At 71.9% G+C, this 57,105-nt stretch carries 55 protein-coding genes (1 of these 55 running past the window's edge); 38 read left to right on the top strand and 17 right to left on the bottom strand.

Features of this window, described 5'->3' with window-relative positions; genetic code table 11:
* From ISP_RS17785 to ISP_RS17750, 8 genes are all read left to right on the top strand, one after another.
* Positions 1–457, top strand: partial view of an arabinofuranosidase catalytic domain-containing protein gene (locus tag ISP_RS17785; RefSeq protein ID WP_013225153.1) — the 3' end only. It extends 1,019 nt beyond the left edge of the window; the window shows 457 of its 1,476 coding nt (coding positions 1,020–1,476); the start codon falls outside the window, past its left edge; the stop codon is at positions 455–457.
* A 25-nt stretch (positions 458–482) separates the two neighbouring features.
* Positions 483–2,456, top strand: a complete 1,974-nt coding sequence (locus ISP_RS17780) for an alpha-L-fucosidase (protein WP_013225152.1) — start codon at positions 483–485, stop codon at positions 2,454–2,456.
* 23 nt (positions 2,457–2,479) lie between these two features.
* Entirely contained in the window at positions 2,480–3,565 is a 1,086-nt protein-coding gene (locus ISP_RS17775; RefSeq protein WP_013225151.1) for an SGNH/GDSL hydrolase family protein, read from the top strand.
* 155 nt (positions 3,566–3,720) lie between these two features.
* The gene (locus ISP_RS17770; protein ID WP_034285599.1) at positions 3,721–4,470 is read left to right on the top strand and encodes a GH12 family glycosyl hydrolase domain-containing protein; all 750 of its coding nucleotides are present in this window, start codon (positions 3,721–3,723) and stop codon (positions 4,468–4,470) included.
* 183 nt (positions 4,471–4,653) lie between these two features.
* Entirely contained in the window at positions 4,654–5,652 is a 999-nt protein-coding gene (locus ISP_RS17765) for a cellulose binding domain-containing protein (RefSeq protein ID WP_013225149.1), read from the top strand.
* 34 nt (positions 5,653–5,686) lie between these two features.
* Positions 5,687–7,057: an endo-1,4-beta-xylanase gene (locus ISP_RS17760; protein WP_014466941.1), complete on the top strand. Its 1,371-nt coding sequence runs from the start codon at positions 5,687–5,689 to the stop codon at positions 7,055–7,057.
* A gap of 58 nt (positions 7,058–7,115) precedes the next feature.
* Entirely contained in the window at positions 7,116–8,447 is a 1,332-nt protein-coding gene (locus ISP_RS17755) for a glycoside hydrolase family 43 protein (protein WP_014466940.1), read from the top strand.
* Between the two features lie 27 nt (positions 8,448–8,474).
* Positions 8,475–10,457 carry a family 43 glycosylhydrolase gene (locus ISP_RS17750; protein WP_230468810.1) on the top strand — a complete coding sequence of 661 codons (1,983 nt, stop codon included), beginning with the start codon at positions 8,475–8,477 and terminating at the stop codon, positions 10,455–10,457.
* Here the strand turns inward: ISP_RS17750 and ISP_RS17745 are convergent.
* Positions 10,423–14,625 (bottom strand): non-ribosomal peptide synthetase, encoded by a 4,203-nt coding sequence (locus ISP_RS17745; RefSeq protein WP_013225145.1) that lies wholly within the window; start codon positions 14,623–14,625, stop codon positions 10,423–10,425. The two genes, ISP_RS17750 and ISP_RS17745, sit on opposite strands and share 35 nt — an antisense overlap.
* Positions 14,626–14,628: 3 nt before the next feature.
* Positions 14,629–15,135, bottom strand: coding sequence for an SET domain-containing protein (locus ISP_RS17740; protein WP_013225144.1), 507 nt, complete (start codon positions 15,133–15,135; stop codon positions 14,629–14,631).
* 204 nt (positions 15,136–15,339) lie between these two features.
* Here ISP_RS17740 and ISP_RS17735 point away from each other — a divergent pair, with 204 nt between their 5' ends.
* Positions 15,340–16,272, top strand: a complete 933-nt coding sequence (locus tag ISP_RS17735) for a sensor histidine kinase (RefSeq protein ID WP_013225143.1) — start codon at positions 15,340–15,342, stop codon at positions 16,270–16,272.
* Here the strand turns inward: ISP_RS17735 and ISP_RS17730 are convergent.
* Positions 16,244–16,780: a phosphatase PAP2 family protein gene (locus ISP_RS17730; protein WP_014466939.1), complete on the bottom strand. Its 537-nt coding sequence runs from the start codon at positions 16,778–16,780 to the stop codon at positions 16,244–16,246. The genes ISP_RS17735 and ISP_RS17730 overlap by 29 nt on opposite strands.
* A 100-nt stretch (positions 16,781–16,880) precedes the next feature.
* Between ISP_RS17730 and ISP_RS17725 the strand changes: the two genes are divergently transcribed.
* Genes ISP_RS17725 through ISP_RS17710 form a run of 4 tightly spaced genes read left to right on the top strand, consistent with a single transcriptional unit; the run spans position 16,881 to position 19,231 of the window.
* Positions 16,881–17,303, top strand: a complete 423-nt coding sequence (locus ISP_RS17725; protein WP_230468809.1) for a hypothetical protein — start codon at positions 16,881–16,883, stop codon at positions 17,301–17,303.
* A complete protein-coding gene (locus ISP_RS17720) occupies positions 17,300–18,532 on the top strand; it encodes an NRAMP family divalent metal transporter (protein WP_013225140.1) in 1,233 nt (410 codons plus the stop codon). The genes ISP_RS17725 and ISP_RS17720 overlap by 4 nt, the downstream gene beginning before the upstream one ends.
* Positions 18,529–18,918, top strand: a complete 390-nt coding sequence (locus tag ISP_RS17715) for a PRC-barrel domain-containing protein (protein WP_013225139.1) — start codon at positions 18,529–18,531, stop codon at positions 18,916–18,918. The genes ISP_RS17720 and ISP_RS17715 overlap by 4 nt, the downstream gene beginning before the upstream one ends.
* The gene (locus ISP_RS17710) at positions 18,905–19,231 is read left to right on the top strand and encodes a hypothetical protein (RefSeq protein ID WP_013225138.1); all 327 of its coding nucleotides are present in this window, start codon (positions 18,905–18,907) and stop codon (positions 19,229–19,231) included. The genes ISP_RS17715 and ISP_RS17710 overlap by 14 nt, the downstream gene beginning before the upstream one ends.
* Before the next feature lie 68 nt (positions 19,232–19,299).
* Here ISP_RS17710 and ISP_RS17705 read toward each other — a convergent pair whose 3' ends face one another.
* Positions 19,300–19,995, bottom strand: a complete 696-nt coding sequence (locus ISP_RS17705; protein WP_230468808.1) for a TetR/AcrR family transcriptional regulator — start codon at positions 19,993–19,995, stop codon at positions 19,300–19,302.
* 114 nt (positions 19,996–20,109) lie between these two features.
* Here ISP_RS17705 and ISP_RS17700 point away from each other — a divergent pair, with 114 nt between their 5' ends.
* Positions 20,110–21,045: an NAD-dependent epimerase/dehydratase family protein gene (locus tag ISP_RS17700; RefSeq protein ID WP_013225136.1), complete on the top strand. Its 936-nt coding sequence runs from the start codon at positions 20,110–20,112 to the stop codon at positions 21,043–21,045.
* 15 nt (positions 21,046–21,060) lie between these two features.
* On the opposite strand, the gene ISP_RS17695 is transcribed toward ISP_RS17700, so the two are convergent.
* Both ISP_RS17695 and ISP_RS17690 read right to left on the bottom strand, forming a co-directional pair.
* Entirely contained in the window at positions 21,061–21,486 is a 426-nt protein-coding gene (locus ISP_RS17695; RefSeq protein ID WP_013225135.1) for an STAS domain-containing protein, read from the bottom strand.
* 259 nt (positions 21,487–21,745) lie between these two features.
* Positions 21,746–23,347, bottom strand: a complete 1,602-nt coding sequence (locus tag ISP_RS17690) for a sialidase family protein (protein WP_013225134.1) — start codon at positions 23,345–23,347, stop codon at positions 21,746–21,748.
* 310 nt (positions 23,348–23,657) lie between these two features.
* Between ISP_RS17690 and ISP_RS17685 the strand changes: the two genes are divergently transcribed.
* From ISP_RS17685 to ISP_RS17645, 9 genes are all read left to right on the top strand, one after another.
* A complete protein-coding gene (locus tag ISP_RS17685) occupies positions 23,658–25,130 on the top strand; it encodes an aldehyde dehydrogenase family protein (protein ID WP_013225133.1) in 1,473 nt (490 codons plus the stop codon).
* 16 nt (positions 25,131–25,146) lie between these two features.
* Positions 25,147–26,250, top strand: coding sequence for an NAD(P)-dependent alcohol dehydrogenase (locus ISP_RS17680; RefSeq protein WP_013225132.1), 1,104 nt, complete (start codon positions 25,147–25,149; stop codon positions 26,248–26,250).
* Positions 26,251–26,261: 11 nt separating this feature from the next.
* Positions 26,262–27,797: an acyl-CoA synthetase gene (locus tag ISP_RS17675; RefSeq protein ID WP_013225131.1), complete on the top strand. Its 1,536-nt coding sequence runs from the start codon at positions 26,262–26,264 to the stop codon at positions 27,795–27,797.
* Positions 27,794–28,570: a crotonase/enoyl-CoA hydratase family protein gene (locus tag ISP_RS17670; protein ID WP_013225130.1), complete on the top strand. Its 777-nt coding sequence runs from the start codon at positions 27,794–27,796 to the stop codon at positions 28,568–28,570. The genes ISP_RS17675 and ISP_RS17670 overlap by 4 nt, the downstream gene beginning before the upstream one ends.
* Positions 28,567–30,561, top strand: a complete 1,995-nt coding sequence (locus ISP_RS17665) for an acetoacetate--CoA ligase (RefSeq protein WP_013225129.1) — start codon at positions 28,567–28,569, stop codon at positions 30,559–30,561. Before ISP_RS17670 ends, ISP_RS17665 begins: the two co-directional genes overlap by 4 nt.
* Positions 30,558–31,544 (top strand): 3-hydroxyacyl-CoA dehydrogenase NAD-binding domain-containing protein, encoded by a 987-nt coding sequence (locus ISP_RS17660; RefSeq protein ID WP_013225128.1) that lies wholly within the window; start codon positions 30,558–30,560, stop codon positions 31,542–31,544. The genes ISP_RS17665 and ISP_RS17660 overlap by 4 nt, the downstream gene beginning before the upstream one ends.
* 14 nt (positions 31,545–31,558) lie before the next feature.
* Positions 31,559–32,425 (top strand): 4-hydroxyphenyl-beta-ketoacyl-CoA hydrolase, encoded by an 867-nt coding sequence (gene couO / locus ISP_RS17655; RefSeq protein ID WP_013225127.1) that lies wholly within the window; start codon positions 31,559–31,561, stop codon positions 32,423–32,425.
* 74 nt (positions 32,426–32,499) lie between these two features.
* The gene (locus tag ISP_RS17650) at positions 32,500–32,730 is read left to right on the top strand and encodes a DUF2188 domain-containing protein (RefSeq protein ID WP_013225126.1); all 231 of its coding nucleotides are present in this window, start codon (positions 32,500–32,502) and stop codon (positions 32,728–32,730) included.
* A gap of 81 nt (positions 32,731–32,811) precedes the next feature.
* The gene (locus ISP_RS17645; protein ID WP_013225125.1) at positions 32,812–33,543 is read left to right on the top strand and encodes a hypothetical protein; all 732 of its coding nucleotides are present in this window, start codon (positions 32,812–32,814) and stop codon (positions 33,541–33,543) included.
* A gap of 268 nt (positions 33,544–33,811) precedes the next feature.
* Here ISP_RS17645 and ISP_RS17640 read toward each other — a convergent pair whose 3' ends face one another.
* Positions 33,812–34,537: an ATP-binding protein gene (locus ISP_RS17640; protein WP_013225124.1), complete on the bottom strand. Its 726-nt coding sequence runs from the start codon at positions 34,535–34,537 to the stop codon at positions 33,812–33,814.
* Between the two features lie 217 nt (positions 34,538–34,754).
* The gene (locus tag ISP_RS17635) at positions 34,755–34,913 is read right to left on the bottom strand and encodes a hypothetical protein (RefSeq protein WP_014466937.1); all 159 of its coding nucleotides are present in this window, start codon (positions 34,911–34,913) and stop codon (positions 34,755–34,757) included.
* A gap of 141 nt (positions 34,914–35,054) precedes the next feature.
* Between ISP_RS17635 and ISP_RS17630 the strand changes: the two genes are divergently transcribed.
* Positions 35,055–35,510 (top strand): DUF4383 domain-containing protein, encoded by a 456-nt coding sequence (locus ISP_RS17630; protein ID WP_013225123.1) that lies wholly within the window; start codon positions 35,055–35,057, stop codon positions 35,508–35,510.
* 24 nt (positions 35,511–35,534) lie between these two features.
* Here ISP_RS17630 and ISP_RS17625 read toward each other — a convergent pair whose 3' ends face one another.
* The gene (locus tag ISP_RS17625) at positions 35,535–36,179 is read right to left on the bottom strand and encodes a hypothetical protein (RefSeq protein ID WP_013225122.1); all 645 of its coding nucleotides are present in this window, start codon (positions 36,177–36,179) and stop codon (positions 35,535–35,537) included.
* Between ISP_RS17625 and ISP_RS17620 the strand changes: the two genes are divergently transcribed.
* On the top strand, positions 36,178–36,930 hold the full coding sequence (locus ISP_RS17620; RefSeq protein ID WP_013225121.1) for an HAD family hydrolase: 753 nt from the start codon (positions 36,178–36,180) through the stop codon (positions 36,928–36,930). The genes ISP_RS17625 and ISP_RS17620 overlap by 2 nt on opposite strands.
* Here the strand turns inward: ISP_RS17620 and ISP_RS17615 are convergent.
* Together ISP_RS17615 and ISP_RS17610 are read right to left on the bottom strand one after the other, a co-directional pair.
* On the bottom strand, positions 36,923–37,540 hold the full coding sequence (locus ISP_RS17615; protein ID WP_013225120.1) for a class I SAM-dependent methyltransferase: 618 nt from the start codon (positions 37,538–37,540) through the stop codon (positions 36,923–36,925). The genes ISP_RS17620 and ISP_RS17615 overlap by 8 nt on opposite strands.
* An 87-nt stretch (positions 37,541–37,627) precedes the next feature.
* Entirely contained in the window at positions 37,628–38,332 is a 705-nt protein-coding gene (locus ISP_RS17610) for an alpha/beta fold hydrolase (protein WP_013225119.1), read from the bottom strand.
* Positions 38,333–38,453: 121 nt separating this feature from the next.
* Here ISP_RS17610 and ISP_RS17605 point away from each other — a divergent pair, with 121 nt between their 5' ends.
* Positions 38,454–39,011 carry a TetR/AcrR family transcriptional regulator gene (locus tag ISP_RS17605; RefSeq protein WP_013225118.1) on the top strand — a complete coding sequence of 186 codons (558 nt, stop codon included), beginning with the start codon at positions 38,454–38,456 and terminating at the stop codon, positions 39,009–39,011.
* Between the two features lie 102 nt (positions 39,012–39,113).
* Positions 39,114–41,126 (top strand): DNA ligase D, encoded by a 2,013-nt coding sequence (ligD, locus tag ISP_RS17600; protein ID WP_013225117.1) that lies wholly within the window; start codon positions 39,114–39,116, stop codon positions 41,124–41,126.
* A 2-nt stretch (positions 41,127–41,128) separates the two neighbouring features.
* Here the strand turns inward: ligD and ISP_RS17595 are convergent, their stop codons facing one another.
* Positions 41,129–41,881: a hypothetical protein gene (locus tag ISP_RS17595; protein ID WP_141748484.1), complete on the bottom strand. Its 753-nt coding sequence runs from the start codon at positions 41,879–41,881 to the stop codon at positions 41,129–41,131.
* A gap of 78 nt (positions 41,882–41,959) precedes the next feature.
* The gene (locus tag ISP_RS17590; RefSeq protein ID WP_013225116.1) at positions 41,960–42,901 is read right to left on the bottom strand and encodes a glycoside hydrolase family 43 protein; all 942 of its coding nucleotides are present in this window, start codon (positions 42,899–42,901) and stop codon (positions 41,960–41,962) included.
* A 128-nt stretch (positions 42,902–43,029) separates the two neighbouring features.
* On the opposite strand from ISP_RS17590, the gene ISP_RS17585 reads away from it, so the two are divergent.
* The gene (locus ISP_RS17585; protein ID WP_230468807.1) at positions 43,030–44,127 is read left to right on the top strand and encodes an AI-2E family transporter; all 1,098 of its coding nucleotides are present in this window, start codon (positions 43,030–43,032) and stop codon (positions 44,125–44,127) included.
* A 52-nt stretch (positions 44,128–44,179) separates the two neighbouring features.
* Here the strand turns inward: ISP_RS17585 and ISP_RS17580 are convergent, their stop codons facing one another.
* The 3 genes from ISP_RS17580 to ISP_RS17570 all read right to left on the bottom strand — a co-directional run bounded on the left by ISP_RS17580 (position 44,180) and on the right by ISP_RS17570 (position 45,875).
* Positions 44,180–44,533 (bottom strand): hypothetical protein, encoded by a 354-nt coding sequence (locus ISP_RS17580; RefSeq protein WP_013225114.1) that lies wholly within the window; start codon positions 44,531–44,533, stop codon positions 44,180–44,182.
* Between the two features lie 322 nt (positions 44,534–44,855).
* On the bottom strand, positions 44,856–45,233 hold the full coding sequence (locus ISP_RS17575; RefSeq protein WP_013225113.1) for a hypothetical protein: 378 nt from the start codon (positions 45,231–45,233) through the stop codon (positions 44,856–44,858).
* Between the two features lie 300 nt (positions 45,234–45,533).
* Positions 45,534–45,875 (bottom strand): hypothetical protein, encoded by a 342-nt coding sequence (locus ISP_RS17570; RefSeq protein WP_013225112.1) that lies wholly within the window; start codon positions 45,873–45,875, stop codon positions 45,534–45,536.
* 275 nt (positions 45,876–46,150) lie between these two features.
* Here ISP_RS17570 and ISP_RS17565 point away from each other — a divergent pair, with 275 nt between their 5' ends.
* From ISP_RS17565 to ISP_RS17555, 3 genes are all read left to right on the top strand, one after another.
* The gene (locus tag ISP_RS17565) at positions 46,151–46,534 is read left to right on the top strand and encodes a WGxxGxxG family protein (protein WP_013225111.1); all 384 of its coding nucleotides are present in this window, start codon (positions 46,151–46,153) and stop codon (positions 46,532–46,534) included.
* A gap of 122 nt (positions 46,535–46,656) precedes the next feature.
* Positions 46,657–47,262 carry a hypothetical protein gene (locus tag ISP_RS17560; protein ID WP_141748483.1) on the top strand — a complete coding sequence of 202 codons (606 nt, stop codon included), beginning with the start codon at positions 46,657–46,659 and terminating at the stop codon, positions 47,260–47,262.
* A 317-nt stretch (positions 47,263–47,579) separates the two neighbouring features.
* Positions 47,580–48,050, top strand: a complete 471-nt coding sequence (locus ISP_RS17555; protein WP_013225110.1) for a hypothetical protein — start codon at positions 47,580–47,582, stop codon at positions 48,048–48,050.
* 144 nt (positions 48,051–48,194) lie between these two features.
* Here the strand turns inward: ISP_RS17555 and ISP_RS17550 are convergent, their stop codons facing one another.
* Positions 48,195–49,172, bottom strand: a complete 978-nt coding sequence (locus ISP_RS17550; RefSeq protein WP_013225109.1) for a hypothetical protein — start codon at positions 49,170–49,172, stop codon at positions 48,195–48,197.
* A gap of 162 nt (positions 49,173–49,334) precedes the next feature.
* Here ISP_RS17550 and ISP_RS17545 point away from each other — a divergent pair, with 162 nt between their 5' ends.
* The 7 genes from ISP_RS17545 to ISP_RS17515 all read left to right on the top strand — a co-directional run bounded on the left by ISP_RS17545 (position 49,335) and on the right by ISP_RS17515 (position 57,019).
* Positions 49,335–50,342: a polysaccharide deacetylase family protein gene (locus ISP_RS17545; RefSeq protein ID WP_013225108.1), complete on the top strand. Its 1,008-nt coding sequence runs from the start codon at positions 49,335–49,337 to the stop codon at positions 50,340–50,342.
* Between the two features lie 508 nt (positions 50,343–50,850).
* Positions 50,851–51,621, top strand: a complete 771-nt coding sequence (locus ISP_RS17540; RefSeq protein WP_230468806.1) for a DUF3152 domain-containing protein — start codon at positions 50,851–50,853, stop codon at positions 51,619–51,621.
* 57 nt (positions 51,622–51,678) lie between these two features.
* Positions 51,679–53,013: an extracellular solute-binding protein gene (locus tag ISP_RS17535; protein WP_013225106.1), complete on the top strand. Its 1,335-nt coding sequence runs from the start codon at positions 51,679–51,681 to the stop codon at positions 53,011–53,013.
* Positions 53,010–53,915, top strand: coding sequence for a carbohydrate ABC transporter permease (locus ISP_RS17530; RefSeq protein ID WP_013225105.1), 906 nt, complete (start codon positions 53,010–53,012; stop codon positions 53,913–53,915). Before ISP_RS17535 ends, ISP_RS17530 begins: the two co-directional genes overlap by 4 nt.
* Positions 53,912–54,742, top strand: coding sequence for a carbohydrate ABC transporter permease (locus ISP_RS17525; protein ID WP_013225104.1), 831 nt, complete (start codon positions 53,912–53,914; stop codon positions 54,740–54,742). Before ISP_RS17530 ends, ISP_RS17525 begins: the two co-directional genes overlap by 4 nt.
* Positions 54,743–55,035: 293 nt before the next feature.
* Positions 55,036–55,887, top strand: a complete 852-nt coding sequence (locus ISP_RS17520) for a geranyl diphosphate 2-C-methyltransferase (protein ID WP_013225103.1) — start codon at positions 55,036–55,038, stop codon at positions 55,885–55,887.
* Positions 55,888–55,897: 10 nt separating this feature from the next.
* A complete protein-coding gene (locus ISP_RS17515) occupies positions 55,898–57,019 on the top strand; it encodes a family 2 encapsulin nanocompartment cargo protein terpene cyclase (RefSeq protein ID WP_013225102.1) in 1,122 nt (373 codons plus the stop codon).
* Positions 57,020–57,105: the final 86 nt, after the last annotated feature.

The raw sequence follows: 57,105 nt of genomic DNA, 5'->3' as shown, positions 1-57,105 counted from the left end.
GGAGAACGCGGTGCAGGCCAGCGTCGTCGCGGCCGGCTACAACACCGGTGGCAGTTCGACCACCACCGGCGCGGTGCACGCGGTGGGCGCGAACAAGTGCCTCGACGTCAGCGGCGTCAGCACCACCCCCGGCACCCAGGTGCAGATCTGGGACTGCAACGGCGGCACCAACCAGACCTGGACCCGCAGCACCTCGAGCGAGCTCACGGTCTACGACGGCGGCAACATGCGGTGCCTCGACGCCTCCGGCAAGGGCACCAGTCCGGGCACCAAGGTCATCATCTGGAACTGCAACGGGCAGAACAACCAGCAGTGGACGTTCAACGCCAACGGAACCGTGACCGGTGTCCAATCCGGACTGTGCCTCGACGTCACCGGCTCCGGCACCGCGAACGGCACGCTGACCCAGCTGGCCACCTGCACCGGTGCGAACAACCAAAAGTGGTCCCTGAGCTGACCGGCCTTCCGAAAGGGTTCCCCCGATGTCTTCGTTCGAGCTGTCCAGGCGCAAGCTGATCGTGGTGGCCGGGGCCGCCGCGGCCGCCGGCGTGTTCCGGGTCCGCACCGCGTGGGCCACCGAAGGCCCCGGCAGCTACACGCCGAGCTGGTCTTCGGTGGACCAGCACCCGCCGGCCCCGGAGTGGTTCCAGGACGCCAAGTTCGGCATCTACTACCACTGGGGCGTGTTCAGCGTCCCGGCGTTCGGCAACGAGTGGTACCCGCGGAACATGTACATCGACGGCTCCAACGAGAACAACCACCACAAGGCGGTGTTCGGCGATCCGTCGGCCTGGCCGTACCAGAACTTCATCAACGGCGCCCGGGACAAGGCGGGGAACTGGGTCCAGTTCGCGCCGAAGCTCAAGTCCGCGGGCGGGAACTTCGACCCCGCCGAGTGGGCCCAGCTCTTCGCCGACGCCGGGGCGAAGTTCGCCGGCCCGGTCGCCGAGCACCACGACGGCTATTCGATGTGGAACAGCACCGCCAACGAGTGGAACTCGGTCAAGACCGGGCCCAAGCTGGACCTGCTGCGGCTGCACGCGGACGCCATCCGCGCGAAGGGCCTCAAGCTGCTGACGGCGCTGCACCACGCGTACCACTTCACCGGGTACTACGACCACGTGCCGAACCAGCCGACCGAGTCGCTGCGGCGGCTGTTCGGCCAGAACGGCCGGCCCGCGGAGAACCAGCTCTGGTACGACAAGCTCCGGGAGGTCGTCGACGGCTACCAGCCGGACCTCGTCTACCAGGACTTCAACCTGACCCAGGTCGACGAAGCGCAGCGGCTGAACTTCCTTTCGCACTACTACAACCAGGCCGTCGCGTGGAACAAGGACGTCGTCGCCACCTACAAGGACGGGTTCGACAACCGCGGCGAGGTCTTCGACTTCGAACGCGGCGGGCCGGGCGACCTGATGAGCCCCTACTGGATGACCGACGACAGCATTTCGAGCTCCAGCTGGTGCTACACCAACGGCATCGGCTACTACTCGATGAAGGCCATCCTGCACTCGCTGCTGGACCGGGTCAGCAAGAACGGCACCATGCTGCTGAACATCGCCCCGATGGCCGACGGCACCATCCCGGCCGGGCAGCGCACGATCCTGCTCGGCATCGGGAACTACCTCAAGCGGTTCGGCGAATCCTTCTACGGCACCCGCGCGTGGGCGGTGTACGGCGAGGGACCGACCAAGATGGGCGGCGGTTCGTTCACCACCCCGGTGGAAGGCACGCGGACCGACGTCCGGTTCACCCGCAGCAAGGACAACACCGTGCTGTACGCGACCGTGCTGGGCTGGCCGGGGAGCACCTTCCCGATCACCACGCTCGGGTCGAACCGGATCAACTTGAGCAACCTGGTCTCGGCGCAGCTGCTCGGCCCGGACGCCGGCACCGCCACCGCCCTGCCGATGCCGGTTCAGGACGCTTCCGCGTTGCGCGTCCAGCTGCCTTCGGCCAACCCGCCGTTCGACTCGCCGGCGTACGTGGTGAAGCTGACCTTCTCCGGCCAGGTTCCCACGCCCGGCTCCGGTCCCCTGCCGACCGGCTGGTCGCGGATCGCGAACGTCACCACCGGTCTGGTGCTCGACGGCGGCGGCAGCGTGGCGGCCGGCTCCCCGCTCAAGCAGTGGAACTGGGACGGCAGCACCAACCTGCAGTGGCAGCTGACCGACGCGGGCGGCGGCTACGTCCGGATCGTCAACCGCACCAACGGGCTGGTCGCCGACAGCCGGGGCAACACTGCCAACGGCGCCACCTGCGCGCAGACGTCGTGGACCGGGGCCACCAGCCAGCAGTGGCGGCTGACCGGCCTGGGCAACGGCCGGTACCAGATCGTCAACCGGGCCACCGGCACCGCGCTCGACGGCATGGGCAGCACCGCCGCCGGCTCGAGCGTGGGCCTCTGGACACCGAACAGCAGCACGAACAACCAGTGGACCATCACCGCCGTGTGACGGCGGCCCGGCGAGGAGACAGCATGCGCACACGATTCGGGTGGCTCGCCGCGGCCGCGGCGGTCCTGGCCGCTCTCCTGCCGGGCACCCCGGCCGCCGCCGAGTCGAACGGCGGCGTCCGGGTCATGCCGCTCGGCGATTCCATCACCGAGGGGACTCAGGTGCCCGGTGGGTGCCGGATCGGGCTCTGGCAGCGGGTCACCACGGGTGGCTATCAGGTGGACTTCGTCGGCTCGCAGTTCAACGGCCCGGCCACGCTCGGCGACCACGACCACGAGGGGCACCCGGGGTGGCGCATCGATCAGATCGACGCGAACATCGCCGGCTGGCTGCGCACCAGCACCCCGCACACGGTCCTGTTGCACATCGGCACCAACGACATCCTGCAGAACTACGACGTCTCGGGCGCGCCCGGCCGTCTGTCCGCGCTGGTCGACCACATCACCGGGGCGGTTCCGGACGCGGAGGTCTTCGTCGCGACGATCATCCCGATCGCCAACAGCGGCCAGGAAGCCGCCGGGCGCACCTTCAACGCCACGATCCCCGGAATGGTGCAGAGCAAGCAGAACGCCGGCAAGCACGTGCACCTGGTCGACATGCACGCCGCGCTGACGACCGCCGACCTGGTCGACGGCGTCCACCCCACGACCGCGGGCTACGACAAGATGGCCGCGGTGTGGTACGCGGCGCTGCAGTCGGTCCCGGGCAGCATCGGCACGCCCGGGCAGTCCACGGCGAGGCAGCTCTTCGGCGCGCAGTCGGGCCGGTGCGCGGGGGTCGCGGCCGCCACCGACGGCACCGCCGTGCAGCTGCAAGACTGTGGCGCACCGGCGTGGACGCCGTCCGGCAAGCAGCTGACGACCGCCGGGTCCAAGTGCCTGGACGCCTCCGGGCAGGGCACGGCCGACGGCACCCCGGTGATCATCTGGACCTGTTCCGGCCAGGCCAACCAGCAGTGGAACGTCAACGCCGACGGGACGATCACCGGCGTGCAGTCCGGCCGGTGCCTCGACGCGACCGGGCAGGGCACCGCCGTCGGCACCAAGCTGATCCTGTGGACCTGCAACGGGCAGGCGAACCAGAAGTGGGCGCTGCGCGCGGCCTCGTGACCGGGAGCGTTCCCGGCGTCCAGGACGCCGGGAACGCATTTCGAAAATCGATCACCGCCATCCTCTTTGCTCCGGCCTGACACTGTGGTTACATCGGTAGCACTTCCGACTGAGAGCGCTCCCAGAATAAGGCCACAACGACGTGGAGGAGACCCATGAAACTCAGGAATGCCTTGTCCGCGGTGCTGCTCGCCGCGGCCGGTCTCGCGGCGCCGGTCGCCGTCGCACCGCTCGCGCACGCGGACACCCTGATCTGCGACCAGTACGGCTCGACCACCATCGGCGGCCGGTACGTCGTCATGAACAACCGGTGGGGCAGCAGCGCTCAGCAGTGCATCAACGTCACGGGCAGCGGGTTCCGGATCCAGACCCAGCAGGGTTCCACCAGTGGTGGCGCGCCGTTGTCGTACCCGGCCGTCTACCTCGGCTGCCACTACTCGAACTGCTCCCCCGGCAGTCCCCTGCCCCGGCAGCTCAGCCGGATCGGCAGCGCACCGTCGTCGATCTCGTACAACTACGTGGGGAACTCGGTTTTCGACGCCTCCTACGACATCTGGATGGACCCGACCGCGAAGACCAACGGGGTCAACCAGATGGAACTGATGATCTGGTTCAACCACACCGGCAACGTGCAACCGGTCGGCGGCCGGGTCGGCACCACCAGCATCGGCGGCCGCAACTGGGACGTGTGGCAGGGCAACAACGGCGGCAACGACGTGCTGTCCTACGTGGCCCAGTCCACCATCTCGGGCTGGTCGTTCAACGTGATGGACTTCGTCAACGACGTCGACAACCGCACCCGCGTCGACCGTTCCTGGTACCTCACCAGCATCCAGGCCGGCTTCGAGCCGTGGAGCGGCGGCGTCGGCCTCGCGGTCAATTCGTTCTACGCCGGCGTCAACTGATCGGACAGGCGACGGCCGGGCGCCGGACCGGCGCCCGGCCGCGCCGAAAGTTTCGAATAGCCCGAGAATTGTAAATTACACGATTGCGTGGTCACCACCGCCGCGCGCGGATACGCTGGTCAACCGAGCGGAATACGGCGCGAAATGCAATAACCGCCCCGCGGCACACGAAGGATTCCCCCGATGAAACTCGCGAAGATCGTCGCCGGCGTGCTGGCGGCCTGCGCCGCGCTGGGTGTCGTGCCCGCGGTCGCGGAAGCCGCCACCGCGGTGCCGATCATGCCGCTGGGGGACTCGATCACGCAGGGCGGCTCGATCGGCGGCTACCGCCTCGACCTCGGCTCGAAGCTGCGGGCCGACGGGCGCTCGATCGACTTCGTCGGCTCGCTGGCCGACGGACCGTCGAGCATGCCCGACCGCAACCACGAAGGGCACCCGGGCTGGACCATCGCGCAGATCGACGCGAACGTCTCCGGCTGGCTGAGCGCGTACCACCCCCACACGATCCTGCTCCACATCGGCACCAACGACATGTACGGCAGCGACCCGGCCGGCGCGCCGCGGCGGCTGTCGGCCCTGGTCGACCGGATCACGAACCTGGCCCCCGGCACCGAGCTCTTCGTCGCCACGATCATCCCGATCCGGTTCGCCGATCCGGCGGTCCGCACCTTCAACGCGGCGATCGCCCCCGACATCCGGGCCAAGGCCGCCGCCGGCAAGCGCGTGCACCTGGTCGACATGTACCCCTCGGTCGCCATCGCGGACCTGCCCGACGGCATCCACCCCGACGCGGCCGGCTACAGCAAGATGGCCACCACCTGGTACAACGCGCTCAAGGCGGTGCCGGGCAGCATCGGCGGGGACTCGCAGCCCCCGGCAGGCGGGCCGTGCACCGCCACGCCGCGGATCGTCGGCACCTGGAACAACGGCTTCCAGGGCGAAGTGACCGTCGCGAACACCGGCACCGAGGCCCTCGACGGCTGGACGGCCGGGTTCGCTCTGCCCGCCGGGCAGAGCCTCGGCCAGATCTGGGGCGGCACGGCCACCGGCACCGGCGCGGTGACCGTCAAGAACGTCGCCTACAACGGCGTGCTCGCCCCCGGCGCCACCACGACCTTCGGCTTCCTCGTGTCCGGCCCCGGCACGGCAAGCCTCGACGCGGCCACGTGCACCAGCCCGTGACGGCGAACCCGTACCCACGATTGAAGGTGTGAACATGAAGATGACATCGCGGTCATTCTCCCGCGCCGCGCTGGCTTCGACGTTCCTGGCGACGTCACTCGGGATTTCCCTGGTGCTCGCCACGTCCGCCGGCGGCGCGGCCTCGACGCTCGGCGGGGCCGCCGCCCAGTCCGGCCGGTACTTCGGCGCCGCCGTCGCGGCCGGCAAGCTCGGCGACTCGACCTATGTGAACATCCTGAACCGGGAGTTCACCATGATCACGCCCGAGAACGAGATGAAGTGGGACGCCACCGAGCCCAACCGGGGCCAGTTCAACTACAGCGGCGGCGACCGGATCCTCAACCAGGCGGTCAGCACCGGCAAGCGGGTGCGCGGGCACGCGCTGCTGTGGTACCAGCAGGAACCGGGCTGGGCGCAGCGCATGGAAGGCTCCGACCTGCGCCAGGCCATGATGAACCACGTCACCCAGGTCGCCACCCACTACAAGGGCAAGGTCTACGCCTGGGACGTCGTCAACGAGGCGTTCGCCGACGGCGGCAGCGGCGGTCGCCGCGATTCCAACCTCCAGCGGACCGGCAACGACTGGATCGAAGCCGCCTTCCGTGCCGCGCGGGCCGCCGACCCGGGCGCGAAGCTCTGCTACAACGACTACAACACCGACGGCGTCAACGCCAAGAGCACCGGCATCTACAACATGGTGCGCGACTTCAAGTCCCGCGGCGTCCCGATCGACTGCGTCGGCTTCCAGTCCCACCTCTCCGGCAACCCGCCCGGTGACTACCAGGCCAACCTCCAGCGGTTCGCCGACCTCGGCGTCGAAGTCCAGATCACCGAGCTCGACATCGCCGGTTCCAACCAGGCCAACGCCTACGGCGCAGTGACCCGCGCCTGCGTGGCCGTCGCCCGCTGCGCCGGCATCACCACGTGGGGCATCCGCGACACCGACTCCTGGCGCACCGGGGAGAACCCGCTTCTGTTCGACGGCAACGGGAACAAGAAGGCCGCGTACAACAGCGTCCTCGACGCGCTGAACGCCGCCACGCCGACCAACCCGACGACCCCCACGACGCCGACCACCCCGACCACGCCCACCACCCCGACCACGCCGAACCCCAGCGGCTGCAGCGCCTCGGTCTCGTTGAACTCGTGGAACGGCGGCTTCGTGGCCAACGTGAAGGTCACCGCGGGGAGCTCCGCCCTCAACGGCTGGCGGGTGACGACCAACCTGCCCTCCGGCGCGGCCGTGACCAGTTCGTGGAGCGCGAGCAACAGCGGCACGACCGGGTCCGTCACCTGGTCGAACGTCTCCTACAACGGCAGCGTCGCAGCCGGGCAGACGACCGAGTTCGGCTTCCAGGGCACCGGCAGCGCCGAGGGCATCACGTCGACCTGCGCAGCGAGCTGACCCCGCTTCCGACCGAACGGAGACCACCGTGCACCACCGACGGCGATTGCTCGCCTGGATGACCGCCGCCCTGTGCGCGGTGGCGCTCCTGCCCGGCACCGCCCACGCCGACAACCCGATCGTGCAGCACATCTACACCGCCGACCCGGCACCGCTGGTGCACAACGGCCGCGTCTACCTCTACACCGGGCACGACGAGGACGGCTCGACCTACTTCACCATGAAGGACTGGCGGGTCTGGTCGTCCGCGGACATGGTCAACTGGACCGACCACGGCTCGCCGATGAGCCTGGCCACGTTCAGCTGGGCCAAACAGGACGCGTGGGCCGGGCAGGCCGTCGAACGCAACGGCAAGTTCTACTGGTACGTCCCGGTGGTCAACCGGGCGACCGGCCGGATGGCCATCGGCGTCGGCGTCGCGGACAGCCCCACCGGGCCGTTCCGCGACGCCATCGGCCACCCGCTCGTCGAGAACGGCGAGATCGACCCCACGGTGTTCATCGACGACAACGGCCAGGCGTACCTGTACTGGGGCAACCCGAACCTCTGGTACGTGCGGCTCAACGCCGACATGACGTCGTACTCGGGCGGCGTCAACCAGATCCCGCTCACCACGGCCGGGTTCGGCACCCGCCCGAACGGCGGCAGCCGGCCGACGATGTACGAGGAAGGCCCCTGGGTCTACAAGCGCAACGGCCAGTACTACAACGTCTTCGCGGCCAAGTGCTGTTCCGAGTTCATCGGCTACTCCACCTCGCCCGGGCCGACCGGACCGTGGACCTACCGGGGCACGGTGATGCCCACGCAGGGCAGCAGTTTCACCAACCACCCCGGGATCGTGGACTACAAGGGCAGCTCGTACTTCTTCTACCACAACGGCGCGCTGCCCGGCGGGGGCGGCTACACCCGCTCGGTGTCGGTGGAGAAGTTCGCCTACAACGCCGACGGCAGCATCCCCACCATCAACATGACGAACTCGGGGCCGCCGCCGGCCGACACGCTCGACCCCTACACCCGGCAGGAAGCGGAAACGATCAACTGGGAATCGGGGATCGAAACCGAGCCCGCCTCCGAAGGCGGCATGAACATCGGGTGGATCGAGAACGGCGACAACGTCAAGGTCCGCAACGTCGCCTTCGGGGCCGGCGCGAAGACGTTCACCGCTCGCGTCGCCTCCGCGAGCGCCGGCGGCGCGATCGAGGTGCGCCTCGGCAGTGCCACCGGCACGGTGGTGGGCCGCTGCACCGTGGCGGGCACCGGCGGCTGGCAGACGTGGACCTCGGTGTCCTGCCCCGTCACCGGCGTGACGGGCACGCAAGACCTGGTCCTGCGGTTCACCGGAGGCAGCGGCTACCTCTTCAACGTGAACTGGTGGCAGTTCGCCGCCTGAGCACCCTGACCGGAAAGGACAGACGTGGTGTCACGCCGACGATCCCGGGCGGCCGCCTCGGCCCTGCTCGCCGCGACCGGCCTCGCCGGCGCCGTCCTGGTGGCGACCCCGGCCGCGCACGCCGCGGCCGGGTGCTCGGTCACCTATTCGAAAACCTCGGAATGGCAGGGCGGCTTCGGCGCGTCCGTGTCGATCACCAACCTCGGTGACGCGGTCAACGGGTGGACGCTCGAGTGGTCGTTCGCCGCCGGTCAGCAGGTGGGCCAGCACTGGAACGCCACGATCACCCAGGGCGGCACCGAGGTCAGCGCGAAGAACGTCGCCTACAACGCCGCCATCCCCACCGGGGGCACGGCCGACTTCGGGTTCAACGGCTCGTTCACCTCGGCCAATCCCGCTCCGGCGGCCTTCCGGCTCAACGGCACGCTGTGCACCGGCGGCGTGGACCCCACGACCCCGACCACGCCGACGACACCCACCACACCATCGACCCCGACCACCCCGAACCAGCCGTCGACGTTCACGAACCCGGTGCTGTGGCAGGACTTCGCCGACGACGACATCATCCGCGTCGGCGACACCTACTACTACTCCGCCTCGACCATGCACTACTCCCCCGGCGCGCCGATCCTGCGCTCCTACGACCTGGTGAACTGGGAGTTCGCCGGCCACTCCGTGCCCAAACTGGACTTCGGCGCGAAGTACGACCTGAACGGCGGCCGCGGGTACGTGCGCGGCATCTGGGCGTCGTTCTTCAACCACCGCGCCAGCAACGACACCTTCTACTGGGGTGGCTGCGTCGACTTCGCCAAGACCTACATCTACACCGCCACCGCGGTGGACGGACAGTGGTCGAAGCACACCACGATCGACAAGTGCTACTACGACGCCGGCATGCTGGTCGACGACGACGACACGATGTACGTCGCCTACGGCAACACCACCCTCAGCGTCGCCCAGCTCTCCAAGGACGGGAAGACCGAAGTCCGCTCGCAGCAGGTCTTCCAGACCCCGTCGAACATCGGCACGCTCGAGGGTTCCCGGTTCTACAAGCGCAATGGCAGCTACTACATCTTCACGACCCGGCCGGCCAACGGCCAGTACATCCTCAAGGCGAGCAACCCCTTCGGGCCCTACACCATCCAGCAGGTGCTGCTGGACCTGCCGGGCCCGGTCTCCGGCGGCGGCGTGCCGCACCAGGGCGGCCTGGTGCAGACGCAGAACGGCGACTGGTACTACATGGCCTTCGTCGACGCCTACCCCGGCGGCCGGGTCCCGGTGCTCGCCCCGGTCACCTGGACGGCCGACGGCTGGCCGAAGCTGCAGACGGTCAACGGCCGCTGGGGCACGACCTACCCGAAGCCGAACCTGCCACCGCCCCCGCGTCAGGTCGAACCGATGACCGGCACCGACACCTTCCCCGGCCCGGCGCTGAGTCCGCAGTGGGAGTGGAACCACAACCCCGACACGACGAAGTTCTCGGTCGGCAACGGGCTCAAGCTGTCCACCGCCACGGTCACCAACGACCTCTACTCCGCCCGCAACACCCTGACCCACCGCATCCAGGGCCCCACCTCCACGGCGACCGCCACGCTCGACCTGACGTCGATGCGGGACGGTGACCGCACCGGCCTGGCGATGCTGCGCGACTCCTCGGCGTACATCGGCGTCAAGCGCGACGGCGGCCGCAACCGGGTGGTCATGGTCAACGGCCTGACCATGGACGGCAACTGGAACACCACCGGCACCGGCACCGAGGTGGCGAGCACCGACCTGCCCGGCAGCCGGATCTGGTTGCGCGCCAACGCCGACATCCGCCCCGGCACCGGCCGCCAGGCCCGGTTCTCCTACAGCACCGACGGGGTGAACTTCACTCCGCTGGGCACGCCGTTCACCCTGAACAACGCCTGGCAGTTCTTCATGGGGTACCGGTTCGCCGTCTTCAACCACGCCACCCAGGCGCTCGGCGGCGCGGTCACCCTCCAGCGGTTCGACCTGACCGCGCCATAGGCTGCGGGCTTCGCCGGCCCGGCTGCTCGCCGGGCACGGCGAAGGTCCGGTCGGCCTGCCAGAACGCCTGGGTCGGCGGCTCGGGCGCGGGCCGCTGCCGGGTGTGGCGCAGCGGGCGGGTCGGCGGCTCCGGATTCGTCCGTGGCGAAGGGGCTTTCTGCTCCTTCGTCGGCACGCCCGCGTAGCGCAACCGCGGGAGCAGGTGTTCCCGCTTCATGATCACGCTGTGCGGGGCCACGTGGGTGTGCTCGCCGATTTCCGCGCCGTACAAGGGAACCGTGCCGTGCGCGAGCGTCGAGTGCGCGCCGACCCGGACGTGGTCGATCTTGAGCACGCGGTCCTCGAACGTGTGGGCCTGGAACATCGCGCTGACCGTCGCGCCGTCGCCGAAGTGCAGCATGTCGGGGTCGACGACCTGGGCGAACCCCTCGCCGAGCACCACCCGCTTGCCGATGTCCATGCCCATCCGGCGCAGGTACAGCGGCAGCATCAGGGTGCCTTCCAGCGCCGAGAGCACGCCGCCCGCGATCACGCCCCAGGCCACGTAGAGGAAGTCCCAGCGGCTGCACCAGCAGGACCACAGCGGGTGCACGCCCGGTTTGACCCGCCCGAGCAGCCCCCACTTCAGCGCGAGGACGACCAGGCACGGCAGGATCCCGGTCGCCACCGTCACCAAACCGGTGCCGGGGAAGACGAACGCGGCGAGTGGCAAGGCCGTTGCGGCGTAGGCGATCATGACGAACCACGCCGTCAGCACGGCCAGGGGGACGACCGGGAGCGCGAAGCGCAGCCATTCCCAGAACACCCGGGTGACGACCCGCGCGAACGACGGGTCGTGCGTGAGGCTCCGGTCGGTTTCCACGATTTCGCGGCGCGGCAGCAGGATCGGCGGGTGACCGAACCACGACGTGCCGGGCCGCATGATGCGGTCGTCGGCCACCGTGCAGACGCCGATCAGGATGTCCGGGGGCAGCTGTTGCCCGCCCGGGATGACGGCGTGGTTGCCGAGGAACGTGTCGTGTCCCAGCCGGACTCGGGACAGGGTGACCGTGCCCTGCTGGATCCGGGGGCCGCCGAGGTAGATGCCGTCGGCGAAGAACGTGTCCGGCCCGATCTCGACCAGCTCGGGGACGACGTCGATGATCGTGCTGATCTCGCAGCCGCGCCCGACCTGCATCCCGGCCCAGCGCAGCCACACCGGCCAGAACAGCCCGCCCGACAGCCAGTTCCCGGCCGTGGTGACCAGGCCGGTCTTGAGGCCGACCCGGATGTAGGCCGGGCTCCAGCGGCTGATGACGCCTTCCTCGACGCGCCCGAGCGCCCGGGCGCAGAACGCCTCGGCCCAGACCGAAACCAGCAGCGACACGCAGCTCGCCGCGGCGAAGACGAGCATGAACCCCAGGTGCGCCCACGGCCGCGTGAGCGCGTCGAGCAGCGCCGGGTAGGTGACGTCGAAGGCCAGCGCCAGGGCGATCAGGACGATCGAGAACGGGAGCGTGAACACCCAGGCGAAGAGCGCGCGGGCGGCGATGGTCGCGAGCCCGTGCGCGAACGGCGAGAGCATGCTGCCGGTGACGACCGGGACGGGTGCGCGCGGTGCCGGGCCCGCGTCGTGCGCCGGGACGCCGTCCCAGCGCCGTCCGTCGGGAACGGCGGTCCCGGACGGCAGGGACGACAACGCGGCCAGCCACGCACCGCGGCCGAGGCGCGTGTTGGGGGACATCCCGGCGCGGACGTCCACGGTGGCCCCGCCGGCGACGGTGATCCGGCCGATCACCAGGTGTCCCTCGGTCAGCTGTACCAGGCCGAGCGAGGCGTCCTGGCTGATGGTGGCGTCGTCGCCGATGTCCAGCAGGTCCCAGCCGCCCTGGACGACGTCGACGCCGCGGTGGATGTGCACGCGCTTGCCGATCCGGGCGCCGAGGGAACGCAGGGCCATGTTCTGGAACTCGGTGCCGGCGATGGTGCCCCACGGCACGAACCGCAGCAGGTGCCGCACGATCCACAGCCGCAGGTGGAACCCGCTCCACACCGGGACCCGCATCGGCTCGAACTTGCCGATGAGCAGCCGTTTCGCGCGCACGGCGAAGAACACCGCGACCGGCGTCCAGCCGAACCCGAGCGCGACGAGCGCGACCGGCAGCAGCACGATCAGCGGGACCAGGCCGATCCGCCCGGCCAGCCAGGGCAGCGCGACGAACGCGGCGAACCAGCCGATCGGCGCGGCGATCGCCAGTTCGGCGCCCAGCCAGGCCGCCTGGGCGAGCGTGATGGTGATCGCGCTGCGCGCGGGCGCCGCGACCGCGTCGATCTCGTCGTGGGTCGCGGGGGCGGCGAGGCTCGCCAGCCCCGCCACCGTGCGGGCGCGGTAGACGTCCCGGACGGCGATGGCTTCGGTGAGCGGGTTGACGCGCAGTTTCGAGATGAGCACCGCCGCCTGCAGCGAGCTGCCGCCGAGGTCGTCGAAGAAGTCGTCGTCGGGGCCGATGTCCTCGGTTTCGAACACCTCGCGAAGGGCCTCGGTGATGAACTGCTCGGTTTCGGTGCCGGCCGTCCCGGTCGCCGCGTGCCGCCGCACCGGGCTCCCGGTGGCCAGGACCGGGAGGTCGGTGCGGCGCAGCTTGCCGCCGGCACTGCGCGGCAGCGTCCCGGCTTCCCCGAACACCGCCGGGATCATGTACGGCGGCAGGGCTTTGCGCAGGTGGTCCTTGAGCGCGGCCGCGTCCGGCATCGCGCCGTCCGGCACCAGGTGCGCGGCGATCACCTGGCCGGCGCCCTCACCCTGGACCCGGCAGGCCGCCTCGCGCACGCCGGGGAACCGGGCCAGCGACGCCTCGATGGCCTCCAGCTCGATCCGGTAGCCGCGCAGTTTGACCTGGGAGTCGATGCGGCCGTGGTAGAAGAGCGTGCCGTCCGCTTCGGCGTGCACGAGGTCGCCGGTGCGGTAGAGCCGCCCGAGCCGCGGGTGCTGCGGGAACTTCTCGGCGGTGAGCTCCGGTTTGCGGTGGTAGCCCAGCGCCAGGCCGGCGCCGCTCATGCACAGCTCGCCCTGCTCCCCCGGCTTGACCGGTTCGAGCCGCTCGTCGAGGACCCAGGCGCGCATGCCCGGCACCGGTTTGCCGACGGCGACCGGCCGGCCCGGTTCGACGTCGGCGCGCAGGCAGGTCACCGTACACTCGGTCGGCCCGTAGCCGTTGACCATCCGGCGGCCGGGGGCCCAGCGCTCGGCGACGTCGCCGGGCAGCGCTTCCCCGCCGACGTAGAGCAGGCGCAGGTCGGGCAGCTCCCGCCTCGGGTCTTCGCACGCCGTCGCGCGCAGCAGGGTCGGCGGCGGGCAGAGCACGGTGATCCGTTCGTGCCGCAGCCACGGCACGAGGTCGGGGCCGAGCCGGGCGGTCTCGTCGTCCAGCACCACGACGGTGGCGCCGCACGCCCACGCCATCCACGCTTCCTCGACCGACGAGTCGTACGCCGGCGACGACCCCTGGGCCACCCGATCCCCCGGGCCGAGGCCGAACTCGGCGACGTCCGACCGGATCAGGTTGACCACGCCCTGGTGCCCCACGAGCACGCCCTTCGGCTTGCCGGTGGTGCCCGAGGTGTAGATGACGTAGGCCAGGCCCGGCGGCGCCGCCGGCGCAATGACAACCGGGGCTTCGCCCCAGGCCGGGGGCTCCGCCACCCGGAGCCCCCGAAAAGCGGAGGTGGCCGGCTGTGCCGCCGGCTTGGCCGGGCCATCAACGCGCTGCACCGCACCGGTGTAGCCGGCGCGGGTGGCGCGTTCGTGCCCGGCCTGGTCGGTGACGAGCAGCGCGGGCGCGGCGTCGTCGAGGATGTGGCGCAGCTGCTCGTCGGGGAAGGACGGGTCGAGGCAGACGTAGGCCGAGCCGGCCCGCAGCACGCCGAGCTGCGCCAGGTAGAGGTCCTCGGTCGTGCGGGACAGCAGGATCGCGACGATCCCCGGCCGCCGGACCGTGTGCCGCACCGCGCGGGCGACGGCCGTGGACCGGCGGTGCAGGTCGCGGTAGGTGACCGACCGTCGCGGCCGCCCACCCGACGGGGGGACGTCGAGGGCGATCGCGTCCGGCCACCGCCGGGCCGACTGCTCGAAGAAGTGGTGCAGGAGCGGAGCCTCGGCCGTCCCGCCCCGCTGGAGCGCTTCGCTCACTCCTCACGCCCCGACGGGTTCGGCGGTGCGGCCGTCGAGCACGGCCAGCAGGTACGGCGAGAGCAGCGGGCGCAGGTCCTCGCGCCGCTGGGCGCTCAGGTACCGGAAGCCCTGGATGACGCCGTCGCAGCGCCGGCCGCCGCACTCGCACGGGAACGGCTCGGCCATGTCGTACTCGGTGCTGGCGTAGTGGAAGGTGATCTCCGACCAGGCGGGGATCGCACGCAGGCTGAGCACCGAGCGGCCGCGGATCACCGCGGCCGGTTCGCAGGCGTGGTTCATGAACCGCCAGTAGTAGCGGTCCAGCACCTCTTCCAGCGGGCAGCCGGCGGGCAGGTCGACGTGCCGTCGTTCGTCGAGCTGGACGGTGTAGCGCGTCGGCGTCGCCGTGAGCTCGCCGTCGAGGGTGAACAGCAGGGCCCCTGCGGGCACGGCCTGATTGGTGACCAGCCGGTATTCGCCGTCACTGCGGACGACGGCCGCGCGCCGCGCCTCGATGATGTCGGTCATCCGTGACCTCCCGGGAGTGGATCGTCTGCCCGGGTCACGCGGGCCGGGCCCGGAGAGTTCACGCTCACCGGCACAGCGCTCTCAGTGTCCTCTCAACGACGGGCTGCTACCGGTTTTCGCCGTAGCGCCCAGTGACCGGGGGCCGCCCCATACGGGGATGGGTTCGCGCATACTGGTGACGTCCCCGGTGGAAGGAGAGGCGGCTTGAGCGCAACCGCGGAGACGGGCACCGGCGCGTTCGGCCACCCCGCGTTGTTCTACCGGGGTGCCGCCGAATACCTGGCGGGCACCGTGCCGTTCGTCCGGGGCGCCCTCGCCGCCGACGAGCCGGTGGCGGTCGCGGTTCCCGGCGACAACCTCGAGCTGCTGCGGCGGGAACTCGGCGCGGACGCCGCCCGGGTGCGGCTGCTGGACATGACCGAGGCCGGGCGCAACCCCGGGCGGATCATCCCCGGCGTGCTGCGCGCCTTCGCCGACAGCCACCCCGGCCGGCCGGTGCGGATCATCGGCGAGCCGATCTGGGCGGCGCGCTCGGCCGTCGAGTACCCGGCGTGCGCCCAGCACGAAGCCCTCATCAACCTCGCCTTCACCGGCCGGGACGCGACCATCCTGTGCCCCTACGACGCCGACGCGCTCGCTCCGGACGTCCTCGCCGACGCCGAAGTCACGCACCCGGTCCTGATCGACGGCACCGGGCAGCGCACCAGCCCCGCCTACGCCCCGGACGACTTGATCGCCCGGTACAACGAGCCCCTGCCCGTGCCGGCCGGGGCTTTCGAACTGGCGGACACCACCGACCTCGCGGCGGCCCGCGCGCTGGCCCACGTGCGCGCGGCCGCCTGCGGGCTGGACGACGGACAGGTCGCCGACGTCGCGGTGGTCGTCACCGAGCTGCTGTCCAACAGCGTCGAACACGGCAGCGGGGCCGGCACCGTCCGGTTCTGGGGCAGCGACGGCGAGTTCGTCTGCGAGGTCCACGACCGCGGCCGGCTCACCGATCCCCTCGCCGGCCGCCACCCCGCGACCCCGTACCAGCCGCGCGGCCGCGGGCTGCTGCTCGTCAACCACCTGGCCGACCTCGTCCGCCTGCACACCGGCGACGACGGCACTACCGTCCGGGCGTACTTCCGCGCCTGAACCGGCGGTGCACGAGGCCACCAGCGACAGCGCCGATCGCGACGCCGCCGTACACGTCGGTCGGCCAGTGCGCCCGCGTCCGGAGCCTGCTGTAGCAGACCGCGGCCGCCAGCGGCGCGATCGCGGCGCCGGTCGCGGGCGCGGTGAGCGCGACGGCGACGGTGAACGCGGCCGCCGTCGTCGCGTGCGTCGACGGGAACGCCGACGACTTCGGCTGTTCGAGCAGCGCGCGGCGGGCCGGGAGGTTCTGCGCCGCCGGCCGCGGCCGGCGCACCACGGCCTTCACGCCGTGCCCGAACGCCATCCCGGCCGCGGCCGCCACGAGACCGTGGCCCGCGGCCCGGCGCCGGGGCCCCGGCCGCCACGCCAGCACCCCGGCCACCAGGACCCAGATCAGGCCGCCCTGCGCCGCCGCGCCGAGCACCGTGACCGGCCACGCCGGTCGAGTGGCCGGAAGGTCGTTTTCGTCCGGTCCGCCCCCGGCCCGCAAGGACATTTCGCTCGGCATGGACCCCAATTTCCCGCACCGGCGCCGGATCAATCCCCCCGTCTGTCCACGGTGGAGCGGTCCGGGGTTTGCCCGCACCGCGACCGGGTACACCCGGTTCGTGATTGCGCTGCAGCGAACCCGGCTCTGCGCAGTGGCCGCCGCGGTGGCGGTCGCGGCCCTGTCGGCCTGCGGCGCCGATCCCCGGGCCGAGACGGTGCACGCCGGGCGGGAAATCCGGGGCCAGCTCGAACTCCTGCGGCTCGTGGTGACCGCCGACCGCGACGAGGTGCCGCCCGTGCCGAGCCTGTCGGTCACCGTCCGCGACGCGGCCGACGAACTCGGCGCCGCCGGCCAGGACGTCGGCAAGCTGACCGACGACCGCGCCCGCGCGGCACTGGCGTCGATCACCGACCGCGGGGTCGCGGTGGCCCACCGGCTCGACGACGGTCTCGGCGACGGTACCGACCGGGGCCTGGACGAGATCGACGCCGAACTGCAGGGCCTCATCGGCGAACTCGCCCGCTGGGGCGTGACCTCGTGAGCAAGAGGTTCCTCGCCCTCACCCTCGGCATCCTCACCGCGGTCGGCGGCTTCGTCGACATCGGCGACCTCGTCGAAAGCGGCGTCGTCGGCGCCCGCTACGGGATGGCGATGGTCTGGGTGACCGTCCTCGGCGTGCTCGGGATCTGCGTCTACGCCGACATGTCCGGGCGGATCGTGGCGGTGTCCGGGCGGCCCGTGTTCGACCTGATCCGCGAACGCCTCGGCCCGCGGATGGCCCTGCTCAACCTCGCCGGCTCGTTCCTCATCACGCTGCTGACGGTGTGCGCGGAGATCGGCGGCGTCGCGATCGTCATCGAGCTGGCTTCCGGTGTCGACCGGCTCGTGTGGGTGCTGCCGATCGGCGTGCTCGTCTGGCTGGTGGTCTGGCGGGTCGGCTTCGAGCGGATGGAGACCGGGTTCGGCCTCGGCGGGCTCGCGATCGGGGTGTTCGCCGTCGCGGTGTTCTTCCTGCACCCCGACTGGGCGTCGCTCGGCGCGCAGGCCGCCGGGCTCGCCCCGCCACCCGACCAGGCGCTGCCGACCTACGCCTACCACGCGGTGGCCCTGTTCGCCTCGGCGATGACGCCGTACGAGGTGTTCTTCTTCTCCTCCGGCGGCGTCGAGGAGGGCTGGACGGTCAAGGACCTGCCGGTGCAGCGCGCCAACGTGCTGCTCGGCTTCCCTCTGGGAGGCTTGCTCGCCCTCGCCGTGATGGCGTGCTCGGCGGTCGTGCTGTTCCCGGCCGGGGTCGACGTCGGCCAGGTCAGCCAGATCGTCCTGCCGGTGACGCTCGCGCTGGGAACGGCGGGCCTGGTGATCGTGCTGATCGGCATCTTCGCCGCCACCTTCGGCGCGGCGCTGGAGACCGGGCTGTCGTCGGGCTACATGCTGGCGCAGTACTTCGGCTGGGACTGGGGCAAGCGCCGCGCACCGCGCGACGCCGCCCGGTTCCACCTGACCGTCGGCGCCGGCCTGCTGCTCGCGGTGCTGGTGGTGCAGACCGGCCTCGATCCGGTCGGCCTGACCGAGATCTCGCTGATCTTCTCGGCGGTGGCGCTGCCGCTGACCTACCTGCCGGTGCTCATCGTCGCCAACGACCGCGAGTACCTCGGCAAGCACGCCAACGGCCCCTTCAGCAACACCGTCGGCGCCGTCATGCTCGTCGTCATCGCCGTCGCGGCGCTGGTGGCGATTCCCCTGATGATCTTCACCGGAGCAGGCCAATGAATCCGTGGACCGATCTGGGCCTCGTCGACCTGGGCGACACCCTGCTCGACCGGCAGATCGTCGGCGAAGACGGCACGGTGGTCGGGAAGGTCGACGATCTCGAACTGCGCGCCGAAAACGGGACGTACGTCGTCGACGCGCTGCTGGTCGGCCCGGAGGCGCTCGCCGACCGCCTCGGCGGCCCGATCGGCACGCTCCTGCACCACATCGGCCACGGGTTCCGCGCCCAAGCGCCGCAACGCATCCCGCTGAACGCCATCCGCCGCATCGAGCCGACGATCGTCGTGACGACGGCCGTCGCCCGGGCGACCGACAGCCCGTCGGAGGACTGGCTGCGCCGCCGCGTCATCGGCCGGATCCCGGGAGCGGGCCGTGCGAGCCGGTGACCTGATCGGCCGCCCGGTCCGCGACACCGCGGGCCGTGACCTCGGCGCGATCCGCGAGATCCGGACCGAGGTGACGCCGGGCGCCGACGGGCTGCCGCAACTGGTGGTGCGCGGGGTGATCGTGGGTCGCACGCGAGTCCGGTTGTTCGGCTACCAGCGCCACGACCAGCGGGGGCCCAAGCCGCTGGTGGCGTTGATCCGCCGGCTGCACCGGCATACCCGGTACGTGGCCTGGGAGGACGTGGACCTGTCGGACCGGGTGGTACGCGTGCGGCGGCCGTTCGGCGAGCTGGCCCCGCTCGAGCGGCCCTGAGCGCGGCTCGGTGACATCCGGGGCCATGCCCCGGGCCGGGGGCTCGCCACCCGGACCCCCGCAAGATGTCAGGGCAGGCCGGCGAGTTCGGCCAGCAGGGCCATGTGGTGCTCGAAGTAGTCGGCGCGCGCGGAGATCATGTCGTCCAGCCGGTGGAAGACCTCGAAGCCGACCTGGCCGAACAGGTGCGTCCACGCGAGCAGCACCCGGTCCAGGCGCTCCTCCGGCAGGTCCCCGGGCTGTTCGTCGATCAGCCGTCGCAGGTCGGCTCGGACGGCCTCGGGCAGCGGCCGGGGTGCGCCCATCTCCCCCGGGGCGTCGCCGACGACGGCGGCGAGCAGGAGGATCACCTTCGACGCCGGCGCCACGGTTTCCGGCGGGGCGGCGTAGCCAGGCACCGGGCTTCCGTACAGCAGGCCGTATTCGGCCGGGTGCGCGAGCGCCCAGGCCCGGACCGCGCGGCACACGGCCAGCCACCGGCCGCGCGGATCGTCGCGCGGGACCGCCGCTTCGGCCGCTTCCGCTGCCGCGCCCAGCCCCTCGTACGCGTCGATGATCAACGCGGTCAGCAGGGCGTCGCGGCTCGGGAAGTACCGGTACAGCGCCGAAGCGACGATGTCCATGTCCCTTGCCACGGCACGCAGGGACAGGTTCGCCCCCTCCTCGGCGAGACGGCGCCGGGCGGCGTCCTTGATTTCCTGGTGCATCTCCGAGCGGAGCCGGGCGCGCAACGACGAGGCGGACACCACCCCAGTCTCGCACATCCGAGAACACCCGAACCTGACGAGAACAGTGTTCTTGACCGCGCTCGCCGCCGCCTAGTACGGTGTTCTCATTCGAGAACACTGTTCTCGTCCCGGGTGAAAGAGGCGGTCTCCATGTCCCTGCACGTCATCGTCGGAGCCGGCCCGGTCGGCTCGGCCACGGCTCGTCTGCTCGCTTCCCGCGGCGAAGAGGTCCACCTGCTCAGCCGCGGTGGCGGGGGCCCGGCGATCGAAGGCGTCCGGCTGATCGCCACCGATGCCACCGACGCCGCCGCCCTCGCGCGGCACGCCGAAGGCGCGGTCGCGCTGTACAGCTGCGGAGGACCCGCCTACCACCGCTGGGCCACCGACTGGCCCCCGCTCGGCGCGGCGCTCCTGCGGGCCGCCGAAGTGAGCGGAGTCCCGCTCGTCACGACCGGCAACCTCTACGCCTACGGCGCCGTCGACGGCCCGATCACCGAGCAGCTGCCGATGCGGCCCAACTCGGTGAAGGGCGAGGTGCGGGCGAAGCTGTGGGCGGACGCGCTGGCCGCGCACGAAGCCGGCCGCCTCCGCACGGCCGAGGTGCGCGGGTCCGACTACCTCGGTGCGGGCGCGCTTTCGTCGTTCACCGCTTTGGTGCTGCCGAAGGTGCTCGCCGGCAAGCGTGCTTCGGCGCCGGCCGACCTGGACGCCCCGCACAGCTGGACCCACGTCGGCGACGTCGCCCGCACGCTGGTCGCGGTCGCGGCCGACGAGCGGGCCTGGGGCCGGCCGTGGCACGTGCCGACGGCGCCGGCGGTGTCCGTGCGCCGGCTGGCCGGGCGCGCCGCGGAACTGGCGGGCGCACCGGCGGCCCGCGTCGCGGTGATGCCCGGCTTCGTCCTGCGCCTCGGCGGGCTCTTCAACCCGCTCGCGCGGGAGATGGTGGAGGTGACCTACCAGCTGCGGCGGCCGTTCGTCCTCGACTCTTCGGCCGCGACGGCGGCGTTCGGCATCGAGCCGACGCCGACCGACGACGCCCTGCGGGAGACCATCGACGGGCTGCGTGAACTCGCCGCGGCCCGGTGAAGAGAGCCTGGCCCGTCAGCTCTGGCTGGGGATCTCCGTGGCGCGTTCCCACCCGGACGGCAGCCGGCTGACGTTCAGCGCGTGGTCGAGCCCGCTGGCCGACAACGCCCGGCGCACCACGCGGTTGTCGCCCGTGACGACGCGCAGGGTGGCGTTTTCGCGGGCCGCCCACGCCTGGATGCCGCCGAGGGCCGCGAGGCCCGCGCCGTCGAGGAAGTCGACCTCGGACAGGTCGAGCACCAGGACCGGGAACCGGCGATGGGCCCAGGTGCTCAGCGCCGAACGCACCTGGGGGGCGCTGTCCGCGTCGAGCGCGCCGCGGATGCGGACCATGACCGCGCCGAAGTACGGGCGGATGACCTGGATGTCGAACGCAGTGCGCTGTTCGCGCTTCGACGGCGCTACGGGGATCGCCGTCGCTGGGGGCTGGACGACTAACATTCCACGCCTCATTCGCAGATGACGTGACAAGCGGGTCGTTCTCGACCGACCCGCTCGGTCGCTGGCAAGTTCGGGGGACGGATGCTGCTGAACCGCTCTTCGCAGCGTAGTCCTTGATCCGAACGGCGCAACCCCGCCAACGGCCGAACCCCCTACCTCCGCACGCGACCCGCACGCGCGCCCGTCAAACCACCCATCCGGGTGAACGATGATCGGGGAACAGTGACGAGTCACTGTTACCCGATCACCACCGGCTCACCTACCCGGCGTGGTTGGCGAAGATGTCCGATGCCCCGCTGAGGGCCACCGGCCGCGCGACGCCGAAGTACGCCGTCAGTGCCGGACCCGTTGCGGCGAGCCCGGAGTAGTCGCCGAGGAAGTAGCCGCCGGCGTCCGGTGCGGTGGTGTAGTCGAACGACGTCGCGGTCAGCTTCGTCTGCCCGTTGACGGCCCAGTTCGCCGGGTTGCCGCAGTCGCTCGTGGCGGCGTGGCAGTGGGCGAGGAACGCGTCGGTGAGCCCCGGCTGCGCCGGCGTCGCGTTCTGCAGGTCGTAGTAGCTCAGGCCGATCGTGCCGTCGGCGGTCACCTTGATCTGCGGCACGAACGCGGGCGTGTCCCCCGGCGACTGGTCGACGCGGATCGTGCCACCCCACGTCAGCCCGCCGTCGGCCGACTGCGCGAAGGCGATCTTGGCCGCGCCGGTCGCGCTGAACCGGGCGTCCTGCCAGACCGCGTACACGAAGCCGTTGACCGGGTTGACGGCGAACTCGGGCAGCTCGTCGCTGGAGCGGACCGGGTGGCCGGCGATCGTCACCGAAGCCACCTGCTGGGTGTCGATGCCGGTGGCTCCGGACCACGTCGTCCCGCCGTCGGTGGACCGGATGACGGCCGCGGTCGAGGTCGACGAGCCGTGGCAGTGCGCACCGCCGTGGGTGACCGGGCAGGCGCCGCCCTTGTTGGTGATCAGGTCGAAGCCGTCGATCAGCACGCCGCGCCCCGGGCCGGTCGTCGGCACCACGATCTGGTTGCCGATCGTCTGGTCGTTCTGCCCCGGGTCGAAGATGATCCGGCCGGCGCTCCAGGTCTGCCCCCGGTCGGTGGTCCGGGAGAAGTAGCTCGGGCCGCGATAGGTGAACGCGTGCGTGTACGCGCTGGGGTTGGCGTGGCTCTGCGGCGAGACCAGCTGGTCCCACACCGCGTAGGCGCGGTCGGCGAGCAGCGGGTCCGCGGTCACCGTCTCCTTGTCGTTGAGCACCTGCGTCGAAGTGTCCAGGCGCGCGGTGACCGGGGTTTCCCAGTGGTCACCGCCGTCGAGCGAGCGGCTGATCAGGATCGCGCTCGCCCCGCCGAACGCCGGGCCGTCGGCGTTGAAGGAGTCCGCGATCGAGTACACGACCCGGCCGTCGGCGGAGAAGCTGACCCAGGGGTCGGTGGTGCGCTGGAAGTACCCGGGCGAGCCGGCCGCTGCGCCGGCGCAGATGCTGAACCGCGGCTGGGCGGCGGCCGGTGTCCAGGTCGCCCCGCCGTCACGGGAGACGACGTTGGTCAGGCCGTTCGACCCGCCGTCGTTCCAGCGGTCCTGCTGGGCCGAGCCGACGAGGTGGCGCGGGTCGGCCGGGTCGGCGGCGACGTACGGCTCGACCTCGGAGGCCGGGTAGTTGACGCTGCCGCGCGCCTGCTGCTGAGCGACGAGCGGGGCACACGCCGCCCCGCCGCCCAGCGGGTGGTCGGGCACCGCGACCGGCACCCCGGCGGCGAAGGTGGTGGCGACGGCGACACCGGCGCCGGCCAGCAGGGCGGCCACCGCGGCGCCGGGCGGCAGGGCCCGGCGGGCGAACCGCCGGGAGTTCTTCGGGTTCACGGGTGACCTCTTTTCCGACACGCCCCGCGGGCCGGACGGAACGGACACGACCCTGCACCGGGCACGCTGGAGTCGCCGTTTCCCGCACGGTCGTTACGGATCCCGGTCGCCTCGGGTGAACTATCCGGTGCCCCGCTGAAAAAGTCGTCCGTCCACACGGGACTCGGTTAACGGAGGGCCAAAAAGATTCAGCCGGAAATCCCGCCCAGGCCGGCCCGGGACGAGGCCCCTTGACACGGACGGCCCGCCGCCGCATCCTGGTGCATCTCAGGGTTCCTGATATACCGGTCGCTCAGTGAGGAGTCGGACGATGACCGCAGTGGAGGAGAGGCCGGGCACCCGGCCCCGCCCGGACGTCGAACCGGGCCGGCTGTTCATCGGCGGCCGGTGGACCGAGACCGAGGCCCGCTTCGACGCCGTGGACCCGGCCACCGGCCGGACTCTCACCTCCCTCGCCCGCGGGACGGCCGCCGACGTGACCGCCGCGGTGGCCGCGGCCCGCGAGGCGGCCGGAGGCTGGGCCGCGACGCCGGCCCGGCAGCGGGCCCGCGTGCTGCACCGGGTCGCGGACCTGGTGCGGGCCCGCGCCGACGAGATCGCCGCCCTGGAGAGCGCCGACGTCGGCAAGCCGATCTCGCTGTGCCGGGCCGTCGACGTCGAGACCGTCGCCGAGCAGTACGAGTACTACTCGGCCCTGGCGCAGGGCCTGGACGGCGCGGCGCGGCAGATCCCGATCCCCGCGCACGCCTACACGCGCCGCGAACCGCTCGGCGTGGTCGCCGCGATCACCCCGTTCAACTTCCCGCTGATCCTGTCCACCTCGAAGATCGCGCCCGCGCTGGCCGCCGGCAACACCGTGGTGCACAAGCCGGCCGAAGACACCTCCCTCAGCGCGCTGCTGATGGCCGGGCTGCTCGCCGAGGCCGGCGTGCCCGACGGCGTGCTCAACGTGGTCACCGGCTTCGGCTCGGAGATCGGGGACGCCCTGCTGAGCCACCCCGGGGTGGACAAGATCGCGTTCACCGGCTCCACCGCCGTCGGCCGGCACGCGGCGGCCGTGGCCGGGCAGCACCTCAAGCCGGTCACCCTGGAACTCGGCGGCAACGCCGCGCACCTCGTGTTCGAAGACGCCGACGTCGAGCTGGCGGTCGCCGCGGTGATCAAGGCGTTCGTGTTCAACACCGGCCAGTTCTGCATGGGCGGGCCCCGGCTGCTCGTCGCCGACGCGCTGTACGACACGATCCTGGGCGCGCTGGCCGAAGCCGTGCCGCACGTGCCGGTCGGCGACCCGTTCGACCCCGGGACGGTGGTCGGCCCGATGGCGGGCGAGCGGCACCGGGCGAAGGTGGAGCAGTACGTCGAGCAGGCCCGCGCCGACGGCGGCCGGATCGTCACCGGTGGCGGCCGGCCGGACATCGAGGGCGGGTTCTTCTTCGAGCCCACCGTGATCGCGGACCTGCCGGCCGGCTCCCGGGTGATCCATGAGGAGATCTTCGGTCCCGTGCTGACCGTGCAGCGCTTCACCTCCGAAGACGAAGCGGTCGCGCTGGCCAACGGCACGCCCTACGGCCTCGCGGCCGGGCTGCAGACGACGAACCTGGCCCGCGCGCACCGCGTCGCCGCGCGGCTGCAGGCCGGGATCGTCTGGGTCAACGACTGGGCGATGCTCGACCCCGCGATCCCCTTCGGCGGGGTCAAGGACTCCGGCTTCGGCCGCGAGTACGGCCCCGAATCCCTCGACGCGTACACGCGCACGAAGTCCGTCGTCATCTCCCTCGCCTGAGCCCAGGAGCATCCCCATGACCACCACCACCGCGGCCGTCGTGGAGTCCGCCGGCGCCGGCTTCGCCCTCGGCGAAGTGGCCCTCGACGAGCTCCGACCGGACGAAGTCCGGGTCCGGATCGTCGCCACCGGTGTCTGCCACACCGATCTCGGCGTCGCGGCCGGCGCGCTGCCGTTCCCGCTGCCGGGCGTGCTCGGCCACGAAGGCGCCGGGATCGTCGAGGAGGTCGGCGCCGCCGTCACGCGCGTGCAGGCCGGCGACCGGGTCCTGCTCAGCTACACCTCCTGCGGCGGCTGCGCGAACTGCCGCGACGGCCACCCCGCCTACTGCGAAACCTGGCTGCCGGCCAACCTGCTCGGCGGGCAGCGCCCGGACGGCACGACCCCGATCTCCCGCGACGGCACCCCGCTCGGCGGGCACTTCTTCGGCCAGTCCAGCTTCGCCGGGCACGCCGTCGCCGACGAACGCAGCGTCGTCAAGGTCGCCGCCGACGCGCCGCTGGACCTGCTGGCCCCGCTCGGCTGCGGCATCATGACCGGCGCCGGCGCGGTGTGGAACGTCCTCGCCCCGCGCCCGGGCGCCACGCTGCTGGTCACCGGGGCCGGCGCGGTCGGCCTGTCGGCGGTCATGGCCGCCCACCTGACGCCGGCGAGCCGGATCATCGCCGTCGACCGGGTGCCCCACCGGCTCGCGCTGGCCCGCGAACTCGGCGCCACCGACACGATCGACACCGGCGGCGAGGACCTCGCCGAGGCGGTCGGGAAACTGACCGGCGGCCGCGGGGTCGACGGCGTCGTCGAGACCACCGGCAACGCCGGCGTCCTGGAGACGGCGATCGGTGCGCTGGCCGCGCGCGGCACCGCGGTCGTCGTCGGCGCGCCCGCGTTCGGCACGACGGTGCCGGTGGACGTCAACTTCCTGCTCCCCGGGCGGCACGTCGTCGGCCTCACCATGGGCGACGCGGAGACCCAGACCCTGGTGCCGACCCTGGCCGAACTGGTCGCCGCCGGCCGGTTCCCGATCGAAAAGCTGGTCACGCACTACGAGTTCGGGCAGATTCAACAGGCAGTGGACGACATGCTCGCCGGTACGACGATCAAACCGGTGCTCCGCTGGTGAAGGAGGCTGCAGTGAACCTGCCCGATTTCGGCCTGGGCAGCTGGCCCGCGCGGCGGGCCCGGATCAACCCGGACCGGACCGCGCTGGTCCAGGCGAACCGGAGCCTGACCTACGCCGGGCTCGCCGAACGCGTCGAACGCCTCGGCGGCGCGCTGGCCCGGCGAGGCGTGCGCCCGGGCGACCGCGTGGCCTACCTCGGCGTCAACGACATCACCGTGTTCGAGACGCTGTTCGCCACCGCCCGCCGCGGCGCGCTCTTCGTCCCGCTCAACTACCGGCTCTCCCCCACGGAGATCCGGTACATGCTCGACGACAGCGGCGCTTCGGTCCTGGTGCACAGCGCGGACACCGCCGACCTGGTGGCGGCGGCCGGTGGGCTGCCGGACGGCGTCCTCATCGCGACGGACCCGGCCGACGGGGGCTTCGAGGCGGCGATCGCCGAGGCCGGGGCGCCTCCGGACACCGCGGTGCGCCTGGAAGACCCGTGCCTCCTGCTCTACACCTCCGGCACCACCGGACGGCCGAAGGCGGCGATCCTCACCCACGGCAACCTCACCTGGAACACCGTCAACCAGCTCGCACACCTCGACGTCCTGGGCACCGACAAAGCGCTGTGCATCGCGCCGCTGTTCCACTGCGTCGGGCTGGGCCAGATCACGCTGCCGACGCTGTTCAAGGGCGGCAGCGTGGAACCGGTGGCGAAGTTCGATCCGGGCACCATCCTCGCCCGGATCGGCGAAGCCGGGATCACCAGTTTCTCCGCGGTCCCCACGATGCTGGAAATGATGTGCCGCCACGAGGACTGGGACCGCACCGACCTGAGCTCGCTGACCTGCGTGCTCTACGGCGGCTCGCCGGTGGCCGAGCGCGTCGCCCGCGCGTGGCTGGACCGCGGGGTGAAGCTCCTGCAGGGCTACGGCATGACCGAGGCGGCGCCGGGCGTCTCGATGGCCACCCACGAGGGCACGCTCGATCACCCGGTCGCCGCCGGGGTGCCGCACTTCTTCACCGACGTGGCCGCGCTCGGCCCCGACCTCACGCCGCAGCCGCTCGGCGGAACACCGGCCGAACTGCTCGTGCGCGGCCCGCACGTCTTCGGCGGCTACTGGAACCGGCCCGAGGAGTCGAAGGCGAGCTTCGTCGAGGGCGATTGGTTCCGCACCGGTGACGTCGTCCGCGTCGACGACGACGGCTGGGCCCACGTCGTCGACCGGGTCAAGGACCTGATCATCTCCGGCGGGGAAAACGTGTACCCGGCCGAGATCGAAGCGGTCGCCGTGCGGCTCGACGCGGTCGACGCCTGCGCCGTGGTCGGCGTGCCCGACGAGCGCTGGGGCGAGGCGGGCGCGGCCTTCGTCGTGGTCCGGCCCGGTGCCGAGCTGGACGAACCGCAGTTCCGCGCGCACCTCGAACGGCACCTGGCGCGCTACAAGGTCCCGAAACACGTGCAGTTCACCGACACCCTGCCCCGCAACGCCACCGGCAAGATCCGCCGCGTCGAACTGCGCACCCTGGCCGCCGAAACCTTCACGAACGGACCCGCATGACCAGCCCCCTCCTGCCCCCTTCGCTGCGCCTGGAGCTGCGGGACGACATCGCCGTGCTGAGGCTGGCCCGTCCCGAGAAGCGCAACGCCCTCGACGACGCGACCGTGCTCGGCCTCGAGTCGTTCTTCGGCGCCCCGCCGCCGGGGATCAAGGCCGTCGTGCTCGACGCCGTCGGCGACCACTTCTCCGCCGGGCTGGACCTTTCCGAGCTCACCGAGCGCGACGCGTTCGAGGGCCTGGAGCACTCGATGATGTGGCACCGCGCCTTCGAGCGGCTCGAACGCGGGCGGGTCCCGGTGGTCGCCGTGCTCAAGGGCGCGGTCGTCGGCGGTGGCCTGGAACTCGCGGCCGCCGCGCACATCCGCGTCGCCGAACCCTCGGCGTTCTACGCCCTGCCGGAGGGCCAGCGCGGGCTGTTCGTCGGCGGCGGCGCGTCGGTGCGGGTGCCGCGGTTGATCGGCGCGCACCGGATGGCCGACATGATGCTCACCGGCCGCGTGCTCGACGCCGACGAGGGCCACGCCGCCGGATTGTCGCACTACCGCGTCGAAAACGGCCTCGAGCACGCGCTCGGCCTGGCCCGCAAGATCGCCGACAACTCGCCGATCACCAACTTCGCCGTCCTGCAGGCCCTTCCGCGCATCGCCGAGGCCAACCCGGCCGAGGGGTACCTGATGGAGGCGCTGATGGCCGCCGTCGCCAGCGGCAGCGCCGAAGCGAAGGAAAAGATGCAGGCGTTCCTCGAAAAGCGCGCCGGGAAGGTCGGCCGATGATCCTGCGCCCGGTCGCGCCCGACGTCCGCGAAACCACCGAGATCGGCCGGTACCTGCGGTGGCTGGAAGCCCGCGGGCACTTCTTCGACGACTACGCGGCCCTGCACCGGTGGTCGGTGACCGACCTCGACGGCTTCTGGTCCTCGATCAAGGACTTCTTCGGCGTCCGCTTCGCCACCCCGGCCACCGCGGTGGTGCCCGACCGGACCATGCCCGGCACGGACTGGTTCCCGGGCGCGACCCTCAACTACGCCGAACACGCCCTCGGCCACGGTCCCGGCGACGCGGCCGCGATCATCGCCTACTCCCAGACGCGGGACCGCACCGAGCTGACCTGGGCGCAGCTGCGCGACCAGGTCGCGCGCGCCCGCGCGGGACTGGCCCGGCTCGGGGTCGGGCGCGGCGACCGCGTCGTCGCGTACCTGCCGAACATCCCGGAAGCCGTGGTCGCCTACCTGGCGGTCGCGAGCCTGGGCGCCATCTGGGCCTCCTGCGCCCCCGAGTTCGGCGCCCGGTCGGTGGTCGACCGGTTCGGCCAGATCGAACCGCGGGTGCTGCTGACGGTGTCCGGCTACCGCTACGGTGCCAAGGACGTCGACCGCCGCGCCGAGGTCGCCGAAATCCGTGCCGGCCTGCCCACCGCCGAGCACGTCGTGCACGTCCCCTACGGCGAGCACGACCTGCCCGGCACGCTCGCCTGGGCCGACCTGCTCACCGAAAGCAGTGACATCCGGGCCTTCGGCCCGAGCCGGGGGCTCCGCCACCCGGAGCCCCCGAAAGCGTGCGAGTCGGGATTCGAGCCGGTCGGCTTCGCGCACCCGCTGTGCGTGCTGTTCTCCTCCGGCACCACGGGCAAGCCGAAGGCGATCGTGCACGGCCACGGCGGCATCCTGCTGGAGCACCTCAAGAACCACGGCCTCAGCTGGGACCTGCGCCCGGGCGACCGGATCCTGTGGTTCTCCACCACCGCCTGGATGATGTGGAACGCGCTGGTGTCGGGACTGCTCACCGGCGCGTCGATCGTGCTGGTCGACGGCAACCCGCTGCACCCGGACCTGGCCTGGCAGTGGCGGCTGGCCCACGAAACACGGGCGACGCTGATGGGCGCGAGCCCGGGATTCCTGATGGCGTGCCGGAAAGCGGGGCTCGACCCGGCCGCCGAGTACGACCTGTCCGCGCTGCGGCAGCTCGGCGCGGCGGGCAGCCCGCTGCCCGCCGAAGGCTTCCACTGGGTGCACGAGCGGTTCCCGGGCGTTCTGCTCAACGTCGGCAGCGGCGGCACCGACGTGTGCAGCGGCATCGTCCAGGGCGGCCCGCTGCAGCCGGTCCGGGCGGGCGAGATCTCCGGTCCCTGCCTCGGCGTCGATGCGAAGGCGTTCGACGAGCACGGCGCCGAAGTCGTCGGGGAACTGGGCGAGCTGGTGATCACCGCCCCGATGCCGTCGATGCCGGTGGGGTTCTGGGGCGACGGCTCGGGGGCGCGCTACCGGGAGACGTACTTCTCGACCTATCCCGGCGTCTGGCGGCACGGCGACTGGATCCGGTTCACCCCCGAGGGCGGCTGCGTCATCGCCGGCCGCTCGGACGCCACCCTCAACCGCGGCGGGGTCCGGCTGGGCACCGCCGAGTTCTATGCCGTCGTCGAGGAACTCCCGGAGATCGAGGACTCCCTCGTCGTGCACCTCGAAGACCCCGCGGGCGGCAACGGCGACCTCCGGCTGTTCGTGGCGCTGCGGTCCGGCGCCGAACTCGACGACACCCTGCGTCGCAAGATCGCCTCGGCGTTGCGGACCGCGCTCTCGCCGCGGCACGTGCCGGACGCGATCACCGCCGTGCCGTCGATCCCCCGCAACCGCACCGGGAAGAAACTGGAGCTGCCGGTGAAGAAACTGCTCCGCGGCGCCCGGCCGGACGACGTCGCCGCGCGTGACGTCCTGGCCGATCCCGCGTCACTGGACCCGTTCGTCGCGCTCGCCGGAGGGCCGGCATGACCGTCCGGATCACCTCGTCCCCCGCCGGCCGCGCGGCGAAGCCCGGCCGGATCACCACCATCGCGGTCGTCGGGACCGGCGTGATCGGGGCCGGCTGGGCCGCGCACTTCCTCGCCCGCGGCTTCGACGTCGTCGCCACCGATCCGGCGCCCGGCGCCGAGGAGCGGCTGCGGGCCGACGTCGCCGCCCACTGGCCCACCTTGATCCGGCTGGGCCTCGCAGAAAGCGCGTCGCAGGATCGGCTGAGCTTCGCCACCGACGCCGGCGCCGCGGTGGCGGAGGCGGATTTCGTGCAGGAGAACGGGCCCGAACGCGAAGACGTCAAGCACGCCCTGTTCGCCGTGCTCGACGAGGCCGCGCGGCCGGACGTGATCCTGGCGAGCAGCTCGTCCGGGCTGCTGCCGAGCGTCATCGCGCGGGGGTGCCCGAAGCACCCCGAGCGCGTGGTCGTCGGGCACCCGTTCAACCCGCCGCACGTGATCCCGCTCGTGGAAGTCGTGCCGGGCGCCGAAACCACGCCGGAGGTCGTCGACCGCGCGGTCGAGTTCTACACCGCGGCCGGCAAGCGGCCGATCCGGCTGACGCGGGAGGTGCCCGGCCACGTCGCGAACCGGCTGCAGGCCGCGCTGTGGCAGGAGGCGTACTCCCTCGTCGAACGCGGGGTCGCGACGGTCGCCGACATCGACGCCGCCATCTCCCACGGGCCCGGCCTGCGCTGGGCCGTGCTCGGCCCGTTCGCCAACCAGCACCTCTCCGGCGGCGCGGGCGGGCTCGCGCACGTCCTGCGCCACCTCGGCCCGCCCACCGAACAGTGGTGGCGCGACCTCGGCCGCGTCCACCTGACGCCGGAACTCGCCGAGTCCCTCGTCGCCGGCGTCGACGCCGAACTGGCCGGCACCGACCACGACCGGCTCGTCGCCGCCCGCGACGCCGTCCTCGACCGCCTGCTGGCCGCCAAGGCCGCACAGCCCGACCTGCCCTGACCCTGGAGCTCTTCGTGGATCTTTCCTCCCTGACCGCCATCGACGTCCACACCCACGTCGAGCAAGACGGCCACGGCTGCTTCGCCCTCGACCAGGAACTGCTGGACGCGTCGGAGAAGTACTTCCGCGCCGGCCAGGACCGGACGCCGACGGTGACCGCGATCGCCGAGCACTACCGGGCGCGGAACATGGCCGCCGTCGTCTTCACGGTCGAGGCGCCGGCCGCGACCGGGCACCCCGCGCTGTCGAGCGAGGAGATCGCCGACGCCGCCGCCGAGCACGCGGACGTGCTCATCCCGTTCGGTTCCGTCGACCCGCACGCCGGCAAGGCCGCCGTGCTCCGCGCGCGCCGGCTCGTCACCGAGCACGGGGTGCGCGGGTTCAAGTTCCACCCGAGCCTGCAGGCGTTCGAGCCGAACGACGTCCGGTACTACCCGCTCTACGAGGCGATCGCCGAGCTGGGCGTCCCGGCCCTGTTCCACACCGGGCAGACCGGCATCGGCGCCGGCCTGCCGGGCGGGCACGGCATCAAGCTGCGCTATTCGAACCCGATGCTGCTCGACGACGTCGCCGCCGATTTCCCGGACCTGACGATCATCCTGGCCCACCCGTCGGTTCCGTGGCAGGACGAAGCGATCTCGGTCGCGACGCACAAGGCGAACGTGTACATCGATCTGTCGGGCTGGTCGCCGAAGTACTTCCCGCCCCAGCTGGTGCGCGCGGCCAACACCCTGCTGAAGCGGAAGGTCCTGTTCGGGTCCGATTTCCCGGTGATCACCCCGGACCGCTGGCTCGCCGACTTCGCCGAGCTGGAGATCAAGGACGAGGTGCGGCCGCTGATCCTCAAGGACAACGCCATCCAGGTACTCCGGCTGGCTTGAACACCGCACAACGTTTGTCCGCTACGTCCCCGGGCATCCGCAGCCTTCCAAGACTCACGATGGGAGGCGGCGTCGTGGCGGAGGGTGACGTGCACACCTACTACGAAGACGGACTGTGGAAGAACCGCGTCGAAGGCGGCCGCCGGGCGTCCAACACCTCTCCCCGCCGGGTCGACGCCGTGCTGGCGGGGCGGCAGATCGCGCGCAAGCGCCGGGTCGGACACTTCGTCCACACGCCCGAGGGCGAGGTCGAAACCGAACGCGACTTCCGGCCCCGCGTCCCCCGCACCGACCACGGCCGATGACGGCGGATGTAACGGAACACCCGTTCGGACGATAGCCCGTTCGTGTCCGGGGACGCCCCGGCCTTCATGAACGGATCACCCATGCCTCGCCTTCGCCTGGCCGCGCTCCTCACGGCCGGTTCCCTCGCCCTCGCCGGCTGCTCCGGCACCCCGAGCACGCCGGCCCCGGCCGCGGCCGGCTCCACCACGCCGGCGTCGTCCACGGCTCCGGCGACCCCGGCGCTCGACGCCGCCAAGGTGGGCGCCGCGATCAACGACGCCGCCAAGCAGGCCACGGCCGTGCACGTCAAGGGCACGATGACCCAGGAGGGCAGCGCCCTCAACCTGGACCTGCAGCTCAACCCGGACAGCGCGAGCGGCACGGTGGTGAAGGACGGCCTCGAGATCCCCGTCCTGCGGATCGGCGACAAGTACTACTTCAAGTTCAGCGACTCGCTGGTGAAGCAGGCCGGCGTCCCGGCCTCGGCGGCCAAGCAGCTCACCGGCAAGTGGGTGTCGTCGAAGGCCAAGATCGGCGAAGGCATCGCGGACGCGTTCAAGATGTTCCTCGACTACAAGTCGTTCACCGAGGGCACGCTGGGCGAGATGCAGAAGTCGACCTTCAAGCCGGGCGAGCCGACGACGCTCGCGGGCGCACCGGCGCTGACCTTCACGAGCCCGGACGGCACGGCCACGGTGGCGGCGACCGAGCCCCACTACCTGCTGCGCATGGCGGACCCGAAGCAGGGCGCGATGGAGTTCAGCGACTGGAACAAGCCGGCCACGGTCTCCGAGCCCCCGGCAGCCGAGATCTACTCCGGCCCGGGTTCCTGACGGCTCCCGGCACTCGACGGCCGCCGCCGGGCATCGAACACCCTGGTGGCGGCCGTTCGGCCCGGTGAACCGGGCCACACTTCCCGCTTCCTTCAGCGGTAAGGGCCGAGCTGCACCTCCCTGCGCGGCAAGGGCCGAGCCGGGCGCCACAGCTGCGGCAAGGGGCCGAGCCGGGCGGAACGGCCGCGACCAGCGCCGAACCGAACCCGCTTCCGCGGCCAGGGCCAAGCCGGGCAGGCGCGACAGCTGCGGCCGAGTCCTCAGCGGCTCACCGGCGCGCCAGCAAAGCCCACACCGTCTTCCCGCCCGAGCGGGACCGGCTGCTCCCCCACCGCTTCGCGACTTTGGTCACCATCCGCAGCCCCAGCCCCGCCCGGGCCAGGTCGAGGCCCTCGCGCAGCACCGCCGGGCGCCCGCTCTCGTCGGAGACCGCCACGGACAAGGTCCCGCGGCGCAGCTCCAGCCGCAGCCGGGGCGCCGAATCCGTGTGGCGGAGCGTGTTCTCGACCAGCTCGGTCGCGATCAGCTCGGCGTCCTCGGCCAGCTCCGGCACCATCCACTCGGCGCAGATCCCGCGGACGAACCCGCGGGCCCGCGCCGACGTGCGCGGCGAACGGTCGAGCAGGCGCCCCACCTGTCGCCGGGCCGGGCGGGTCAGCGCCGCCTCCGCCGTGGCGGTGTCCGCGTACACCGGCACGCCGGTCGCCGCGAGCGCCGCGCGCTGTTCCGGACGCCCGGTCACCAACGCGAACGGGACGGCCGGCCACTCACCCACGCGCAGGGCGACCAGGGTGAACACGCGGATCAGCGCCCGGTCGCGCAGTTCGAGGCGCTCGACGTCGATCAGCACACCGTCCTCGGAATCCGCCCCGAATTCCAGCAACCGGTCACGCAGCTCCGGATAGGTCGTCCGATCCAGCACGCCGACGACCGAGGCCTTGGCCAGTGCGCCGTGCCGCGGCACCAGCCACACCGAATTGTGCCTGGCCAGCACCGGTGACCACCTCCTTCACGACGTTCACCCGATCGGATATCCGTTCGCGAACCCGTCAAACACGGCGATTCGCCGGTCGATGCGGCCGATCGGGGGAAATCCGCGAAGCCGAAACCGAAAAGCCCGCAAACTCGTCGGCGGCGCATTCCGTGAAAGACACCGCGACCGAAGAAATCGGCCCCGGCGAAATGCTCGCCACCGCCTCGCGGCCCCGACCTCACGCCGAGGGCATGCCCCCGCGGTCGGCGTCCTCTTCGTCGCTGTCGCCGGCGCGGGGCTCCTGGTCGCGGAACGTCGGCTCGGTGTGCTCGCCGGCGATGTCGGCGTCGGCTTCCATGCTCTCGGCGGTCACCGGGTCGATTTCGGGAGTGCTCATTCGCTTCCTCCGATCGGGCGAAACCCGGGCATACCCGGCGGACCGCCGGGCGAAACGCGTTTGCCGGCCGCGGCGCCGGGCATGTCGCCCGGCGGGTCCCCCGGCCGAGGGGCCCGCTCACCGAATCGGGAGGAAACGACCATGGCATCGATGGAAACCGAGGTCCGGCGAACCCCGCGCCAGCTCCTCGCCGCGATCGTGGGAGTGGTTTTCCTGCTGGTCGGCGTGCTGGGGTTCATTCCCGGCGTGACGACCCACTACGACATGCTCACCTGGGCCGGGCACCATTCCGGCGCCCTGCTCCTGGGCGTCTTCGCCGTTTCGATCCTGCACAACATCGTGCACCTCGCCTTCGGCGTCGCCGGGCTCGCCCTGGCGAGGACGGCGAGCGGCGCCCGGGCCTTCCTCGTCGGCGGCGGGGTGATCTACCTGGTCCTGTGGCTCTACGGCCTGGTGATCGACCAGGGCAGCGCGGCCAACTTCGTCCCGGTCAACACCGCCGACAACTGGCTGCACTTCGGCCTGGGCGTCGGGATGATCGCACTCGGCCTGATCCCGCTCGGCGCCACGCGCAGTCCTGTCGCCGACTCGCGGTGACGGGTGCCGGGCCGGGCGGCCGGGTCACGACGGCCGCCCGGCCCGGCTCCCCGCGTAGGCCCGTTCCCGCAGCCGCACCAGCCAGTCCGGGGCGAACTCCAGCCCGTCCGGGCGGTTCAGCATCGGATCGAACGACGGCGCCTCGCCGCCGGTCCCGGTCAGCGCCAGCACGGCGCTGTCGCACCAGCGCCCGTCTTCGCGGCCGGTCCGGAGCACGAACTCCCACGTTCCCGTCGCGCGGGCCGCGTCGAGCGACGCCTCGATCCGCGGCGACGACGTCTCCGCCCACGCCCCCAGCCAGACGAGCCGGTCGGCCCGGCGGTACGGCACGAGACTGCTGTAGGCCCCGCGCGTCCACGCGGCCGCCGGCCGGGGCAGCATCCGGCCGACGTGCCCGCTGCCCGCCGTCGTCAGCAGGATGTCCCACGGCCCGCCGTCGCGGCCCGCGCCGGGAATCCGCACCGCCAGCCCGAGCGCGTCCGGCAGCCGCCCGGGTGTGCCGGCGCCCTTGGACAGCCGGGCGACGACGGGCGCCGGCCCGGACGGCCACGGCAGGTCGTCGGCGACGGGCCGGAGTTCGCCGTGCCGGACCACGCCCGCGGGGTGGAAGGCCGGGGCGCGCCGCAGCGCCGCCAGCCCGCGGAAGCCCGCCGAGACGAGGCCGGTCATGTGTACTTCCCTCCGGGCCGGGGTATTCGGATCACCCCTCCCGATACCCGCGCGGAGCACGGGGAAACCGCACCGACCCGAGGAGCTCACCATCGCCACCGCGGTCCTGTTCGACGTCGACGGCACGCTCGTCGATTCCAACTACCTCCACGTCCACGCCTGGCGCCGGGCGTTCCACGAGCTGGACCGGGACGTCGACTCCTGGCGCGTGCACCGCGCGATCGGCAAGGGGTCCGGCAAGCTGTTGAGCACCCTGCTGGGCGACGAAGACGCCGGCCGCATCGGCGACGAGGCGAAGGACCTGCACAGCCGCTTCTACCTGGAGACGGCCGGCCTGCTGCGGCCGTTCGACCGCGCCCCCGAGCTCATCCGCGTCTTGGCGGACCGCGGGATCCGCGTCGTGCTGGCGACGTCGGCGGCGCCGGACGAGCTCAAGGAGCTGCGCCGCGTCCTCGACGTCGACGACGTGGTCGCGGGCATCGTTTCCGGTGACGACGTCGAAGCGACGAAGCCCGATCCGGAGCCGGTGTTCGCCGCGCTCGACAAGGCCGGGACCGCACCGGAGGAGACGATCTTCGTCGGCGATGCGGTCTGGGACGTCCACGCCGCCACCAAGGCCGGCGTGCGCACGGTTTCGGTGCTCTCCGGCGGCGTCGGCGCGGCGGAGCTGACCGACGCCGGTGCCGTGGCGGTCTACGACGACGCCGCGGCGATCCTGGCCGGGCTGGACGAGAGCGTACTGATCAGCTGACCTTGGCGGCGACCAGCCGTTCCACCAGCCCGAGCTTGAACCGCTCCCGCCGCCGCACCGGCAGCCCGAGCGCCTCGACGAGCCGCAGCGGCCGCCGCCGGAAGTGCTCGCCGGCCAGCGGGACGCTCGCGAGCTCGAGCAGCCACTGCAGGCCCCGCACGAACCGCGACGACGAGGCGACGTGGTCGACCAGGATCAGCCGCCCGCCCGGGCGCAGCACCCGCACCATCTCCCCGACCGCGGCGGCGGGGTCGGGGATGGCGCAGAGGCCGAACGTGCACACCACGGTGTCGAACGAGGCTTCGGCGAACGGCAGGGCCTCGGCGTCGGCCTCGCGCAGGGTCACCGGGTGGCCGAGCCGTCGGGCGCGGTCGCGGGCGATGGCCAGCATCCCCTCGCTGAGGTCGACGCCGGTGAGCGTCACCCCCGCGGGGTAGCTGGGGAGGTTCAGCCCGGTCCCGACCGCGACCTCCAGGACCTCGCCCGTCGCCTGGCCGCAAGCCCACGCCCGCGAATCGCCGAAGAGACGGCGATCCCAGTAGTCCATCTCCGCGTCGTAGGTCGTGGACTTGCGGTCCCAGTACCGACGCCACCGCTCCGGCTTCGTCATGTCCTCCAGCGAAGCACGAACCGGCGCCTCAGCCGAACCTGCCCGGCTCCTGGCGGCGATCCGGGGCGACCGCCCGGTGCCGCCGGCTCACTCGACGTGCGCCGCGGCGGCGAGGATCACCTCGGCGACGACGTCCGGCTGCGACACCGCGACCGCGTGCGAGGCGTCGATCCGGCGGACCGTCGACGACGCGCGCTCGGCCATGAACTCCTGCGCCTGGGCCGGGATCGCGTTGTCGTGGTTCGCGACCAGCGTCCACGACGGCAGCTTCGTCCACGCCGGGGTGCCCTCGAACGGCGCGGCCAGCGCCTGCTGCGCGACCGGCCGCTGGGTCACCGCCATGATCGCCGCGGTGGCGGCGGGGACGTCGGCGGCGAAGACCTCGGCGAAGTCCTCCGGCTTGATCGACAGCTCGGGCTGACCGTCCTGCTCGAGGACGTTCGTCGTCTCCGGGCCGAGCTTGGCGCCCGGGTAGCGGCCGGACAGCTCGAACACGCTCTCCCCCGCGTCCGGCTGGAACGCGGCGATGTAGACCAGGGCACGCACGTGGGGGGCGTCGGTGGCCGCGCGGGTGATCAGGGCGCCGCCGTAGGAGTGGCCGGCCAGGACGACCGGGCCTTCGACGCTGTCGACGACGTCCTTCACGTAGGCCGCGTCGGACTCGACGCCCCGCAGCGGGTTCGCCACCGCCCGGACCGGATAGCCCTGCTCCTGCAGCTTCGCGACGACCCCGGTCCAGCTGGACGAGTCGGCGAACGCGCCGTGGACCAGGACGATGGTGGGCTTGCTCATGGCTGGCTCCTTTGGGAGAACGATCGGTCTTTCTGCTAGCTACTGTGGCCTCTCCGGGACGCCGTGGCAATGTGACGAAGCCGATCTGGCAGAACGATCGGTCTTTCTCTATGCTGCGGAAATGAGGACTGCCGAGCCGCACCCGAAGGACCGGCTGCTCGCGACCGCCGCCCGCCTCTTCTACGCCGAGGGCATCCACGCCGTCGGGGTGGAACGCCTGGTTTCCGAGGCGGCCGTGACCCGGGCGACCTTCTACCGCCACTACCCGACGAAAGACGACCTGGTCGCGGCCTACCTCGCCGAGACCAGCCGTCAGATCCGCGCGGCCGTCGACGCGGCGCGGGCGGGCAAACCGCCGCGCGAGGCGCTGGCCGAGACCATGGCGGTGGTCGGCGACGCCACGTGCGGCGAAGACTTCCGCGGCTGCCAGTTCCTCAACGCCGCCGCCGAGTACCCCGATCCGGCGAACCGGGTCCGCCGGGTCATCGACGACCACCGGCAGTGGTTCTTCGGCGTGCTGCGCGACCAGGCGGCGGACCTCGGCCACCCGGAACCGGACCACGCGGCCCGCGTGCTCGTCCTGCTGCGCGACGGCGCCCTGCACGGTGGCGAACTCGACGACGCCGCCAAGGTGCGCACCACGCTGCGCCGGGCCGTCGACGACTTCCTGCCCGCTTGACCGGCCCCCCGAACAGGCGTTCAAGCGGCTTTCACCTGCGCAAACCCAGCTAATCTAGGCCGAACGGGTTACCTTGGGCACGGAAGGTGACGGAGGTCCGAAATGGCGGCAGACGACGCGTCGCTCGTCCCGGCCTGGCTGGAGCCGATGCTCGCCAAGGCCGACGGCGGGCGGCTGCGCACCGGCCCGGAGTGGGCCTACGAGTACAAACTGGACGGTTACCGGGCGGCCATGCGGATCGCCCCGGACGGCACCACCGTGCTCACCAGCCGCAACAACATCGACTTCACCGCGGAGTTCACCGACCTCGAGGGCGTGCTCGCCCCCGCACTGGACGGCCGCGCCGCCTACCTGGACGGCGAGATCGTCGTCTACGGCGAGGACGGCCGGATCGACTTCGAGCGGATGCAGGAGCGCCGCGGCCGCTACGTCCGGCACCAGAGCGGGCCGAAGGGGCGGGAGTTCACCGACGTCCCGGTCCGGTTCCTGGCCTTCGACCTGCTCCGGCTCGGGGACGAGAGCCTGCTGGCCATGCCGTACGACGAGCGCCGCCGGCTGCTGGCCGAGCTGCCGATGCCCGATCCGTACCGCGTTTCGGTGGTCCGCGCGGTCACCTTCGACGAGCTCGCCGCCGATCGCCGCACCCCCGCGGACTTCCTCGCCCACGCCGCGTCCGCCGGGTACGAGGGCGTCGTCGCGAAACTGCGGTCGTCGGCCTACCACCCCGGGCAGCGGCCGGATTCGTGGCTCAAGCACCCGCTGGTCCGGACGCAGGAGGTGATCGTCTGCGGCTGGCGGCCCGGGCAGAACAGCTTCACCGGCACCCTCGGCGGGCTCCTGCTCGGCGCGCACGACCCCGCGACCGGCGACCTGGTCTACATCGGCGACGTCGGCACCGGCTTCAGCCAGGCCACCCGCGCCGACCTGCGGGCGCAGCTGGAGGCGATGGAGCGCCGCACTCACCCGTTCGTGACGACGCCGCCGCGGGAGGACACCGCCCGCGCCCGCTGGGTGGAGCCGCGGCTGGTCGGCGAGATCGTCTACCGCCAGTTCACCCGCGGTGGCCGCGTCCGCCACACCGCCTGGCGGGGCCTGCGCCACGACAAGGACCCGGCCGAGGTCCTGGCGCCGCGCGCGGTTCCGCACGAACCCGCCGGCGCGGCTCCGGCACCGCCTTCGCCCTCGTCGTCGGCTTCGGCGTCGGCGTCGCCTTCACCCGAGCCGGCGGGGCAGCGGATCACCGTCCAGGCCGGCGATCGGCGGCTCACACTGTCCAATCTGGACAAGGTGCTGTACCCGGCGGACGGCTTCACCAAGGGCGAGGTGATCAACTACTACTCCCGCGTCGCGGCGGTGCTGCTGCCGCACCTCGCCGGGCGGCCGGTGACGTTCATCCGCTACCCGAACGGCGTCGACGGCCAGAAGTGGTTCGAGAAGAACGCCCCGAAGGGCGCCCCGGACTGGCTGCGCACGGTGCGCCTGGCCGGCACGGGCGGCACGATCGACTACCCGCTCCTGGACGACCTCCCGGGCCTGGTGTGGGCGGCGAACATGGCGGCGCTCGAGCTGCACGTTCCCCAGTGGACGGTGGAGCAGGGCACCCGGCAGCCCCCGGACCGGCTGGTGTTCGACCTGGACCCGGGCCCGGGCACGACGATCGTCGACTGCTGCCGGGTGGCGGAGCGCCTGCACGACGTCCTGGTCGCCGACGGGCTGACACCGTACGCGAAAACGTCGGGCTCCAAGGGAATGCAGCTCTACTGCGGAATCCGCACGGACGACCCGGCGGCCCCGTCGGCGTACGCCAAGCGGCTCGCCCAGCGCCTGGCGAAGGAGACACCGGAGTCGGTGACGGCGGTGATGGCGAAGGCCCAGCGCACGGGCCGGGTGTTCATCGACTGGAGCCAGAACAACCCGGCGAAGACGACGGTGGCCCCGTATTCGTTGCGCGGCCGCGACCACCCGACGGCGTCGACCCCGGTGACGTGGGACGAGGTGCGAGCTTGCCGCCACGTGAACCGCTTGACGTTCACGGCGGACGACGTCTTGGACCGCCTCGAAGACCACGGCGATCTGCTGGCGGGACTGATCGAGGACCGCGCGCCGCTGGGGTGAGGTCAGGCGCGCCGCATGAACCGCCTCATGGTGCCGACGAGCCCACCGGAGTCCGGCTCCGGCTGCTGTTGCGGGCGCGGCTGCGGTTGCGGTTGCGGCGCTTCGGGTTCCGGTGCACGAACTCGGGGAACACCGGCCGTTTCCGGCGCGGGTGCCTCGGGCCGAAGCGCATGCTTCGGCTGCTGCGGGACCCCGGAGACTCCCGGCTCGGCCAGCCGTCCCGGCGACTGCGAGGAAACCGGCACCGATCCGACCGCCGGTTGTGCCGCCGCCGGCGGCGCCGCCGGAACCTGATCCGAAGAAACCGGCGCACCAGTAAACCCCGGCCCAGGCACCGATCCCCCAGCCTGCACCGTCGAAACCGCCACCGGCGCGCCCTCCGGCACACCTGGCTGCTCCGCTACCTCACCGGACTGCGGGCGCGGCGCAGGAATCTCCCCGGCGATGCTCCCCGACTCCGGCACCACCGCCTCCTGCCGCGGCCCAACCGGACCGACCGGCCCCGCCTGACCTGCCTGGCCCGCCTGGCCCGCCTGGCCCGCCTGGCCGGCGAGCATCTCCGGTGTGATCGCCGGTGTCATCAGCGGCGTGTGCGCCGCGTCGGCGTTCGGTGTCGCCGGTTCGCGGGCCACCGGGTAGCGCGCCAGCGGGTCTTCCCGCTCCGGAGCCACCGCTCCGTCGGCGCGATGGCTCCGGAGCAGGCCGCAGCACCCCAGCAGTCCGAACAAGCCCGCCAATCCCCACCACACCGTCATGGCACTCCTCCGTTCCCTCGCTCCCGGATATCCGGGACCCGGCGGCCCAACCGGAACGTCATACGGGTGGGTGACATGTCAGCCCAGCTGCGGCACGTCACCCGAAAAGGTGATCGGCAGCTCGTACAGGCCCCTCGCCGTGCGGCCGCCGCCCAGCCAGCCGTGGAAGAAGATGTGGCCGTCCACCACGTCGGCGCCGCCCGGGGCGTCCACCTTGCCGCCGAGCAGGTCGGTCGACAGGACCTGGGCGTCCGCCTTCACGAACGCGCCGCCCAGCGTCGGCGCGGACGCGTAACACGTGTGGTAGCCCGTGCTGTCGAACGTGTCCGCGGAGTAGAACAGCAGGTACCGGGACGCCGTCTTCACCACCGAAGGTGCTTCGACGACCGACTTCTCGGGTGTCAGATCGGCCCGCAGCAGTTCGGTGCGCGGGCCGGCGAGGGTGCGCCCGTCGGCCTGCAGCTTCTGCACCCAGATCGCCGACGGCGGCCCGGTCGCCGCGCCGTCGCTCTTGTAGAGCAGGTACCGGGACCCGTCCGGGTCGACGAACGTCTGCGGGTCGATGTCCCCGTGGTCGCCGGGCTCGCACACCAGCGGCCGGTCGCCGGCCGGCGTGTACGGTCCTTCCGCCTTCTTCGCCGTCGCCGCGCCGAGGCACATCCCGCCGCCCGTCGTCTGCGTGGCCGCGAAGTACAACACGAATGTGCCATCCCCCAGCTGGGTGACGTCCGGGGCCCAGAACCCGCCGTCCGGCTTCGCCCACGCGGGGACCGCTCCGAGCGCGTCACCGGCGACGCGCCACGGGCCCTCCGGCGCGGGAGCGCTGGCCATCGGAATCCGCGTGGCCCTCGTGCCCGTCGAGAACGCGAAGTAGCCCCAGGCCGTCTTGACGACGTCCGCATCCGGGAAGTCCTGGTTGATCAGCAGCCGCGGCGCGCTGATGGCCGCCGCTTCCGGGGCCACCGCGAACGCGGCCGCGACGGCGACGACCGGAACGAGCAGGAGATCTTTGAAACGCATAGGCGATTTTGCCGACACCGCAACGGTTCCGGCAACGGCAGGCAGACGCCGTCACCGGGAAGCGTGGACTTGCCCGCGTGCCCGGATCGGGTGGATTCGGGCACGCCACGCAGGGTAGCCCCCGGCTCATGCACACAACGAGCGGCCGCGGGGCGTACCGCGCCGGGCACCCCGTCGGTGAGGCCGAAGGAGCGGCGGCCCGGCAGGAAAAACCGTTGGGCCGGCCGGGAAAACCGCTCGACCGCCACTCACCGTTCTTCACCGGGATGCTCGCCGCGGCCGGGGTGGCCGTCACCGTCGCGGTCGTCGAGCTCATCCTCACGGCCTCCGACGTGCTGCTGCTCGTCGGCATCGCGTTCTTCCTCGCGGTGGGGCTCGAGCCGGTGACCGCCCGGCTCGCGCGCCGGATGCCCCGCGCCCTCGCCGCCGCGGTGGTCGTCGTGACCGGGCTGGCCGTCCTCGGCGGCACCGTCGCCGCGGCCGCCGTGCCCCTGGCCGATCAGGCGACGCAGCTGCGGAACGGCGCTCCGCGGTACCTGACCCTGCTGCGCGACCACGGCACCCTGCTGGGCCGCGCCAACGAAACCTTCGGCCTCGAAGCCGCCGTGCGGTCCGTGCAGCTGTCCGATGTGGCCAAATCGCTCGCGGCGCTGCTCGGCGACGCCGTGATCGTCGTGGTGCTCGCCACCTACTTCGTCGCCGACTTCCCGCGGATCCGCACCGCGCTCTACCGGCTGGCCCCGCGGTCGCGGCGGCCGCGGGTGATCCTGATCGGCGACGCGGTCTTCCGGAAGGTCGGCGCGTACCTCGTCGGCAACGTCGCGGTGTCGTTGATCGCGGGAGCGGCGACCTTCGCCTGGCTGTCGGCGTTCGGCGTCCCCTACCCGCTGGTGCTCGCCGTGCTCGTCGCCGTGCTCGACCTGGTGCCGGTGGCGGGTTCGGTGGCGGCCGGGGCCGGCACCACCCTCGTCGCGCTCACCGTGTCGGTGCCGGTCGGGCTCGCGACGCTCGGGTTCTTCGTCGGCTACCGGGTGGTGGAGGACTACGTGCTGCTGCCGAAGATCGTCGGCCGCGCCGTGCGGATCCCGGCGCTCGTCACGGTCGTCGCGGTGCTGCTCGGGTACGCGCTGCTCGGCGTCGTCGGCGCGTTCGTCGCGGTGCCGGTCGCGGCCGCGGTCCTGCTCGTCGTGCGGGAAGTGGCGGTGCACCGGCTCGACCGGACGTGACAAAACCGCCGCGCGGGGGCGCACCCCGCGCGGCGGCCGGACCCGCCGGGGGTCAGTTGCCCTGGGTGGTCCCGCCGTCGGCGATCTCACCGGCGGCGCAGTTGTCCGGGTTCTCGCCCGCGGCCTCGTGCTCGCCCGGGGAGAGGACCGGCACGCCGATGCCGTTGGCGGTGTCGTGGATCGGCACCTGGACGCCGAGGACGTTGATGTCGTCGTCGCACACGCCGCCGACCACGTTCAGGTTGTGCACCGCGTCGAGGTTCTGCACGTTGCCGACGAGGCCGAACTGGTCGGTGGTGTCGACCGGGTGGCCCGCAACGCTGACACTGGTCGCGGACGCGGATCCGCCGAGCACCGCCATCCCGGCGGCGAGGGCGGTGGCGACGAAGCCGAGCTGCTTGATCACGGGAAAAATACTCCTTCTGGGTACCCGCCGGACGGTCCGGCGGGGGATCGGGGAAAGAAACGGGCCCGGCTTCGGTTCGCCGGACCCGGGAAAGTTCGTTATGGTGCCGTCAGGCCGGGCGGGACCGGCGCACTTCTCCAGCGTCGTGGCCGGTCCCACCCGGGTCGGCGCCGTCCGGCGTCGCGACGGGCCCGGAACGCGGAACCGGAGTGTGCAGCTCGCTCCGTGTTCCGGGCGCGCGGTGCGGCGTCGGCGCTGGCGGCCGATTTCCCGTGCCCGGAGCCGGCTACCGCACGCAGGGGCGGCTCCGGGCACGGAAAACTCAGTGACCCTGGCTCGTGCCGCCGTCGGACAGGCCGCCCGAGGCGCAGTTGTAGGGCGATTCGCCGCTGGCCTCGTGGCTGCCCGGCGAGAGGATCGGCACGCCGATGCCGTTGAGCGAGTCGTGGATCGGCACCTGCACGCCGAGGACGTTGACGTCGTTGCCGCACAGGCCGAGCACGGCGTTGACGTTGTGGAGCACGTCGGTGTTGTTCAGGTTCACCAGGCCGACCTGGCCGGTGTAGTCGTAGCCGCCGTTGTGGTGACCGTGGTGGTGCTCGTGGTGGTGAGCGTCCGGGGTGTCGGCCGCGGCGATGCCGCCGGCCAGGAACGCACCGGCCGCCGCGGTGGCCGTGACGAACCCGATCTTCTTCAGCATGGATTGCTCCTCGATGAACGCTATTCGGAGAACGGGACGGCAGTGAAGGTGTGTTCTCCGTCCCGTGTGAGGGAAACGTACTGATGCCGGGACACGGTTTCCACTTCGTGCCACCATCGTGTGGGTAGCGCGAGCCGCTGACCGCGCTCCATGTGGTCCGATCGGGTTAGTTGCCGGGTTCTGTTGGCCACCAAGACCATTCCGATCACCTTCCCCATAGATCGCTTGCGGGACAAGGAATGTTTCGGGTACGCGAAAGAGCCCTGCGCCGGGTGACGCAGAGCTCTTCGCGGGAATTCCCTATTCGGGCCAGGCCTCGGCTTCGGCCGTGAGCGCGGTGGTCACGTCGATCTCGCCCGACCGCACCCGCCACGCGAGCGAGTCCGGCCGAGGCTGCAGGAGGTGCCACCCGATGACGTCTTCGTCGCGGTAGCAAGGGTTTTCGTCGTCACCGATGCCCAGCGCGGCGAAGTACTGGCGGGCGGGCCAGGTTTCGGGAACCCAGGCGCGGGCCCAGCGCACGACGATCCTGGCGAGGTCGTTGCGGCCGTCCGCCGGGTGGATCAGGCGGTCGCCGGTGGTGCAGATCAGGCGTGGCGTGTAGGTCGCGCCGAGCGGCGCGACGGCGAGTTCAGTGTTCATTCCTCCCCCGGTCCACGGCAGTGGACGGTGTTGCCCGGCTCGGATGCGCTGCTGCGCTTGAGAAGGGAGGGACGGCCGGAGGCGGACGAGCGCACGCGGCGCGTCCCTGAACGGCTCCGTCTTGAACCGGCGACCATCTTACAAAGGCCGGAAACGCCCCGGAAACCGGGGCCGGGCGGCGAAGTCTTCGCCCGTTCCCGTGACAGCGGGAGTGAATGCCGCCGACGGGGGTACGCCCGGGATGACCGATTTCCGCAACGGGAGGAAGAACCGGGATGAACCACAAGGCAGGCAAGCTCTGCTGCGCCGCCATCGCGGCGGCGGCATTCGCGCTGACGGGCGCGGTGCCGGCATCGGCGGCACCGGAAATCGCGGCACCGGCTTGGCACCAGCAGACCCGCGACGACGGCACAAACCGCGACGACAACGACGACAACGGTTTGTGGGGCCTGCTCGGCTTGGTCGGGCTGCTGGGATTGGCGGGCTTGGTCCGCCGCGGCCCCAAGCCGGGCGCGATGGCGGGATATCCGGCCGCGGGGGCGCCGCCGGCGAACACGTACCCGCCGGCCGAGCCGCCGGCGAACACGTACCCGCCGGCCGAGCCGCCGGCGAACGCGTACCCGCCGGCCGAGCCGCGGCGGAACCCGCCGGGCGCCTGAGGGTCGGGTACGTCGTAGGGCCGGTCCCCACCGGGCGTTTCGGCGCCGTCTGTACGGCGCAGCAGGTCTTGGCGCGGCACTCGAGTGCCGCTGACATCGCCTATCAGGTTCTGACTGGACGCTTGAGCGCCACCCTTGTGGCGCAGCAGGCCAACAACCGGCACCCCAGCACCGCTGACAACGCACAGCTGGGCGGCGTCGGCAACGCAGCCCCGACCTCCGTCGAACACCTGCGCTCCACCAATACCGCGCGCCCGCTTCTGGCCCTGCTCCCCGGTAATACCTATACCGCACACCTGATCCCCGCCGAGCGCCGGGGCACTCCCGGCACCGCACGCCCGTTCCCCGCCGGGCACCTGACCTCGGCCGATGCCGCGCACCCGATCCCACGGCTTCCGGGTGTCACCGGTACCGCACAGCCGGCTCCCGCCGGCCGCCCGAGTGACCCTGGTGCCCCGCACCGCCATTCCTCTCCTCTTCGCGCAGAACGTCCCGGCGCCGTCGGCGTCGGGACGTTCTGCGTTTCCTTCTCTCCGAATGGCGCCCAGTTGTCAGGTCTCGGCACCGAGGAGGCCACAGTAACGGCCGGAAAAACCGGCCCCGCGACCGCCACCCAGATTAGCCAGGCGCTCGCCGCGCAAGAAGTGTTTTCGCACCGTACCCTACTTAAGAGTGTGTTTCCGACCCCAAGCCAAATGCGCATGATTACCCATCATTTCTTTCCCTAAACCTCACGATCGGGTGAAAGTACTGCATCACTCGAAAGGACGCCACTCGCACCTTCGGTAAAGAAAACCCCGTCGATTCAACCATTCATCGTAATCGCCGGACACGGACGAGTGGCGGCATCACGATCAGTAGTCGAAGCGCAAAACGGCTGAACAGCCACTTCACGCGATGTCGATGTTTGTTCCGGGTAACTCACCGGGCCGCACACCGTGTGAAATCAACCGGTTCCGCCGGGACCCGGACATCCGCTCGCGTTATCGCCGAGCGGCGCTCACCATGATCGCAGTCGGCATCGCACAATCCGGAGGAGTACGACATGAAAAGTGCACTGACCCGAGCGCTCACGGTGTTCGTCACCGCCGCCGCGGTGACCTTGGCGGGGGTGGGTGTGGCGACGGCGGGCGGGCCCGGTGGCAGCGGATCGTCGAGCACCACCAGCGCCGCGGCGGAGGTCCAGGGTCTGCGCGACCAGCTGGCGTCGCGGGCGGACAAGGGGGACGTGCCCGGCACGCAGGCCACCCTCGCCCGCCTCGACCCGTTGCTGTCGGACCTGGCCCAGGGCAAGCGGTACACGATCCAGGCCGCGGCCAAGGACAGCGCGGCCACGGCGCAGAAGGACAACGCCGAAGCGCGCAAGGGTGTCGACGAGCTCGCCGCCAAGCTGGCGGAGCGCCAGGCGCTGCCGCCGGTGTCGGCCCTGCTCAACGCGCTGCTGCAGCGCGTGCTGATCAGCCTTTCCGCGCTGGTGAACGACCTTCTCGGCGGGCTGCCCGTCCCGGTCGGCTAGGCCGGCCGGTACCCCGGACGGACAAGCCGGCGACGGCCCGGCGCGGTTCCCCTCCCGCGCCGGGCTTTCGTCGTCTCCGGACAACCGATGCGGGCACGCGAACGCCCGGTGCGGCGGACCGCACCGGGCGTTCGCCGTCACTGTCTATTCGTAGACGACGTAGGCGGGCGTGGGGCTCAGCGCCAGGACGTCCGCCGGGGTCATCAGGCCCGCGCCGTGGCGGGTGTCCTCGTCGAAGAACAGCTTGAAGCCCGGACGCACGTGGGCGGGCATGGTCGTCATCAGCGTCTTCCACGTCGCCTTCTTGGCGGCGGCCGAACCGATGCCGTCGACGACCTTGACGACCGAAACTCCCTTGTGCGGCCGCAAAAGCTCTTCGTCACGCACGACGGACGCGGCGACCTGGTGGTAGATCATCACCTTGGCGGGCAGGTTGTGCGCATCGGCCAGGCCCCCGAGGTACCGGGCGACTCCGTCGAGCTCGGCGCCGGTCGTGCGGCCGAACTTCTTGCCGGGGACGACCCCCGGTTCCACGGCCCACTCGGGGTCGAGCGCGACGCCGACGTCGGGCTCGGTCAACCAGCGCTCGTAGGCCTGGACCTCGGGCAGGAAGTCGGCGCGGCCGGGCTGGATGTTCAGCAACAGCAACCCGTTCAGCGCCCGCGCGGCGTCGAGGTAGTCGCGCACGGTCGCGTCCTCGCAGCGGCTGCGGAACATGCCGTCCTCGCCCGGCGAGCGGTGCACGGTGGTGGCGATCAGCTCGACGACCGGGATGACCGGACGTCCCGGCGGGAACGCCTCGATCTGGCGGCGGAGCGCGTGGCTCGCTTCCGTGAGGTCGCCCGTCATGCGGCCGAGCGCCTTCGCGCCCGGAGCGCCGCAAAAGCCGACGAGCAGGCCCTTTTCGAGCGGGTTCGGAGGGGGTGCCGGCGGCGCCGCCGCGGCGGCGGCCGCCGGGGCCGGCACAGCCAGCGCCCGGCCCCGTTGCAGGGCACCGCACGCACTCGTGGCGAAGCCCGCGAGGGCGGCGGTGAGGACCAGGCGTCGATCGAAGGTTCGTTCGGCGGCGACCGCCTTTTTCGGGACCATCGCGGGGAAATACCCGTCGGTGATCTTCGCCAAACCGGTTTCCCGACGATCACCGAATCGTGCCGCGGCCGTTTGCGGGTCCATGGCGCCGGCCTGCGGAAACCTGCTTTTCCGGGCGGTGGCGCGCCATTGCGGGCTCACCCGACCCGGTGGCCCGGCCCGCAGCCGCGGCGGGCCGGACGCACACTTCCCGGCATGCGTTGCCTTTTCCGGTCCGGTGCCGGGTTCACCGCCGTCCTCGCGCTGGCGGCCTGCGGCGCCCCCGCGCCCGTCGCCCCGGCGCCCGCACCGCCGCACCCGGCGCCCGCCGCCGCGCCGGTCCGCATCACGCCTGCCGTCGCCCGCCAGGTGGGCGCCGACGAACTCGGCCGGGTGCCGGTCTTGATGTACCACCGCCTCGTCGCGCAGCCGAAGTCGGTCTACGAGCGCACGCCGGCCGACTTCACCGCGGAGCTCGAGCGGCTCGCGGCCGAGGACTACGTCCCGGTCACGACGGCGGAACTGGTCTCCCGCCGGCTCGACCTCCCGGCCGGCGCGCACCCGGTGGTCCTGACGTTCGACGACGGCGACCCGAGCGTGTTCCGCCTGACGCCCCAGGGACAACCTGAGCAGGGCACGGCGGTCCGCATCCTCCTGGACGTCGCGGCGGCGCACCCGCGGTTCCGCCCGGTCGCGAGCATGTACGTCAACGAGCACCCGTTCGGCGGCGACACCGACGGGCGCACACTGCGCTGGCTGGCCGAGCACCACTTCGAGATCGGCAACCACACCCGTCACCACACGAACCTGCGCACGGCAACGGAACCGGCGGCGACGGCGGCCATCGCCGAGGAGGACACGCTGATCCGCCAGGCGGTCCCGGGCTACCGGCCGACGACGCTGGCCCTGCCGTACGGAAGCCGCCCGCACCGCACGGGCCTGGCGTTGCAGGGCCCGGGCTATTCGTACGGCGGCGCGCTCCTGGTGGGGGCCGGGCCGGCGCCGTCGCCGTGCTCGAGCAAGTTCGACCCCGCGGCGATCCCGAGGATCCGTTCGCAGTCGGCGGGTACGGAGGCGGAGTACGGATCGACCCACTGGCTCGACGAGCTGGCGGCGCCTTCGGGCCACCGCTACACCTCCGACGGCGACCCGTCGACGGTGTCGTACCCGCGAGCCGAGGGCCCGGTGGCGCCGGAGTGTGCGAGCGTGGGCCTTGCCTACTGAACGACACCCCCTGGCCCGCGTGGACTGGCTCCCCCAGCCCCGCCGTCGGCCGGCGCAGCCACAGGGGGTTCAGGCACCGAGGGCGCCACGCATCCCGCCGGCTCGACCGGCGCCGGCGGCTCCGGTCGGGGACGGCACGGCCGCTGCAACTCGGACGGCGCCCGACCGCTCGGCGGCACTGGCCCGCGAGGTTCGGATGGCTTCACCTGCAACCCACGCCGTGGAGTGGCCGCCCGAGCAACGGACCACCACCGAAGAAGCAACCTCGCTCGCACCGACCACTGCGACTCGAACAGCCCCCGCGCCGACCGCACCCGAACCCGCGCCCACACCCGAGCCCGAGGCACGGCGACCCAGCGCCATCTCCGTCGCCCCCGCGATCTCGGTCGGCCCGCCCGCGCCCCGGGTTCCGCGCCCCCCTGTCACCCCGGCCGAACTGCCCGCCCTGCCGCCGCCGGCTGCGGTGCCTGCGCCCGTCCAGGTCGATTGGTGGCCGCCTGCTGTGCTCGTGTTCGCCGTTGCCCTCGCCCTCGCCCTTCTCCTCACTCCGGAAGCCGCCCAGCCACGGCGGATCTCCGGCGTCGCTTCCGCCCGGCCCGCCGTGCAGACCACCACCGCCCCGAAACCCGCCGCCCCCGAGCCCGCCGCCCTGCCCGACGGGGTGCCGGTCACCGAAGCCGGCGAAGGGACCTGGCACGTCCTGCCCGGTGCCGGCCGCGACTTCGGCACCGGCGAGAAACTCCTCACCTACACCGTCGAAGTCGAAGACGGCGTCGACCTTCCCTCCTTCGGCCACGACGTCGACGCGATCCTCGCCGACCCCCGTGGCTGGATCGGGCTCGGGGCGGTGACCTTCCGCAGACTCGGCGACACCGGTGCCGAGCCCGCCGTCCGGATCAGCCTGACCAGTCCCGGCACCGCGCGGCGCCCGGACCTCTGCGGCTTCGGCATCCCCTTCGACTCCTCGTGCCGCCTGTCGCGGGACCACCGGATCGTCGTCAACCTCGCCCGCTGGCTCCGCGGCGCCCACTCCTACGACGGCGACCTGGCCGGCTACCGCGCCTACGCCATCAACCACGAGATGGGCCACGCCCTCGGCCTCGGCCACGTCGGCTGCCCCGCCCCCGGCGCGCCGGCGCCGGTGATGATGCAGCAGACCTTCGGGCTCTCCAACACCTACCTCGCGAACCTCAACCGCGACCAGCCCGGTGCCGCCACGAAGGTCCGGCCCGACGGCGCCGTCTGCCGCCCCAACCCCTGGGTCGCCGCGCAGCACTGAACTGGTTTGGACCCCCGCCCGGGCGGGTACCCGCGCCGCCTCTGGGAGGGGTGTGCGATGGCGCGGAAACTTCTGGCCGGTGCGACGGTGGTCCTGCTGCTCTCCGGGTGCGGTGGAGTCGGCAGCGGTGGTGACACCGGCGCCGCGGCCACCCTGACGTCCATGGGGTTCGGCCTCGGCGACGAAATCGCCACCACCCGGGCCGATCTGGCGGGCAAGGCGATCGCGCCCGCCACCGTGAAGATCGGCGGGAGCGCCTTCGACGCCCAGCAGTTCCTGGCCTCCGTCGCGTCCCGCACGCCACCGGACCTCGTCTACCTCGACCGGCAGCTGCTCGGCACCTACGCCGCGCGCGGCACCCTGGAGCCGCTCACCGACTGCATCGCCCAGCAGCACATCGACGTCGGCCAGTACCGGCCCGCCGCCCTCAAGGAAGTCACCCTCGACGGCAAGGTCTACGGCATGCCCGAGTTCTACGACAACCGGGTCCTGCTCGTGAACGACGCCGCCGTCGAAACGAGCGGAATGACGCCTCGGGACGTCTCCCCCGCCGACCGGGCCAAGCTGACCACCGCCGCGCAGAAGCTCACCGTCCGCACGGGCGGCGGGCTGTCGCGGATCGGGTTCGACCCGAAGATCCCCGAGTTCCTCCCGCTGTGGGCCAAGGCCAACGGCGTGCAGATGCTCAGCGACGACGGCCGCACCGCCCACCTCGACGACCCGCGGCTGGCCGAGGCCCTGACGTACACGAAGTCGCTGATCGACGCGCAAGGCGGCTGGAGCGCGGTGAAGGCGTTCCGCGACTCGTTCGACTTCTTCGGCGAGAAGAACCCGTTCAAGCAGGGCCAACTGGCGGCCACCCTGATGGACGACTGGTACCTCAACGTCCTCGCCAACTACTCCCCCGACGTGCGGGTCTCCGCGGCGCCGTTCACCGACACCGCCGGCACCCCGATCGACTGGGTCACCGGCAGCGCCTGGGTGATCCCGGCCGGGAGCACCCACAAGGAGCAGGCCTGTGCCTGGATCAAGACGATGACCGACGCGCCGAGCTGGGTCGCCGCCGCCAAGGCCCGCGCGGAGAAGCGGAAAGCCGCCGGCAAGGCCTTCACCGGCGTCTACACCGGCAACCGCGTCGCCGACCAAGAGATCTTCGGCAGTTTCGTGCAACTGAAGGACCGGCCGGCGTTCGACACCGCCGTGCAGACCGTGCTGCGGGCGCAGGACAGCGCCTTCACCATGCCGGCCTCCCCGGCCGGCTCCGAATTCAAGACGGCCTGGCAGAACGCCGTCAACCGGGTGCTCTCGGGCGAACAGCAGCCCGCCGACGCCCTGCGCCAGGCCCAGCAGGAGGCCCAGCGGGCGCTGGACGCCGCGGCGGCGCACCGGTGAAGCGACGCACGAAGGAAGCTTGGGCGGCGTACGCCTTCCTGTCGCCGTGGATGATCGGGTTCGTGATCTTCATGGCGATCCCGATGATCGCCAGCCTGGTGCTCTCCTTCACCGACTACGACGCGCTGCGGTCGCCCGACGCCGTCGGCTGGGCCAACTACCGGCGGCTGCTCGAAGACCCCGCCGTGCGCAAGAGCCTGGTCAACACCTTGGTCTACACCGTCATGTCGGTCCCGGCCACGATGGCCGTCTCGCTGGCGCTGGCCTCTCTGCTCACGCGGGCGGGCCACCGGTCGGCCGGGTTCTTCCGCACCGTGTTCTACCTGCCCGAGATCACCCCGAAGGTCGCCGTCGGCGTGCTGTTCCTCATCCTCTTCAACGGCCAGGCCGGCCTGGTCAACGCCGTGCTGGGGCTGGTCGGCATCGACGGTCCACAGTGGAGCACCGACGGGCCGTGGGTGAAGCCGGGGCTGGTGCTCATGCACCTGTGGTCGGTGGGCAGCACGGTGGTGATCTACCTGGCCGCGCTGCGCGGCGTGCCCCGGGAGCTGTACGAGGCCGCCGAGCTCGACGGCGCGTCGGCGTGGCAGCGGTTCCGCCGGATCACCGTCCCGATGATCAGCGGGGCGCTGTTCTTCACCCTCATCGTCCAGACGATCGCGGCGCTGCAGTCGTTCGACGAGGCCTACACCGCCTTCTACGGCTCCGCGGCCTCGGCGACCTACAGCAACGACGCGGCGCTGTTCTACCTGATCTACCTCTTCCAGCAGGCCTTCGAATTCCTCCACCTCGGCTACGCCTCGGCGATGGCGTGGCTGCTGTTCGTCGTCATCCTGCTGATCACCCTCGTGCAGGTCCGGCTGAGCCGCCGGTTCGTCCACTACGAAGGCGGTGACCGGTGACGGCGCGCCGCATAGTCCGCTGGACGGCGCTCGCCGCGGCGACCGTGCTCTTCCTCTACCCGTTCGTCTGGCTGCTGAGCGCGTCGGTGAAGCCGCGCGCGCAGGTCTTCGACAACGTGCTCATTCCGCGGACCTGGGCGTGGGACAACTACGTCGAGATCTGGCGGGCCGCACCGGTCGCGGCCTGGTTCCTCAACAGCGTCGCGGTGTCACTCGCGGCGGCCGTGGCCGTGACGCTGACCAGCTCGCTGGTGGCGTTCGGCTTCGCGTACTTCCGCTTCCCCGGCCGCAGCGCGCTCTTCGGCCTGGTGCTGGCCACCATGATGCTGCCGGCCGCGGTGACGATGATCCCGGTGTACCTGATCTGGAACACCGCCGGCCTGGCGCACACGCAGGTGCCGCTGTGGGCGGGGAACCTGTTCGGCAGCGCGTTCTACATCTTCCTGCTGCGCCAGTTCTTCCTCGGCCTGCCCCGCGAGGTGTTCGAAGCCGCGCGCGTCGACGGCGCGAGCCACTGGACGCTGTTCTGGCGCATCGCGGTGCCGCTGTGCCGCCCGGCGCTCATCGTCAGCTTCGTGTTCGAGCTGAAGGCCAGCTGGTCGGACCTGCTCAGACCGCTGATCTACCTGCGCGACCCGGCGCTGTACACGCTGCCCCGCGGGCTCAAGGCGCTGTCCGACCAGTTCGGCCAGGCGGGCGAGCAGCGGTGGGAGATCGTGCTGGCCGGCAGCGTCATCACGACCGTGCCGCTGCTGATCGTGTTCTTCGTGGCGCAGCGCCACTTCCTCGCCGGGATCACGACGGAGGGTCCCGGGTCCGCCCGGTGAGCGTGCCGCGCCTCGGCCGGGGCCGTCCACGGGGTCCGCGAAGGCTCGAAATCGTCTGACACGCGCTGTCGCGCTTCGTCACCCGGTCGAGGCGTCCCTGATCTCGAACGAGGGTCGGCACCCCGGCCCCCGCCACTTCCGGCACGGGTTCCACTGGGCCGGACGGGCCACGACGGCGGAGCCCGAGTGAAGCTTCTTGTCCCTGTGAAACTCCCACCACTAGCGTCTCCCAGTAAGGGGAAGCCGTCGGCGGATCCCTTTCCTGCCAAGGAAACGACCGAGGAGTTCAATCGATGACCGCTCTCGAGAAGCCCGTGACCCGGACCGCGTACCAGCAGTCGGTCGCCGACTACTGGAACGCGGAAAAGGACCCGGTGAACCTCCGGCTGGGCGATGTCGACGGTCTCTACCACCACCACTACGGCCTCGGCGACTACGACCCGGCCGTCCTCGAAACGCCGGCCGCCACGCGCGACGAGGCGATCATCGCGGAGATGCACCGGCTCGAGACCGCGCAGGCGGACGTCCTGCTCGACCACCTGGGTCCGATCAGGCCGGAAGACCGGCTGCTCGACGCCGGCTGCGGCCGCGGCGGCACGAGCGTCATGGCCCACCTGCGGTTCGGCTGCCAGGTCGACGGCATCTCCATTTCGGAGCAGCAGGTCGGGTTCGCCAACGCGCACGTCCGGCAGCGCGGGATCGACGGCTCGGTGCGCTACCACCTGCGGAACATGCTCGACACGGGGTTCGAATCCGGGGCGTTCCAGGGCATCTGGAACAACGAGAGCACGATGTACGTGGACCTGAACGAGCTGTTCGCCGAGCACGCGCGGCAGCTCAAGCCCGGCGGCCGGTACGTGACGATCACCGGGTGCTACAACGACGTCACGGGCGGCCGGTCGCGCGCGGTGAGCCAGATCGACCAGCACTACATCTGCAACATCCACGCCCGCGGCGACTACTTCAAGGCCATGGCCGCCAACGGGTTCGTGCCGATCAACGTCGTCGACCTGACCGCCGCGACGATCCCCTACTGGGAGCTGCGGGAGAAGTCGTCGGTCGCCACCGGCGTCGAGAAGCCGTTCCTGACCGCCTACCGCGAAGGCAGTTTCCACTACCTGCTGATCGCCGCCGACCGCGTCTGAGGCGGACGGGGTGACCGGGGAGAGCACCAAGACCACTTGTCCACAATGGAGCGCCGGCGAGGCCGCCGGCCTCCTGGCGGGGCCGTTCGGGCTCGGGACGTCGGCGGCGCGGATCGCGACCCGGTTCGCGCCGTCGCCCGGGCACGATCCGGCGTACGCCTACCTGCCGTGGGGTGACGGCAGCGCGGCGCCGTTGTACTGCCCGGTCCAGGGCCGCGTCGACGACGGCCTCGCCGCGGAGGTCGACCGGCGGCTGGTCGCCTGGGCGGACGGCTGCGGGTTCACCGGCAAGGGCCTGGAGCAGATCGCCGGGGCCGGGTTCGGCCGGCTGGCGATGCTGGCCCACACCGACTGCGACGACCCGGACCGGCTGCTCGTCGCGGCGCAGCTCAACGCGGTCTGGTGGGCGGCCGACGACTACTACGCCGACGACAGCACCCTCGGCGCGGCGCCCACCGAGCTCCCGCCGCGGCTGGCGCTGGTCATGGCGGCCATGGACCCGGTCGCCCCGGCCGGGGAGTTTTCGGGCCCCCTCGAAGAGGCGTTGCGCCGCGACCCGATCCTCGTCGGGCTGCACTCGGGGATCGACCACCTGGGCCGCCACGGCTCCCCGGTGCTCGTGCAGCGGGTCTGCTACGCGACGTTCTCGATGTTCGTCAGCTGGGACGCCTACGCGGCGTGGCGCCACACCGGGCGTTACCCCCCGGCGTGGGAGTACCTGGCGGCCCGCCAGCACGACAGCTTCTACACGTCGATGACCCTCGTCGACGCCGTCGGCGGCTACGAGCTGGCCGCCCCGTTCTACTACGACCCGCGGGTGCGCGAGGCGATGATGCGGGCCGGGACGGCGTCGGTGCTGGTCAACGACCTCCACTCGGTGGCCAAGGACGCGGCCGACGAGAAACCGGTCTGCAACATGGTGCTGCAGATCGCCGCCGACCGGGACTGCCCGGTCGAAGAGGCGGTGCAGGCCACCGTCGAGCTGCACAACAAGATCGTCCACGAGTTCGAGGCCGGCCACCGGGAGCTGATGGCCGTGCCGTCGCCGGAGCTGCAGCGGTTCCTCGTGGGTGTCCGTTCCTGGATGGGCGGCGGCTTCACCTGGCACGCCACCAATCCCCGTTACCAGTGATTGGGGTTTTCGTTGTGACTGTCACCGACCCGGTGGAATCCGAGCAGGCACCGTCGAGCCTGGGACGGGCGGCGGCCCGGACACTG

Source organism: Amycolatopsis mediterranei, assembly GCF_026017845.1.
GTDB lineage: Bacteria > Actinomycetota > Actinomycetes > Mycobacteriales > Pseudonocardiaceae > Amycolatopsis > Amycolatopsis mediterranei.
The sequence above is the reverse complement of the archived record's forward strand: the minus strand, read 5'-3'. Positions and strand labels throughout refer to the sequence as shown.

Coding starts and splice junctions, on each gene's coding strand:
- ISP_RS17520 (WP_013225103.1), top strand. CDS start 55,036: ATGACCGCTCTCGAGAAGCCCGTGACCCGGACCGCGTACCAGCAGTCG.
- ISP_RS17575 (WP_013225113.1), bottom strand. CDS start 45,233: ATGCTGAAGAAGATCGGGTTCGTCACGGCCACCGCGGCGGCCGGTGCG.
- ISP_RS17620 (WP_013225121.1), top strand. CDS start 36,178: ATGTGTACTTCCCTCCGGGCCGGGGTATTCGGATCACCCCTCCCGATA.
- ISP_RS17585 (WP_230468807.1), top strand. CDS start 43,030: ATGCACACAACGAGCGGCCGCGGGGCGTACCGCGCCGGGCACCCCGTC.
- ISP_RS17755 (WP_014466940.1), top strand. CDS start 7,116: ATGACCGCCGCCCTGTGCGCGGTGGCGCTCCTGCCCGGCACCGCCCAC.
- ISP_RS17780 (WP_013225152.1), top strand. CDS start 483: ATGTCTTCGTTCGAGCTGTCCAGGCGCAAGCTGATCGTGGTGGCCGGG.
- ligD (WP_013225117.1), top strand. CDS start 39,114: ATGGCGGCAGACGACGCGTCGCTCGTCCCGGCCTGGCTGGAGCCGATG.
- ISP_RS17705 (WP_230468808.1), bottom strand. CDS start 19,995: ATGTGCGAGACTGGGGTGGTGTCCGCCTCGTCGTTGCGCGCCCGGCTC.
- ISP_RS17765 (WP_013225149.1), top strand. CDS start 4,654: ATGAAACTCGCGAAGATCGTCGCCGGCGTGCTGGCGGCCTGCGCCGCG.
- ISP_RS17630 (WP_013225123.1), top strand. CDS start 35,055: ATGGCATCGATGGAAACCGAGGTCCGGCGAACCCCGCGCCAGCTCCTC.
- ISP_RS17555 (WP_013225110.1), top strand. CDS start 47,580: ATGAAAAGTGCACTGACCCGAGCGCTCACGGTGTTCGTCACCGCCGCC.
- ISP_RS17670 (WP_013225130.1), top strand. CDS start 27,794: ATGACCAGCCCCCTCCTGCCCCCTTCGCTGCGCCTGGAGCTGCGGGAC.
- ISP_RS17665 (WP_013225129.1), top strand. CDS start 28,567: ATGATCCTGCGCCCGGTCGCGCCCGACGTCCGCGAAACCACCGAGATC.
- ISP_RS17565 (WP_013225111.1), top strand. CDS start 46,151: ATGAACCACAAGGCAGGCAAGCTCTGCTGCGCCGCCATCGCGGCGGCG.
- ISP_RS17610 (WP_013225119.1), bottom strand. CDS start 38,332: ATGAGCAAGCCCACCATCGTCCTGGTCCACGGCGCGTTCGCCGACTCG.
- ISP_RS17685 (WP_013225133.1), top strand. CDS start 23,658: ATGACCGCAGTGGAGGAGAGGCCGGGCACCCGGCCCCGCCCGGACGTC.
- ISP_RS17635 (WP_014466937.1), bottom strand. CDS start 34,913: ATGAGCACTCCCGAAATCGACCCGGTGACCGCCGAGAGCATGGAAGCC.
- ISP_RS17700 (WP_013225136.1), top strand. CDS start 20,110: ATGTCCCTGCACGTCATCGTCGGAGCCGGCCCGGTCGGCTCGGCCACG.
- ISP_RS17715 (WP_013225139.1), top strand. CDS start 18,529: ATGAATCCGTGGACCGATCTGGGCCTCGTCGACCTGGGCGACACCCTG.
- ISP_RS17645 (WP_013225125.1), top strand. CDS start 32,812: ATGCCTCGCCTTCGCCTGGCCGCGCTCCTCACGGCCGGTTCCCTCGCC.
- ISP_RS17595 (WP_141748484.1), bottom strand. CDS start 41,881: ATGACGGTGTGGTGGGGATTGGCGGGCTTGTTCGGACTGCTGGGGTGC.
- ISP_RS17775 (WP_013225151.1), top strand. CDS start 2,480: ATGCGCACACGATTCGGGTGGCTCGCCGCGGCCGCGGCGGTCCTGGCC.
- ISP_RS17740 (WP_013225144.1), bottom strand. CDS start 15,135: ATGACCGACATCATCGAGGCGCGGCGCGCGGCCGTCGTCCGCAGTGAC.
- ISP_RS17730 (WP_014466939.1), bottom strand. CDS start 16,780: ATGCCGAGCGAAATGTCCTTGCGGGCCGGGGGCGGACCGGACGAAAAC.
- ISP_RS17760 (WP_014466941.1), top strand. CDS start 5,687: ATGAAGATGACATCGCGGTCATTCTCCCGCGCCGCGCTGGCTTCGACG.
- ISP_RS17590 (WP_013225116.1), bottom strand. CDS start 42,901: ATGCGTTTCAAAGATCTCCTGCTCGTTCCGGTCGTCGCCGTCGCGGCC.
- ISP_RS17545 (WP_013225108.1), top strand. CDS start 49,335: ATGCGTTGCCTTTTCCGGTCCGGTGCCGGGTTCACCGCCGTCCTCGCG.
- ISP_RS17535 (WP_013225106.1), top strand. CDS start 51,679: ATGGCGCGGAAACTTCTGGCCGGTGCGACGGTGGTCCTGCTGCTCTCC.
- ISP_RS17660 (WP_013225128.1), top strand. CDS start 30,558: ATGACCGTCCGGATCACCTCGTCCCCCGCCGGCCGCGCGGCGAAGCCC.
- ISP_RS17695 (WP_013225135.1), bottom strand. CDS start 21,486: ATGTTAGTCGTCCAGCCCCCAGCGACGGCGATCCCCGTAGCGCCGTCG.
- ISP_RS17770 (WP_034285599.1), top strand. CDS start 3,721: ATGAAACTCAGGAATGCCTTGTCCGCGGTGCTGCTCGCCGCGGCCGGT.
- ISP_RS17615 (WP_013225120.1), bottom strand. CDS start 37,540: ATGACGAAGCCGGAGCGGTGGCGTCGGTACTGGGACCGCAAGTCCACG.
- ISP_RS17570 (WP_013225112.1), bottom strand. CDS start 45,875: ATGAACACTGAACTCGCCGTCGCGCCGCTCGGCGCGACCTACACGCCA.
- ISP_RS17605 (WP_013225118.1), top strand. CDS start 38,454: ATGAGGACTGCCGAGCCGCACCCGAAGGACCGGCTGCTCGCGACCGCC.
- ISP_RS17625 (WP_013225122.1), bottom strand. CDS start 36,179: ATGACCGGCCTCGTCTCGGCGGGCTTCCGCGGGCTGGCGGCGCTGCGG.
- ISP_RS17680 (WP_013225132.1), top strand. CDS start 25,147: ATGACCACCACCACCGCGGCCGTCGTGGAGTCCGCCGGCGCCGGCTTC.